This window comes from Alteromonas sp. 4NS20-0143 (genome assembly GCF_057542855.1).
Genome location: NZ_BAAJLR010000008.1, coordinates 115,343 through 173,013, shown reverse-complemented (window position 1 = coordinate 173,013; position 57,671 = coordinate 115,343). Strand labels below are relative to the sequence as shown.

Genomic DNA, 57,671 nt, shown 5'->3' with positions numbered 1-57,671 from the left:
TTTGTTTTCTGCTCTATGAATGGGTCGAAACTGCTTCGTGCAATTTCTACTTCAGCGGCCGCCTGGTAATTACCCTCGTTAATCGCCAGTACATAGGGATGGTACTGGGTCATGCTATCTATAAATTCATTAATACTGGGCGCAGGAACCTGGCTGGCTGTATTTTCTATTGCATGTACGCCCGATATACCACTTAACGTTAAGGCAACTACGGCTGAATTAAGAAAGTAACTAAGCTTCGCTTTATTGATCATAACCGACCGCTTCCTTTCGCAGTGGCGGTAGTTTGTGGCTGCACCGTAGGTTTAGGTGGGAAGTTATTTAACTGACGCCACATTTCATAACCTAAGCGAACTTCTTCAAGCAATATCCACGCTCTTACCTGACTTCCCAAGCGTGCTGAACTTTCTGCCGGCCAGGCCACATCATCTTTGTCGGGCTTTATCCATACCTGAAACTCACCCATGGTATTCGCCACCGGCTCTACATAAACCACTTCACCACCGAAAGTACCTATTGCAGCCCCAGGCCAACCGCTAAACTGAAACACCGGCCAACCGTCAAATTGAATACGCGCTTTTGCGCCTGGTGTTACTAAGGGCGCATCTAGCCCCCGAACTGTTATTCTCACACTGCGTTTTGCATCAGCAGGAATAAACTGGCCTAAAATGTCTCCTGATTTTACGAAAGTAGACACGCCGCCAGATAATAATCTAACCACTGTGCCATCAACCGGCGCCACTTTGGTTTGCGTAGACTGACGGGATAGCGTCATACTTACATCGTTAATTTCTGTTACCGACGCCGCCGCTTTCGCTCGCAACTCTTCCACTTTTATTTGCGCGTTCTCTACTTCTTTGCGCGACACTAGCCCCTGCTTTTCGAGGCCTATCTGACGCTGCAGGTTGTTCTCGGCATTTCGCACAGCGGTTTCATTAGCTTGGTTTTTCAAATTGGCCGCGGCTAACTGCGACTCTAACTTTTCTAAGCGCTGTGCATCTATATCAATAAGCGTGACAATTGGCGCGCCCGCTTTTATCTGCTGACCTTCCCTTACGTGCCACATCTTCACCTGCCCGTCCACCAGGGCGTTTATGGGCTGCATGCGATCTTCGGGGTCTAAAGAATCCACCATGCCTGTGCCGTAGGCTGTCTGGATCCAAGGCGTAAAGTACAGTGTAAAGCCTGAAACTATAATCAAAAACACAATAATGCCGCATACCACTCTGTGTAGTTTAGGCACCCGCAAGGCAGGCAGCGACTTCATGTTATCTAAAAAACGACGTTCAGCATTATTCATTTAACTGTCCTCCTTAACATGTCCATCTGAAGCGCTTTTATCGCTATTATTGTAATGCGTTACTTGTGCGTCGTCATGAAGATGCAATAAGCCGGTAGCGCATTCAGGAATGGGCATATTAGAAAAGTACAGCACAGTAAAGTCGTATTCCTTTAATCGCTCGAGCAATCGTATTCTTAACGCTGGCGGTATAGCGTCGAAATGCTGATTTAAAATCAAAATTTGAGGTTTAGCGATAATCGCTGCGGCTAATTTTAATAGCAAAAACTGTAGTGGCTGCAATGGCGCCCCCATCACGGAGACTTGGGTTCTTAAACCATCAGGTAACGCATCGATGGCCGTGGTTAGCTCCACCACTTCAAGAGCCGCGCGGATATCAGCATAACTTGCCTTTGGCTGAGCAAGCTTTAAATATTGCTCTATCGATACTTCGATAATTAATGAACGGTCGAGAATGGTCACCGCTTGACGAAGTTCGTGAATATCGTAGTCATTCAGGCTTAAGTTATCTAACGTAATTTCGCCCGAGCGCACAGGCTCGTAACGCTTTAAAAGACCCAGTAGCTCTCGTTGTACCCAGCTCTTTTCTGTGGTTATAAAATACTGCGTTCCCGACTCAAGTGTTACATCGATATTGCAGTGGTCGTCACCATGCTTAAGCACTAGTTTATTAAATGTAAGCTTGGAAGACTCTGGTATATGTTCAGCATTTGAATGAAGGGATTCTTGCGGAATAGAAAGTGCACTCCCTAACTTTTCTGCCGAGCCATAAAGCTCATAGTAGAGTTTGAGATATTGGGTAAAACGGGATAAACCGAGAAACACTGCTGACATTATTAGTTCTGCGGCAACAAGCTGACCGATAGACAGTTGCCCTTGCACTACTAAAACGCCGCCAATACCTAACAATGACGCACTCGCCACTGCATAGAGTAGTAAAAACATAACAACTTGCGAGAAGGTATAGTGGAAGTGATTTTTATGCTTTTGAATATAGTCGCCAATATAGCCTTCGGTAGTCTTTCCAGCATATTCGACATGATCGGCAGATTTGAAGAACTCATGAGCACTTGCAATATCGTGTAACCATTTAGCCGAGTTATATTTTGCAGTGGATAACTGAATTGCCGTACGCTTAGCGCCCCGCCCCCAAATTTTCCATACCGCATACATCACAAGAATAAGTACAACGTTAAACGCCAACAAGGTTGGGTGATAAAAGGATACTAGGGTAAAGCCCACCAGCATTTGCAATACCAATGCAAAGCCATCAATCATGAGCGAGGGAATGTTCTTTTGTAACGTCATTATGTCGAAATAACGTTGGGTCATACTGATGTTTTGACGACCTTCAAAATAGCTATGAGGTGCCATGATAGTGCGTAGGCCAATATCGGATGTAAGGCGCGCGTACACCTTACGCTCATAATACTCCATTATTCGCATGCGAAGGGCACTGAACACGCCAGAGGTGAATAATGTGAAAAACAGCACCATGGCCAGTATCACCACGGCTCGCGTTGAACCGATGTTAGCGATACTGTTTATCAAGGTTTGTACCGCAATAGGTACTGCCAATGTCATTAAACTTATTGCCACACCGTAGGCTATTGCTACTGAAAAGAAGCTGGCTTCAGGTTTTAACAACGAAAACAGCGTTTTCCTTGTTTTACGCAGATTAATTACTTTTTCCATAATAGTATCTTTTATGTACCCGCAAGCTTATTTTCTATAGTGTAATTTAATATCTAATAAGATTAAATCTGTTATATTCTTCTAAGTTCATCGACAAAAGCTTAGTTATGCATCATTTAAACTATCACCACCTTTACTACTTTTATCTTGTGGCGCGAGAAGGCAGCATTGCAAAGGCTGCAAAACTCCTTCACGTTACTCCTCAAACAGTAAGTGGGCAACTCAGTACCTTTGAAAATCAATTGGGCTATTCGCTTTTCGACAGAATAAACAAACGTTTATATTTGAACCCAAAAGGTAAAGTGAGCTATCAGTATGCCAGTGAAATATTTCACAAAGGCAACCAACTTGCTGAAATTCTTAATACAAATGACGAAATTAATACGAAAGAATTCGTGATTGGTATTACTAATGGTATTCCGAAGGTGCTTTTTTACGACTTTGTGCACAATACCATGCGCGAGTTCGCGAACGTGAAGTATGTAATAAAGGAAGACAGCTTTGAGGGGTTATTAAAAGAATTAGCCATTAACGCCGTCGATTTCATTATGGCCGATAGGGGTATTGCACCTGGTACCCAAGTGAATGCCAATAGCTACTTTCTGGGTGAAAGCTCGCTTAGCTTTTTCGCTAAACATCCGCTGAAGCATAATGAACGCTTTCCTGCATGTTTAAATCATATGCCGCTTTTGATGCAGGGACACACTTCAGGCATACGGCACGCTCTTGTTAGCTGGCTTGAAACTGAGCAGTTGTATCCTAAAATTGTTGCCGAATTTGATGACAGTGCACTACTTAAACTATTTGGTAGCGAAGACTTTGGAGTATTCTGCGCGCCCTCAGCTATATCGACTCATGTAGAAGCGCAATACGGCGTGCATTGTATTGGCAACGCCAAAACACTAAACGAACGTTACTATGCAATCACCGGGAAAAGTCGAGCGGATTACACTATTTGCGAGCACATTGTTGATAACGCAAAGGCACTGTTTACGCAGAGTTAGTCGCGCAGGGGTAACTACAATCTGTATTATTTCTCCCTATCCTACTGTCCATTACCCTTTGCAGTGCTCTACGCACAATGCCACCTGCGCTTCGCCAAACCGGTTATCTAATGCTTCGTGAGCGTCTTTTTGAACCTTCGTCCAATCAAATCGCCCTCTGCCTAAATAGGCACATTCAGCAAAAGCTTCCACTGCTTCAAAACATTCCCGCACTATCAAATCTTCAGTAATCATTGAAGGTATCCTGCTCTTCAAAACATAACTGAATAATATCTCATTAGCTAAATATCAGCCTGTGGATTTGCGTATTGCGCTAGTGAGCTTTGTATATCGCGGGATAACTTTGGTGCTGGGGGGTAGGTGATAAATGGGGTCAGATCCACATTTAACTATTAATGCGGTTCTGACCCCCTTTATTCTTTTCAAAAAGAGTTTAGTCGGCGTTGAAGAGGTCGCGGCTGTATACTTTTTCTAGCACGTCTTCGATGTCTGCGGTTACACGGTTGGCAACTATCACATCAGACTCTTTCTTGAAGGCTTCTAAGTCGTTAACTACACGAGAGCGGAAAAACTCATCATCGGTAAGTACCGGCTCATACACGATAACTTCGATACCCTTGGCTTTAATACGCTTCATGATGCCTTGAATAGCACTTGCGCGAAAGTTATCAGAGCCCGACTTCATAATAAGGCGGTAAATACCCACAATTTTCGGATTGCGGCTTACAATTGAATCGGCAATAAAGTCTTTGCGGGTGCGGTTTGCATCCACAATGGCTTGAATCATGTTGTTAGGCACTTCGCTGTAGTTAGCAAGCAACTGCTTCGTATCTTTCGGTAAACAGTAACCACCATAGCCAAAGCTTGGGTTGTTATAGTGCCCGCCAATACGAGGGTCTAAGCTAACGCCCTCTATAATTTGTTTTGTATCTAATCCGGCACGTTCTGCATAGCTGTCTAGCTCATTAAAGTATGCAACACGCATCGCTAAGTACGTGTTAGCAAAAAGCTTGATAGCCTCGGCTTCAGTACTGTCGGTAAATAGTACTTCAATGCCTGTCTTAATAGCGCCCTGCTCTAATAGCTTGGCGAAAATTTCAGCTCGCTCTGAACGCTCGCCTACAATAATACGGCTTGGGTGTAAGTTATCGTAAAGCGCTTTGCCTTCACGTAAAAATTCAGGTGAGAAGATAATGTTATCAGAGCCATGACGCGCTTTTGCTTCGCGTGTAAACCCAACAGGCACGGTAGATTTAATTACCATCACCGCTTTTGGGTTAACCGCCATTACGCTTTTGATAACTGCATCAACACTGCTGGTATTGAAGTAATTGGTTTGAGAATCGTAATCGGTGGGTGTGGCGATAATTACATAATCAGCATCTTTATACGCCACTTCTGCATCAAGGGTCGCTAGAAGGTCCAGCTCTTTGGTCGCGAGATATTCTGAGATTTCGATGTCTTCAATAGGAGACTGTCGGTTGTTTAGCATTTCAACTTTTTCAGGTACTAAGTCAATAGCTTTCACTTCATTGTGTTGCGCTAACAAAACGGCGTTAGATAGGCCTACGTAACCAGTTCCTGCTACGGCTATTTTGTACTTTTTCATTGTCTGTTCCATTTGTTTAACTTATTCCAAATTTTCGAGATTTTATAATGTTTGCCATTAATCAGATAAATTATATTCTAGCTTGCTAGCAAATCTAATCATAAAACCATTTCGTAAATCACAGCGCGCTTAATCTATGCTGAGTAAATTGCGTAATTCTCTCTAAACTCAAAACTCTTCTTTTGTTTTTACCGAAAAGTTTTCTCGCTTAAGCGTAAGGTTCGGGCTATAAGCGGGGTCGTGTTCAATATAGTTACTCCACTTACTCTTCAAGTATGCTAGCTCCTTATTAAACCTCGCCGCCTTCTCTGGCGCATGGTCTAAACCACGGCTTACCGATTCATGATGATAAAGTTCGGCTTCGGCGCAATATACATTTCTAACCCCAGTTTCTTTTACTCTCAGGCAAAAATCTACATCATTAAATGCTACTGTAAGGTCAGCTTCATTCAACCCACCCACTGCATCAAATAGTGACTTTTTCACTAACAAGCACGCTGCGGTAACCGCACTGTAATTTTGCGTCGCAATTAACCGCTTCATATAGCCGGGGTGATAACGAGGGAAGTATTTGTGTGCATGGCCTGCACCACCACCGTACCCTAACACCACACCGGCATGTTGAACTCTGCCATCGGAGTACAGTAACTTCGCTCCTACACAACCTACATCTTCCCGTAATGCGTGGCCTACCATACTGGTAAGCCACTCAGGTCTTATCACTTCAATATCGTTGTTAATAAGGCCGATAATTTCACTGTTTACACTTGCATGTTGCACGCCAAAATTATTAATTGCGGAATAATTAAAAACTCCCGGGTAGCGTAAAACACGAATTTTAGGGTGCTTATCCAGCTCTTCAAAATACTTCAAACTAGCAGGCTCATCTGAACCATTGTCTATCAATAATATTTCATAATTTTGATAAACGGTTTTCTCCAGTATTGAGGTAATACACGCTTTTACGAGATCTTTCCCGTTTTTCGTCGGGATGATTAGCGAGACTAAGGGTTCTGTCTGTACTGGCCACTGATTATGATTTACACCTTGTTGCTCGTTAAATGCTGGCACTGCTTGTGTTAGTGCTTTTACTGTTTGAGCTACGTCTTCTAGCCCGGTACGCCATACAGCTTTATTTGAGCTTCTATGAACAAGCGTATATGCAACATGATCGATGACTATGGAGGTATTTTTAAGCCACAGTTCAGTAATCAGACCTGCAATTGTATTGGCATCAATTGCCGAACGTTTAAGTATTTGGGCAGTTACCAGCACCCCGGTTGAAACATAAGCAGTTGACAGCTGTAACTCTGGGTTCCAGTCTGGCAGGAAATAAGGCGACACGCGCTGCTTCTTACCATTCACTTTGTCGGTATCGCAGTACACAATATCAGCGGTGTTCGATAGCCCTGCACATGCCTGTATAGCTTCACGAGTAAGCACGTCGCCACTATTAATAAAGAATGCACGCATATTAGCGGGTAACTGATCTATTGCATCATGAAGAGAGGAACAAGCTTTCGCGTCTTCTGCAAGCTTCTGCGTAGTAACAACTAAAACGTGTGATTGATTCACACCCGCTTGCAGTAAGCTTTTAAGGGTATTTGCAATATTGCTATGCCCTATCACCACAATATACACATCACTAATAAGCATTGGCGATAAAGCGAGAGAAGCTAAGTTCGCCTCTTGTTGCTTTAAATACGCACCGTAAAGCGCCATGCGCTTTTTCTCAGAAGGAAAACCGTAGAATAGCCCCGAACGTTGCAACGAACGGCTATATAACTCGGTGAGATGATGGTTTGCTTTAAGCTTATTTCGCACCGTCTTGGGAACTAACCCCACCGCACCTTTCACAGTTAACATGGCCAACTTTTTCATACTGCTATTAAGACCCTAAAAATAACAAAAAGCCGCATTCAGTTGCGGCTTTTTTAAGAATATCACACTTCATTATTTTTCGAACTAGCTACCTGCACCTAACCGCTCTCCTTGGTAACTACCGTCTAAAACCGCTTTCCACCACGCTTCATTTTCCAAGTACCACTCTACGGTTTTGCGAATGCCACTTTCGAAAGTTTCCTGTGGGGTCCAACCAAGCTCACGTTCAATTTTGCTAGCATCTATTGCATAACGCATGTCATGCCCAGGACGGTCTTGAACATATGTTATCTGGTCTGCATATTTCGCATTATCAGAACCCTCTTTTGGTTTAACATCATCTAAAATAGCGCAAATAGTGTTTACTACTTCAATGTTTTGCTTTTCGTTATGCCCGCCAATGTTATAGGTTTCACCAACTTTACCTTCAAGAGCCACCAGTACCAGCGCGCGAGCGTGGTCTTCCACATATAGCCAATCGCGAATTTGATTACCCTTGCCATACACGGGCAACGGCTTACCCGCCAAAGCATTTAAAATAACCAGCGGTATCAACTTTTCTGGGAAATGATAAGGCCCATAGTTATTCGAGCAATTTGTCACTAGCGTTGGTAACTTATAAGTACGTAACCAAGAACGAACTAGCTGATCTGAACTGGCTTTACTTGCTGAATATGGCGAACTTGGCGCGTATGGCGTTGTTTCAGTGAACAAAGGCAGCTCTGTGCCTGACTCAACTTCATCAGGATGCGGTAAATCGCCATACACTTCATCAGTAGAGATATGGTGAAATTTAAAGCTGTCCTTTTTATCGCCTTCCAATGTATTCCAATAAGCTCGAGTTTGTTCTAATAGTGTGTAAGTACCCACTACGTTTGTTTGGATGAATTCGCCTGGCCCATCAATAGAGCGATCAACATGAGATTCGGCCGCCAAATGCATAATAATATCGGGCTGATGGAAGCTAAGAACACGCTTAACTTGGTTAGCATCGCAAATATCCACCTTTTCAAAGCTGTAGCGGGAGTTATCTGAAACTGAAGTTAAGGATTCTAGGTTACCGGCATAAGTCAGTTTATCTAAGTTAATTACCTTATGGTCGGTATCGTTTATCAGATGACGTACCACGGCAGAGCCTATAAATCCTGCACCGCCGGTAACTAATATTGTTTTACTCATTTATCTTTTTCTCAAAATATTTTTTGGCTATGTATATTGTTTGACTAGATAGTAAGGACCACTGCATAGCTACCGACTAATATTTTTATCAGTCTTCGACTGAGCCTTAAACTGCAATTTCTGGTCAGCAAACAACTCATTCATTCACTAATTCATCCATCATCGCCGACAACTGCTTGCGCCAGTGCGTAGGGTTGCAAGAGGCAAACGCCTCGCGGGCAGAAGTTTTATCTAGCACACTGTAATGAGGGCGCTTGGCCGGTGTGGGGTATTCACTAGTTGGAATAGGCAATACAGGAATAGCATTGTCTAACAAGCCTTTTTCTATACCCAGCTCTTGAATGGCTAATGCAAAGTCATACCAGCTGGCAACTCCTTCATCTGTCCAATGGTGTACACCTGCCGTTTTATTTTTGGCAGCGCTTACGCATGCTTCAGCTAAGCCTTTGGCCCATGTAGGCGTACCTATTTGATCGTCGATAACCTTAAGCTGTGGTTTATCAGCCATCAAGCGAAGCATGGTTTTCACAAAATTATTGCCATGGGCAGAGTACACCCATGCGGTGCGAATTAAGCAACTTTGTTCTGGAACAAGGTCAAGCACCGCCTTTTCGCCATCGGCTTTGGTTTTACCATAAGCGCCTTGAGGCTCAATAGGGTCATTAGGCAAATAAGGCGAGCCTTTGTGGCCGTTAAATACATAGTCTGTAGACACATGAACCAAAAACGCACCTGCACTTTTGCAGTACTTTGCTAAATTTTCAACGGCAGTAGCATTAATTGCATGACACAGCGATAAATCGTCTTCGGCTTTATCTACTGCAGTATAGGCGGCAGCATTAATGATAACGTCCGGAGCTAGCTCAGAAAGGGTTTTTGTTAATACCTCTTCACTGGTAATGTCGGTATCTTCAGGCCCTAAACATACGGTGTCTTCACCTAGTATGCGTACAAGTTCATAAGACAGTTGCCCTGCGTTACCAATAACAACAATTTTCATAGCTTATCCTTACAATGAGTTATCGATTAAAACGCAGGGGCATCCACAAACGCAGTACCGTTTTCATCTTTGCCAGACAGCGAAGGCTTTTCGCCGTTCACTAACGGCCAAGTAATGCCTAAAATAGGATCGTTATAGTTTACCGACACTTCAGACTCAGGGTGATAATAGTCGGTGCATTTGTACACAAACTCAGCCGACTCACTAGTTACGTAAAAACCATGTGCAAACCCAGCAGGCACCCACAGCTGACGCTTGTTTTCAGCAGATAAAGTTACGCCAACCCATTTCCCATAAGTAGCAGAATCTTTACGCATATCTACCGCAACGTCATATACTTCACCGCTAACAACGCGTACTAATTTGCCTTGCGTTTGTTCTAACTGGTAGTGAAGGCCGCGAAGAATACCTTGGCTAGATTTTGAATGATTGTCTTGAACAAATTCAACATCGGCACATTCTTTTTTAAACCAATCTGTACGAAAGGTTTCTAAAAAGAAGCCGCGTTCGTCGCCAAATACTTTTGGCTCAATAATTTTTACGTCGGGTATTTCTGTATTAACTACTTGCATGTGTTTTCCAAATAAGACGCGGTGTTTACACTACGCTTTTACTCTGTCGCTAATCACTTTTAACAAGTAATCTCCATATCCACTCTTTTTAAGCGGTGCGGCAAGCTTGGCTAGCTGCTCGGCATCAATATAGCCCATTCTGTAGGCAACCTCTTCGGGGCAACACACTTTAAGGCCTTGGCGCTTTTCAATAGCGGCAACAAAATTGGCAGCATCTAATAGCGAGTCAAGGGTACCAGTGTCTAACCATGCTGAACCTCGGCCCATTAGCTCTACTTTTAAGCTGCCGTCCTGCAGATACAGATTATTTAGGTCGGTAATTTCAAGCTCGCCACGGTGTGAAGGTTTAACCTCTTTTGCAAAGTCGACCACGCGGTTATCATAATAATACAGGCCGGTTACCGCGTAATTCGATTTGGGTACATCAGGCTTTTCTTCAATAGAAAGCGCATTCCAATTATCATCAAAGTCGACCACGCCGTAGCGTTCTGGGTCGGTAACATGATATCCAAAAACAGTAGCACCATAGTCTTGACTGTATGCATTTTGAAGTGAGCGTTTGAGGTCGTGCCCGTAATATATATTGTCGCCCAATATCAAGGTGCAGCTATCATTGCCGATAAATTTTTCACCAATAAGAAAAGCTTGAGCAAGTCCATCTGGTGATGGCTGTACTGCATACTGAACGTTGATACCTAAATCGCTTCCATCACCTATAAGTTCAATAAAACGCTGCTGCTCGAAAGGCGTTGTAATGATCAGGATGTCTTTAATCCCTGACATCATTAGAGTAGCAAGAGGATAAAAAATCATGGGTTTATCGTAAACAGGCATTAATTGCTTACTTACCACTTTAGTTAGTGGGTGAAGGCGGGTGCCTGAACCGCCTGCTAGAATTATTCCTTTTCGCATTTCAACCACCTTGTTATTGGTCTTGAGTCGTTATCGAATATAAACTGCTTAGCTACAAAGTCTATTGCACTATTAGTGACATGTTGAAGGTAGTTTTCATCCTTCATTGCTTTCACGTGCCGCATTTTTTTTACTGTATCTTCAATCGAAGCATTTGCCCACCTAGAATTACATGCCAATGGGTACGCGCGCTCTTCCACCGGTGTTAATTCATAATCTACTAACCAAGGGTAATCTTTAGGAAAGAGGTCGGTGCTTCCCGAATAGTTTGTAGCAATAACGGGTAGTCGTCTTAATAAAGCCTCAGCTATAGTTCGCCCAAACCCTTCGCTTCTATGAAGTGATACATAGCAATCTGCTGTTAACCACAGTGCATTTAACTCAGCTGCCGTCATTAGGCGACTTATTATTTTAATGCGACAGTCTGAGTTAGCTTTCTTTTTTACCGTAGCCCATTGTTCACTGTCTGACTCATTTGCTACTTTTAAAACCAATTCTACATTTTCAGAAGAATGAAACGCTTGTTGGAATGCTTCAACAATCGCTAGCGGGTTCTTTCTTTCAATGAAAGAGCCAGCATCGAAAACAAATAAAAATCGAAAAGTCTCACCCGTTTTTCTTTGGGTCTTATCTATTTCACTTAAAGGCAAAACAACAGGAGCGGCATAGTGCACATTACTATGAACTTTTTGAAGTGCAGTGGTGGTAAACGCAGATATGCCCCACACTTCTTCAAAAGACTCTAGCGTAGATATCCACTCCTCAGGCACATTCTCTAGCTCCCAAGGCGGCACGGCAACAGCACAACCAAAGTGCTTTGAAAAATCATCGTAGATAGCCAGCAAGTTAGCTATTTCTATAGCATTTAGAAAGAATATCGACTTGTTATACCTCACCATCCCTTCATTGGGGTGAGTAAACGTAGCAGGGTCGTCTGAAGGGTGACCAATATGAACAATAGAATAAGGGCAGCCGATACGATCTAACAGGGCAGCGTAGCCACGAATATCCTCACCTAAACCCAGTCGTCCCCTATTATAACCAACAAGGTTTACCCCGCCTGATTCTCTAACAAGTTCTTTGTCGCTCACTGGCGTAGTCTTTGTTGCAGACAAGGTTTGCTCTAGCTCATCAACATTAAATATACTACGGCCAAATTCGTTATACCAAAAAACGAGCTCTGCGCGCTTTTTAAACGTTGATAAATCGGTGTTTTGAGCAAGCTTCTGACCAACTAAAACCATCAAATTGCTGATCGGTTGCGATTGGTCTTGGATTATCCCCTTGGCTGGAGAAAAGAGCTGTTCCCAAACGGTTGAGGGAACAGACTCTACTCTTTTCTTCGTCCATGGAAGATATTGATTGAATGTGTTCATAAATTTATTTGAAAGCCAATTTCACAGGTCCATAGCTCAATAAATATCAAAACTCAAATTGCCTAAACAATCTGTGCGTTTAAAAGAAACTTTCATAACCCTTTTTCTTCGATTGCTTTATTTTTTTGTTGACTAAACATGTCTCTGTAGATTTTTTTAAGCGATTCATAGAAAAAAACGTGTAGTGGCATACGTCTTTTGATTATTTTTAGCCTTTGACTGCCAAACAGAGAATTTTTATTTTTTCTGTTATTTAACAGAAACTTGATAAAAACTCCAATATCCTCTGGATGCCTTGCAATGTATCGATTTAACATATTTTTGAAGTCTTGATCTGAGAGAGTTTGCTTAACATATTTTTTCTGTCTGATATTTTTGGCGCCATCGATAAAGTTTTCAACGTTGTCGATGTCATATACAGCACTAACCTCACGAAGCCTTTTTATGAACAGCGCTTTATGATGTTCAAACATTTGTGGAGAGACAAGCGAATAGCTTGTTGTTCCATCATTTATGCTTTGTAAAAAAATATCCATCTTGTGAGAGAGGCCACCAAGTTCAAACTGATTAAACCACCTTTTAAACTCCAATGCTTCAAGCGTGTACGAAGGGTTTACCCTAGGTTGTTCTTTTTCGCCTGTGTACAGTGCTGGACTTAACCCAGTGCTATGCAAAAAGTCAGAGATCAAATTGCCTTCATAAAAACACTCTTTCAAGTATGGCCTCAACTTAAATCTCTGAGTGCCAGCAACCTTCATCTTATTAATTAGATCCTGAAACTGGAAATGCAAAGGGCTTTTACCAACACTAAACGCCTGGGTTTTATTGTGCCTCTTTATACCTTGATTGTAGGATGACTCAACTACTTCAAGAGGAAAACGAATGTAAGCCAAAAACGTTGCCTCTGGTAATTCTTTTGCCAACACTACTATATGTTGAAAAAAGAATTCAGACGATAAAATAAGCGTGTGGCATTTTTTGAGATTCGCGCTCTTTTCAAGCAAAGCAAACTTTTCATCACTAAATTGCAAATTGCCATTTGCCAATAATTCAAAAAGTGCAAAAAGGTTACCAGAACTAACTCCGTTTTTATCTACGCCGTGCTCAGGATAATAAACACCTTGAACAATTAAACGCTCTCTATTTTCAGTCAGCCACTTTTGGATAGCTGAAGTTCCGGATTTTGGCGGACCAATGTGTATAACAATTCTCAGCATAGAGTTTTATATTAAACCTAACTCGCTTAATTGCGTTGTTAACTTATCCATGTGGCCAGAAACCGCTGAACGAGGATTTTCATACTCATTATCAATGAAACGCTTCACATCAACCTCAATAGCCTCCTTGAGCTTTTCCTCTTCAAAAGTGCTGAAGCTTATCTTCTCAAACTCAAAAAATTCTACTAACTTGGGTATGCGAGGGATCGTGATACCTGCATCTGTCGCAGGCTCGCCGTCAGCTCGTATGCCTGCAACAATTTTTCCTACTTGATGGTAAGTTAACTCGCCACGCTCTGAAGTGCGGGGCGTAATCAAGCCTTTCGCCATTAGAAAGTTAGGTCTCCTTTGCAACACTCTTATATTGCAATCCAGATGTCCTAATAGTTGAAGTGCATGGAGTGCAGAGCCTTCTGAAAATATTAGTGTTTCGGCACTCATGTATATCTTGAGTTGCTCCCAAAGAGATAATGTTTCTGGTTTTATAATGATTACATCTTGAGAGGACAGAAATGACTCAAGATAAGACTCTCCCGCGATCATACCTTTTAGCATGCCAGCACGAGATATATAGTAAGTACCCTTTCTCTCAATCGCGTCTAATTTATTCGCTCTAACAAGGCCATCAAGTATACTTAGATAATTTTTTGATGGTCCCTTCTGCGGCAGTTGCTCTTGCTGTGGCACTACTGAAAGCTTTTGTACAACGGTTGGCTGCTCTACAAAAAAAATATTATCTTTTTCGATTTTAAACCATTGAAAAATTTCTTTTATGAAATTAGGCAGATCGTCAAATGCATAACCACTCCCTTTTCTTACTGAAAAAAGATACTTTGCATTACTTCCTCTGTAACAGGCAATCCGAGTAGAAAAGTCAGCAATTTGGTGCCCAAAATGATTAACAATAGGGCCACACCACACATATTCACCAAGTGCGTAGGTCAATTGTGTCTTTTCGCCAAGCCAAGGCTTATCGTCCTTTGGTCTGCCTTTTCGCTGAAAACGAACTTCACTAGCCTCATCCCAATCGGGCCACACGGGACCCAACTTATGTTCTGAGTTACCAAAAGGGCTGCCTAGAACTTGTTGAATAGGCATCACTACGATATTGTCGAACTCCATTCAATTATATCCAGCTATTGTTAAGAGTGGGCCTGTGAGCATCTATTAGCTCAATGTCTTGGGGACTCAACTGTTCAGAAAAATCTACAAGATTTTTTTGTGGTGCTTGATTAAGAAGCGGATCCCAAGCCTGTTCAGTCTTTTCACTCGCAGAGGCTGTAGCGCCAATATTATCCACACCAACAAAATCAAAAACTTTTCTAAGGTTTTGCTCTGGTTCACTTGTTAACTGACCATACGGCACTACGATAAGCTTGTTTCTATGTCTCGCAGCTAATGCAGAAATTTTATTATCAATGGCCGAGAAATATTTTAAATAATCGGCGGTTGAGTGATTTAGCCACGCAATAGATTGGTCGCCAGGCTCTTTCCCAAGTTCAACCTCTTTTTTAAAGCGTTTTTTATGGGATGCAATAATCTCTGCGGGATCCCGAGTGCAAATAAGCAGTTTTGCATTTGGAAAAGTACTTAGGATCTCTTCTGCACATCGTATATGCGCTGGGGTTTTCTCAACTAAACGCTTCTCTCCCAAATTTTGCCATGAATTGTAGAAGAACGCTCTCAGCAAATGTTTGTAACGCCGTTCAAACCAAATAGTCTCACGTTCAGCACTATTTAAGTATTGTAACTGCATCCCCTTCGCCGATAGCTCTCTGTTACGCTCGATAAGCTGATGAATTTTCTCTTGGAAAGTGTTTAAGTTCTTTTGACCTAAGTACACCCGCATTTCATAATTTTCTGGGCCTGCGGGCTCTAATAACAACCATGGCTTAACAAAACAAAATGTTTCGACCGTCGCGTGAGAAAAGTCACAAAACTCAGGATGATTTGAAACTTGTTGGAATAATAAGCTGGTGCCACTTCTTTCAGGGCCCATAATGAATACTGGCTGTTGAGAACTAGCCCAGTCTCCCAGCATTTTCTTGTATAACTGAAAATCCATTGATTCAACCGAATAAAGTTTTAAAATTACCGATGTGTTCACCATTGTACCGGTCGAAAACATCTTTGGAGTTTTTGAGTAGTAGCTCGTGACGCGCTTTATTTAGCGCGGTCAGATTGTCTACCATGTCAGTAATTGAACTTGCTTTATGGTATGCGTCGTTGCTAGGAATACCCACCATAGCATCTTCGGTCGCTAGTAACGCTTTACCGTAAGACAATGCTTCTAACGACTTAATCTTAAGCCCAGTACCGCCCACCATAGGGTTTATCGCAATATCAATTTGACGATAGAAGTCATCTAAATCATCAACGAGACCTATGATATCAAAAATTTCGTTCATCTCGTTAAATGCTTTACACACGGTACCACCTAACAAAAAGGTGAACTGCTGCATAAGCTCTGGTTTTGCCATTACCTCTTGCTGAAACACCCGTAAGCTTTCCACATTAAACGGGTTTCCAGAGCCGATGTAACCAATAACCACTTTACTGTGTTTTTGCACTACCAAAGGCTGAAACGGCACCACATAGCCCATAACTTCTACGCGCTTGTTGGTAATACCTTCAAAATAGGCTTTTTCTTCATCCTGTATTGCTAAAACAAGGTCTGCTCTATCTAAGGCATAGGCCTCTAACTCTTTTGTGGTGTAGAACCAGACAGGCTCTAACCCTGCTTCTTTCGCTACTATATGGCGGTCGCCAAACACATCGTGGGTATCTATCACTTTTTGTGTGGTATCGGGCAGCACATCTAACACTTTAGAAAACCATACATAATTGGCAACACAGACATCAAAGTTCCATTTCTGACACAGACCGTCTACGTAATCAGACACTCTGTCGTCGTACCAATCGTCTATGTCGAAATACTCACCGAATGAGGGTTCAGCGGCCGGGCCTTCTGGCTGAACAAAGTGAAAATAGTCCCACTGTTGCTCCATAGCTCTGCGCTGTTCATCACTTAGTCCTTCCATACCGAAATACAGAAAATGAACCTGGTAGCCACACAGCTGAAACATTCTGTTTAGCCTGAATATACGCGCGCTATTGCCTTGAAATTGAGGATGTGAGGGAATAGGAGAAACAATAAGTACATGCTTATTCATAGTGGCATTTCTTCCCAGTTAACGGTTAGATCGGAGATTGAAATGCTTAACGTTTTATCTGCCACTTGTATTTTTTGTTCAGTCACAATGAGCAATTCAGCTAAACTACCGTCAGTCTCGGCAAAATAAGGAATATTAACTGTTGCTCCAGCTGAAACAATTTGCGTTGCTTTCAAACGTCCATTAACGAAACAACGAAGGGTTGCTTTTTCTAGCCCCTCAGCAACTGAAAACACATTAAAGGAAAGCGTGTAGTGCCCACTTGCTCGAAGAGGAAGGAAAAGCCTCACGCCATCGTTTCCCAGCCAACGCCAAAAATTAACGCCATCGGTTTCAATTGGGTACAACCCCATATTTAATAGCTTATCTAAATAGTACCATCGCCTTCTGTGCAGTAAATAATCGAGGGTTTGGTGGGCAAGTTTATCGTTAGTTTCTGTTAATACTGGCCATGATTGCTGTGCCAGCATATCCATTGGCAGTTTTGTGCTTACTGGGCCTGCATATTTGCCGACCAATGCTTCAACTGAATGCAAAATGTCACGATTTGATACTAACCAGCAATATGTATCTTCATCCTCAGATTCAAGTGATGCTAACGAGTTTGTTACGCCGTAGTAATTATTGTGCTTACACCACGCCACCATGCTCTCTATGTTTTCTTTGGTAACCACACCACTTAAAAGTGGCCTGTGTCGCTCAACAGTAAACTCGGTAACCTCTAATATCGAGAGTGAAAGCCTGGGTAGCGCTAACCAACTCACATTTACCCTACTACTAAGAAATGTATCTGGAGTGGTAATCGTTAAATGCTGTGAATGTTGTCCTAGCCCTTCAAAACCAGCCTGTACTTTAGGGGAAATTTCTAAGATGGTTGATGTAGCGTCAAAGCATACCGGTTCAACACCCGCTTTTTTACTTGCTTCAAAATAAGACAGTCCGTACTGTTCAAACAAGGTTTTGTTCGCAAGGTACGTTACATTTGCTCCCGCTGCGCTCGCCAAAATAGAAATAATGCTTTGCGGCATTGTGGCTAATACCACCTCACCTAGCTGTGGCAAGCTTCTAAGAAACGCTGATGTTACTAATACATCAACATTAATTTTATGACGGGCTGCCGCTAGCTCTAGTGGTGTCATTGCAGTATTTACCGGGTTGAATACCGTATTATCACTCATATTATTATGAGTGATGCCATTTGTGCTAACCAACGTTTTAGGCATTATCCGCCTCCTCTGCGTCAGTGCTTTTTTCATTGGCATACAACCATTGCAATTCGCTGCTTCCGTTTTGATAGATCTCTGGGTTGCGGTTAATCATCCACGATCGTTTAGTAGCAACAAACACCCAGTATTCATTTAAAGGAGCGATGTCGTTCGTCATCGTAATATCAAGCGGACCCGCAACGGTGTTATCTACCGAAAAGCCTGCTGCCTCGATAAAACGTTTTACGCTGCTTCTATCTAGGGGGTATTCACTGGTAAGTTCATTTGTGGCCTCACTAACGCTGGCGCCTGGGTTAAGCAATGAAACAACGAGCGTACCACCTATATTCAACCGTTTATTTAAATGCGCAAACCACGCGACGGGCGATTGAGCAACATCAGCTAACGACGCATCACACACCACTACCGGATAGGTACGTCCGAGGCTATTGTGTGGCAACTGTGCCGGGCTTAGTTGGGTAATTTGACTGTCTTCATAGCCAAATAGTGATTTAAGCACAAAAGATTGGTGTTGCTGGCTTGCTGTAATACTTAACAGTGACGATTGCGCTATAGGAACTAGATTTGCTTGCCACCACAAACTACTGGTTTCAGGCACGTCCTTTTTAAAAGACTTCGAGGTTTCGCGCCGCCAATTTAATACCTGCTGCTCGGTAAGGTAAAGACGATGCGTATTGTTTAGCGCTTTGGTACTTAGCGTAGTGCAATCGCTTAATTTAGCGGCTTCGCTTAAGTACGCATTAGTGGTGACAGTAATATTATGAGTTCGCTCCACCCACTTCTGAGCATTTTTGCCGAACGTTACGCGGTATTGAGTATCTTCTATTAACCGTTGCAATTGGAGTTGTAAGTTTTCACCGAAGTTTTCATCCCAATTGAGCTTAACCGCACAATCTTCTGGTAACTCCCCAAACGGCCCAATGTTTACCACTACACAACACAAACCCATTCCCATAGCACGAGTTAATGTACCTGAAGACTCTCCACCGGTGGGATAGCGTAAATTAACAATAAAGTCAGACGCCAACATATATTTAAAAAATGCGTCTTCATCTAAGAAACCAGTAACTACAACGTTATCGGTTAACCCACTATCCGCAATGTCTTGATACACATCGTATTCGTGAGGCTTACACTTTCCTGCAAGTACGTATGTGAATTCTACACCTTGTTGTTTTAGCGCTGCCAATGCCGCTAACACCGATTTAATTTGCTTCGCTTTGGCTATAAACCCCATAGACGTAATCACGGGCTTATTGCCTGGCAAACCTAATTCACCACGATATTGCATTTTAAGCTTAGGCTGATATTGGCGCGCGGCAGGTGAAAAGTGGTGAGGCACAATACTCACATTGCTTTGCCCAAGAGCCGCTATCTTGTCGGCGGAATACCTTGAATGCACAAGAATACGCTCTGCGGCTGTAATGATACTCGCATTCATCATCAGTTCGTGAGGCATGAACTTTCCTTTCCACCCGAACTGATGTAATTGCTGACCAATTAGCTTACCTGCCTCACCATAATTATTGGTGAGCGCCAATTCGTAACCCTTTTTATCGCCTTTCGATAAATTAGTTAGGTCGATGAGGTAGTGCAAATTCAAATCATGCACTACAACCAAACCAGGCTTAGAAAGTAATACTGGCAGCATATACTGAGTATCAGGGTTATTGCCAACATGGTAAATATGAGGAACATTCGCAAAATTAGCTTGCTGCCACATGTACTCTTCTAAACGCAGTACTGATACATTTGCCGCAATTCCCGTAGGTTCAGGGTGCTCATTTTCTATGACAACCGTTACCTTAGTGAATCTTAAAAAATAGGGGATCTGCTCAGCAAAATAATCAGCAATACCATTAGGTTTAGGCGGTAGCGGGCAAAACACCACTACCTGAGTTGGCGCATTTGTCATTACTTACCTGATTCTAGCTGCTGCTTTATGTAATCGAACTCACGCTGCATGCGCTCATTTTGAATTGCAAGTAATGCATCCATTCTTCGCTCTACTTCAACAGAAAACTCGCCGAGCATATCGGTAAAGCTACTTCTGAGTGAGATAGGCTCGCCGGTAACGCGCTTACCGTTAATGTAGAGGTGTGCTTCACGTGCCTCAGCAGAAAATGGCAGCATGTCAAGTTGCAATGTAAAACCATGACATCCATTACCCACGCCAGCGGCAACTAAGTCTTCGCGAAGCGTCGCCGCTTTAGTTTTCGCTAAAACCGTATCACCGGTTTTTAACTGTATGTCACATGGTGAAGAGGGGTTTGCTGAATTGACTGCCCAGCCAGAAACCACATCACTTGTTACTGTATCAATGTGATAATTTAGTTCACCTTTGCCCAAGATACGTTTGGCTAAGTTTTTAAGTTTGCGTTTCATCTGTTTTTACATCCAATCCTTTTATTCCAGTAATCATATCGTAGAAACGGCACGTAATCATTATGTAGAATTATCTGCGCAGTATCAGTCACAACACATTTGACTTACGTTTTATCAAGCAAAATACAAACATAGACTTGGCATTGAATGCGATAGTGAGGTCAAGCTGTCCACAGCAGCATTTCGGTTTATGTTTGGCTAATTGATTTTTTGAAATTGTTTTTACTTCCCTGGGGAGCTATCTGCCTTTTGCAATAAAAGTACAATGCGTTACTGCCTTTTATCTGACACTCAAAATACAAAGTTAACACCGAAAGTGAAGACAAATTCAATTTTGAAAATCAATATTTTCTGCTACGTAGTTGGCCATTATATTTTTTCCATACTCTGTAGGATGAAAGTCGTCTAACTCATTTGGAAAAAAACCATTCGCAAGCGCACTACAGATAGCATCATTAAATGTATAAAACCCCACACCCAACTCGGAGCATCTACTCTCTAGCTTGTCTTGTAACGCTTTTTCTAAATCATAAACATTTTTAACCACGTCTAAATCTGACGAAACCTGAATGTCGCCATATTTAATTAACCTCTCATAAACAACCGTTTCACGAGAAGGTATCGATAAAAAGACGGGCGTAAATTTGTGATATTTAGCCATTTCTAAAAACAGGTCAAGTGCCTTAAACACCAAATCAAAACCTAGCTTTGTTGATGCTTTCTGAATATTTATCCTCTCAAAAGCTTCATGAGGGGTGATGTAAAACTTTTGAGAGGATACTTCTACTTTGACACAATCAACTATCCCTTTCTCCGAACCTAGTTCTAATGCTGTTTGCCTCGACACATCCCCTAATCCTTCAATAAATTGAGATTTAGACTCTTTTACACCATTAAATTTTTCTTTAACTACGTTTTGTATATCGCCACAATCCAAGAAATTTTTGTAACCTGAAATTTCCAATTGTCTGTATGTATCCACAGCATTAAAAACGTTATTTGCAAAGTAAAAATTAAACAACACGACTTTGGGCTTTAAAAATAAAACTTCAGAGAGTGACTGTAGATATTGCAAAACACTTTGCCCGCCCATCGATGCATTATAAACCGTTAAGCCATTACCCGATTGAGAAAATAAATAAGGCCAAGTCTTATAGAAAGGAGAATAAAGATCATGAACCATAGAGTTACCAAGAACTACGATATCTGCTGCATCAGGTATGAATTCGTTTTTATACCCTAAAGCGTCATGCAGTTCGTTGTAGGGATTTCCGCGAAAACCACAAAATTTATCAATAACTAATAAGCTAGACCCTTTGAAATTTTTTACCGATTGGCCAAGTCGTTTGTGTAGTAAGCCAATATAATTAACAATTCCATGCTGCTCTATAAAACCAACGTGCGGAAAAATGTTTTCGAGCTTAAAACATTCCAAGTCACTTAACAGAAGAGACGCTTCACTTAGCCTTCCCTTTGTCACTAAATCATGATATCGGCACAAGTTAGTATCTACGATTGCTAGCTCTTCTAAACATTTAATTTTTGAGAGTTTGTCGCTTTCACTTAAAGGGGGTATTCCTATAGCTTTACTAAAGAGAGATATGGCTTCGGCTAGTCGATCAGTATTCTTTAACACAACACCATAACGATAGTTTGCAACAATATTATCAGGTTCACTTCGCAGCAAATCTAACCATACATCTTCAGCATCCTTCCATCTTTCAATCTCCATCAATAAAGATGCTTTCTGAATTAATGCTGATACTTTGTTAATCCCTTTTTCTATGGCAGTGTCAAATAGAAAAATCGCTTCCTCATATCTCTTTAAATGTCTTAGAGCAATCCCTCCGTGAATGTAGCCGACAGCAGCTAGAGGTTCCTCCGCCCTTATCTCTTCCCATAAAGTGTTTGCTTCGAAAAATTTTTTATTTGACTGGAGTTTAAGTGCACTTTCAATCTTATTCATCTGATTTCCCTTCTAAAAACAGCGCGTTAATTAAATGGAAAAACAAACCTTGCGGTTGGCATTACCTACAATAGTTACAGCGCTTGGATTGTAAAATTGGAACACTACAATTTTCTACACATTTCTTTGATATGTAAATTAATCAAGTAAACGGAAAAAAATGTGGAGATAACACGACCTTTAACTCTATCTATCGGATATCAAATACCGCAACCTCAATTTCTAGCTTTAGTAGGTAAATTGTATCCAAACTGCAATTTATTATGCGTACCTTTAAGTAAGAGAGAATTGGCTATTGGAAGAGAAACAAGGGCATTAAGCCCTAAGATTACTCTGATTCATCAGAAACCATTGATAAGTTTCATGCAGACCATCATTAAGACTGTACGAATGTGTCCAACCCAATTTTTTAAGTTTCGAAATATCTAATAGTTTACGTGGCGTTCCATCTGGCTTTGTAGGGTCCCATGAAACATCGCCACCAAAATCGGTTATTTTAGCAATCGTTTCAACCAACTCACGAATGGTGCAGTCTTCACCAGCACCAATATTAATATGACTCTGCATTGGCGATGTGAGAGAGACAAGTTGTGACATCTCCAAGCCCATTATATAAACACATGCAGACGCAAGGTCATCTACAAATAAAAACTCTCGCCTGGGCCTGCCACTTCCCCATGCATTAACTACCGCCTCATTATTGAGAACGGCGTTGTGAAACCTACGTAATAGTGCAGGAATAACGTGCGCATTCTCCATATGAAAGTTATCATTCGGACCATAAAGATTAGTTGGCATCACAGAACGATAATCTCGGCCATATTGGCGGTTATAACTCTCGCAGAGTTTAATACCTGCAATCTTAGCTATTGCATAAGGTTCATTTGTTTCTTCTAGTGAGCCGTTCAAAAGCTCTGACTCTTTAATTGGCTGCGCTGCAAGTTTTGGATAAATACAACTTGAACCCAGAAATAAGAGTTTCTGTACGTCATTTAAATGTGCAGCATGAATAACATTTGCTTCAATCATTAGGTTTTCATAAACAAACTCTGCCGGATACGCATTATTGGCGTAAATACCGCCCACTTTTCCTGCCGCTAAATATACCTCATCAACTTTATTGTTTTTAAAGAATGTAAAGACCTCTTGTTGATTACGGAGATCCAAATTTTCTTTTGGGCAAGTTATAATCTCAGCATCGCACCTTGATAGCTCTCTACATATAGCGCTTCCAGCTAAACCTTTGTGCCCTGCAACAAATATTCTTTTCACGACTCATCTCTGCCCTGAATATACATCTGTTTTACTACATCGAAAATATCAGGACAAATAATTTCCCCCACAATCGACTTTAATTTCGAGTTATCACCCGTTATTTTCTGAATATCATTTTTACGCACAAATTTGGGGTTAATCTTTATTTCCATTTCGTAACCAGCTGAGTTATTCAAAAAGTCAACAAGCTCCCTAATAGCAACGGATCTTCCGCTACAAACATTTACAACGCCAGATGTGTACGATGATGAAGCCAACCTAATGTATGACTCAATAATTAGTTGAACGCTTGAAAAATCTCGCTCAACATCTACGTTCCCCATTTCTATTGAACCAGCCCCTTTCACATAGTGACTTACTAATTTCGGTATAATGAATTCACTGCGTTGACCTACGCCAGTGTAGTTAAATGGGCGAGTTATAATGATATCTAATTTGTTATAATATTGCGCAGTTAAGCTCTCCATTGCAACTTTGCTAATTGCGTAATGATTTAGCGGCTTACATAAATTTGATTCACTAATAACGTCTACGTTTTGCTGCCCGTAAACATTAGCGCTGCTAGACACAAGAACTTTTAAAGACTGATTATTAATGCGTACTAAGGATTCTAAAAGGTTCTCTGTGCCGATGACATTAACGTTGTAGAAGTCCAGCGAATTAGTATGGCCTACAAAAGATATGGCTGCTAAATGGAATACAATGTCCGGCTGAAAGTCGGATACAACTTTGAATAACTTTGCTTTATCAAGTAAATCAACAGAAACCTGGTCATCTCCGTTAGCATTACTTGATTTGAGTTCTAAAACCTTGCTGCCATTTTGTCGTAAAACATTTACAAGGTGGCAGCCGGTGAAACCACCGGCTCCAGTTACAAGAACTCTCTTATTAGAAAGAGAATCCAGCATTGTTTCTCCTCAAGTCTTCTGTAACCATCATTTTGCACAATTCTTCGAGCGACGTTTTAGGCTTCCATCCCAATTCTTCCTCAGCTTTAGCTGGGTCACCGATTAGCAAGTCCACTTCTGATGGGCGATAATATTTAGGATTAATTCTGACAAGCTCCTCACCAGTTTCAACGCAAATTCCTTTTTCGTTTTCGTCTTTCCCTTCCCACCTAATTGAAATACCTACGGCCTTGAAGGACATTGTAACGAAATCTCTTACAGTCTCCGTTCTATTTGTTGCTAAAACATAAGTATCGGGCTTGTCCGCTTGTAACATCAAATACATACCCTCGACGTATTCTTTTGCAAAGCCCCAATCTCGCTTAGCGTCGATATTACCAAGCTCTAATACATCTAACTTCCCGAGTTTAATCTTTGCTACACTGTCCGTTATTTTTCTTGTTACGAATTCTTGTCCACGTAAGGGGGATTCATGATTAAATAAAATACCACTTGTAGCGAAGATTCCGTATGATTCTCTATAATTGATTGTCATCCAATGGGCATAAAGCTTAGCTACGCCATAAGGACTACGAGGGTAAAAGGGCGTCGACTCTCTCTGCGGAATCTCTTGTACTTTTCCGAACATTTCAGAGGTCGAAGCCTGATAGAAACGAATTTTGGGATCGACAATACGAATTGCTTCTAGCAAGTTTACCGGCCCAACCCCCGTTATCTCAGCGGTGGTGATTGGTTGATCAAAAGAAACACCCACGAAACTTTGTGCAGCTAAATTATAAACTTCAGTTGCACCAGTAGTTTGCAGTAGGCGTATAGACGCAGATAAATCGGTAAGGTCGTACTCAATTAGGTTTAAGTTAGGATGCTTGTCAATGCCAAGCTCCTCTATTCGCCAAAAGTTTACTGAACTGGTTCGACGGAATGTAGCATAGACTACATACCCTTTTTCTAGGAGTAACTCAGCCAAGTAAGCTCCATCCTGCCCGGAAATACCTGTTATTATTGCTGTTTTTCCTGTCACCGTAAAATCTCCGTTAATTATTTGATATGTTTAGCATTCGGTCGTAAAAAGCTATCGTTTTCATAACAGTTTTTCCCCAATCATATGAATTTGAAAACCGAATTGCATGCAAACTCAATTGTTCTTGATATGAACTATCAGAAGACAACTTAGAGAGTAATTCACCAATCTCCCTGTTATCTGCATTATTTTGTAGCATCAAGGGCCAATCTTTATATACTTCTGTAAGAGACGTATTTGACAGTAATATACAAGGACAACCACACGCCATCGCTTCAAGCGGCGGCAAACCGAATCCTTCAGACTCAGAAAGATACATCGTTGCGAAGGAGCGGCGATATAAGGCAGCTAGCTCGCTATCAGTACAGTCAGAAACATATTTCACATTGAGTGGAGTGTAACTTGTTGACTGTGCTTTCAAAATATCTTTAAACTTGTCTTTATTCCTCGAAGAGCCGAAGACTATAAGTTTTCGGTGCGAGTCAAATGAAAGCCATTCAATTGCGATACTCAACATTCTTTGGAAACCTTTCCGAGGATCACCTTGGAAAGGTATTGTAAGGACAGCATCATCTTGATGCGTTATGTCAACACCAGAGTAAGACAGCGAAGACTCAGTCGTTTTAAATATTTCATCAACTCCTAAATGAACCACACTACTATTTTTGACTTTCCTACCAGTATAATTTTCGAAATCATTTTGGGAAAAACTAGAGTCAAATATAACACCCGTAGACTCATGATTGACCGAGTTAATTATACGAGGGGTAATCGTATGTGAGGAATCATAAATTTCTTTTTGAGTGACATGAAGGATGTCGTGAATGGTTATCACACTATGACAGTTTGGATATTTATTCTGCACAAAATCAGGATTAACGGGACTATGATAAATATACTTTTGCCCGATTGCTTCTAACTGGCCGAACGCCTTATTAATTTCAAAAACTTCCACATCAAGTTCATTAGCTATTTTTTGAACTATATAGGCGCTTAAACCATGTTCGTTTTTTGAAAACGCTGCTGCACATACGACATTGTATAATCGTGTTCTTCTAATTCCTTGAATCAACGAACGTGCATAGCGGCTTATACCTGAATTCCAAAGGCCACCGTTGGTGAGCCTAGTAACATCAAAAATCACTGTAGGTTTGGCAGGCTCTATCGGGTAGACGTCAACTGCTACTTTTTCCCCCAAAGGCTTTATATTTTCGATTGCATTAATCGCTCCTCGAGCTGGTTTACTTCCTCTAATCGAAGCACTCCCTGCATAGATGTAATCAAAAGCATAACTGCCTGATTTAAAGAAAGTGCTATCCAACCTAGGCAAAAAATTTAGAAACTTAACAACTTTTTCCTTAAATTCAATCCGTCTAAACGCATCATAGAGGCATTTTTCAAGCTTACCATATATCCCTACTTGATAAGTAACGCCTAGACCACACAGTAATCCACCTCCAAACGATACAACAGGCTTCTCTTGGGCAAGCGCTACATACGATACTTTTGTCAAAAAAGTTATTACAACATCTGCTCGTTCTATAAGGAGTTGAAGATCAGCATCGCAAAATATTACATCTGGATGGGTGTCAACCAACCGTTGCCACTCTTTACAGCTAGGGTGTGGCTTAACAACTAGTAGGCCACCGAGATTATTTACATAGGTTTGTAATTCACCAATAGCAACGCTTGGTTCGTCATATAGTGGATAATCTAACTGCCCTTGCTTTGCTTTATTCATCCCCCAACCAGTCCAGATGATATTATCTAGAGGAAGAAAAAACACAGGCTTATCATTGTCAATAACGCCAGGCAACTTCGATCTACTAGCTTCATCGGCTCTGAATCCATAAGGATTTAACTTTAATGTTTCTGCTAATCTCATACCTCTAGGGTCGATTTGTTTTCTTGAGGTAGGTGTTGTTGCTTCGATTAGTCTTCGATTCCTATCAGACTCAGAAAACATTCCTTTACTCTCAAGAATATGAGAGTCTAGCGGCGAACGCTCCATGAAGAAATATTCAATTCCGTAATACTGCGAGGCTTCAAAGGCCATATTATTTGGCCAATCAATCTTATTGGTAGTTATAATACAGCATGGATTAAGCGTTGAAATCAGGTCATCTATATACTTCCCAGTAGAAGAAATACCCTTTGAAATCAGAGGATTATACTTTCCAATCTGCCAGCGACGATGCTCCCAATCAATGTAATGTTCTAATAAATTAGCACTCAACCATTTCGGGCGCTTATATTCGTAAAACTTGGAGTACTTTCTAGCGAGGTCAGCAGCCCTCGCTGGATTAACTATCGTTGGATTGTTTTTAAATGACTCGACTGCCCGGAAGGCTAAATCAACGACAATGAAACCCTCGTGTCCAGCTCTTTCAATAAACTCTTTCCAAAAAGTTAGCTCATGCTTGTGAGCATGCGAAGCATTAACCAATAAAATCAATCTATTTCTTGATAAAATTTGTGTCCCATCACAAATTTTATCAAGTAAATCAATCTCTGAGTGGGCCACGGCATCCAATTGTAATCGATTAGAGCATAGCTCCAACATAAATTTTATTGAATTATTAAATGCTACCCTTTCTTTTGGTGACGTTGAAAGAATTTCTTCATAACAATCACGAGCATCTTCAAATTCTTGCATGCTAAAATGAGAGTACGCTTTATAAATGAGTGACGTCTTTTCCATTATTTATTTTATCCGTATATCTTTTAGTCTGGATCACTCAGACAGCCGTGAATACCGCCCGTTGCATTTATACATGCACCATGAATAAAAGAAGCTCGGTCAGAACATAAAAATACCGCTAATTGCGCAACTTCTTCTGGTGTAGCTATTCTCGCAATCGGATGAAACGCCTCTAGCATTTTGTATTGTTCTTCCTTACCCTCGAAGCCCGCTTTCAACATATCGGTGCTTACCGCCGCAGGCTCGATAGCATTAACACGAACTGCATTACCAAGGTCAACTGCAAGATTCCTTGTCAAGGAACTAAGTGCGCCTTTTGATGTTGCATAGGAAACGAAGTTACGTTTGGTCTGTAATGCATGTATGCTGCTGATATTTACAACAGCGCCTCGGTTCAATTTTAGTGAGTCTAGAAATAACTGAGTCATAAAAAAAGGCGCTGATAAATTGACATTCAAGCTTGTTTGCCACGCCTGCCTCGTTATTTCCTTCGTATTACCAAGTATTTGTATAGCAGCGTTATTTACCAAATAATGCAAACCGCAATTGGAAGTAATTTCTGCTACTTTCGCTGCTAATATTTCTGCATATTCAACATCTATTACTATTCTTTCTAGATCTATCTGCAAGTTTACAACTTCATTCGCGGTAATTTCAGATTCGGTGATGTCAGTAGCAATTACTGAATACCCTTCCTCGCTAAAAGCTTTTACGATAGCTTTCCCGATACCGCCATTAGCACCCGTTACAAGTGCCCACCTTTTTTTATTACTTTCCACTAAGAAAGCCCGCCATCTTTTCGAGCGCTTTCAATGTAGCTCGCTCTACACCTTCAACGGTATTTGAACCATTGTGCGAGCCAAATATGCATTGCGACATCGCTCTAAGCGGTGATGCCATAGGTAACGGCTCCTCTTCAAAAACATCTAGCGCCGCTGCCGCTATATGGCCTGAGGTTAAAGCGTTAATGAGCGCGGCCTCATCTATTAGCGGCCCTCTTGCCACATTCACAACACGGCTTCCAAGCTTCATTAAACTGAGAGTTTCTTCATTCAACATATGATGATTGTGCTGATTAAGTGCACAAGTAAAAATCAAGAAGTCACATTCATTGAGGCCATCTGGAAATGATGCCCTTTTAACAAATTCAAACCCCTGATTGCCTTCTATACCCGGGTCGTAAGCAGTTACCGTAACGTCAAATCCACTAAGGCGTTTAATTAAATTTCGCCCTATATCACCAAACCCGACGACACCAATGTGCTTACCAGAAATGCTCATGCCGGCAGGCTTTGGCCAACCGCCCTCGCGTACGCCTCTATCTATAAAATACGTTTGCCGTGCTAGACCTAACATCAGCGCCATGCCGACATCTGCAACTTCACCACCAAACATATTAGGGGTGTTTGTTATTGGAATTCCGAGATCTTTACAGGCCACAAAATCGACATTATCAACACCAATACCCCATTTAACTGCAGCTTTTAACTTTCCATCTACACCAGCCTGAAAGACCCTTTTTGTAGCGGGATCATCGCCGATAATCCAACCATCAAAGCTTGGCAACAGTTCTATAAGCTCTTCCTCTGACAAAACCTGGGTTGTTTGAGCAGGAACCAGTTCAAGCCCTAATAGCTTGGCAGGTTCAACAAATTTATGAAATTGGCCCAGCATTGGAGGGCAAGTTACTAAAACTTTATGCATCTTTTTTCCTATATTCAGCCAACGCCGCAACCATTTCCCAATCATGAGGCTCGTCTATATCTAACGATTCCAATGGTGGTGTAACCATCATCAAAGGAGTTTCACCAATTCTTGCATTTGTTTTTAAGAACGAGTCTTTCGTAAAATAGAACAAACAAGAATTTTCTTCGAACCATGGCTCAAGATCTTGGGTGCGTATTAAATTGTCCGGGTCATGATTCACCGCACTACAGTCTTCTTTGTAAAATCGTGTTTGTACTTTATTTACCGTAAACAGCGAGTCGTTCGATGGCGCATCATGAAACGTTTCTAACCCTTGGTTTATCGTTTTTGCTGAAATCAAGGGGTTTGTAGTGTGTGTCATTATATAGGTATCAGCTGGCACAGCCTCTATATCATCGGCAAGAATCAGATTCATGGATACTAAATCTCCACAAAGCTCTTCTTTTCGGTCTCTTATAATCACTCGATCGGTTTCGACCAAACCGTTTTCTTCTAAAATGTGTCGCGCATCTGTGTTAATGACCACTTTATCAATCGCAGGTACAGCTAACAACTCGTCTAAAATCCATTTAAATAGAGGTTTGCCTGCCAATTCACGAAAATTTTTGCCTTTTACTCGCTCACTGTTTGCCTTCATCGGCAGTAAGGCGATAACTTTTTTAGTCATATTTTGAATCCCTTTCTGTATCTAGCGGATAGAAATACTGCTTTTTCATTTTTGTCGATAGCTTTCTGTGTTCATGATTACCGCGATAAGTACCCCAATAATGATAAAATCTAAACATCAAAATCTCACCAAGTTTTTTTAGTAACATTTTATCGCGAATTGCCGATGCACTGTCTGCCATAACGCCAGAAATAAAATACCTGATGAAATCAGAGAAAGAGAACTGTACTTCAGGCATTATACGCTGCAGCGCATACGCCTCTCGTTCATATCGTATCTTAACTTGGTTCCAAGTCTCGTCATGGATATGAAATACAGGTGCGGTAGCAACATAACCGACTTTTTTACCTGCATCGACAAGAAGCTTAGCAAGGTACATGTCTTCTAAACCCGTCAACTCTTCGTTAAATTTGAATAACTCCCACGCTTTTCGAGTTACTGCCGCGTTTGCGTTATTACAAAAAAAACCCTCTTGGGGAATTTTGGAATATTCGGGAAACCACTTTTCAAAGTGACGATCTTCAGAATACTTCGTTGTGTCACGTCCCATTTGCCGACCGTAAGAATAATCGACTATGCCATCTATCATGGGCTTGCAAAGCTCATCTAACCAAGAGTCACTCGCGGGAATACAGTGGCCACTAACGAAAACTAAAAAGTCACCATTTGCAAACTCGCACCCCATATTGAGTGAACGACCAAAGGTAAATTCAGACTTTTTGATGTGCGTAATTCTGCACTTATGCGATTTGGCGATTTCTAGCGTTGCATCAGTAGAACCAGAGTCTATGATAACGACTTCGCAATCTACAACACTATTTTTTTGTGCGGAAATGGCTTTTAGAAGCTCATTTAGGTAACGTTCTTCGTTATACGTTCTTATTACTACACTTGCTAACATTTTATTTCTTCAAACTTAAAAACGGGTAGCTTCTTACCCTTAACGTCCATATTTAACGAGATAATTGTGCCTGATTCAGGATATGATTTCAATTGGTTCGAGGACATACCTTCAGTGGCTGTGGTAATGAGAAGCTCATCCATATTCTCACCGCCAAATGCACAAGAAGTAGGCTGTAACGCTTTCAGTTTAATCGACTTCAGCAACGCTCCTTCGCTCGAATATTGATTTACAACAGCCGCCCCCCAAATCGCAAGCCACACGTTGCCATCTTCATCTAGCGCCCCTCCATCTGGGGTACCTTCAGTAGCGCTTAAATCTAACCATACTTTCCTGTTTTTCCAATCCAAAGTACCATTTTCAAGTAACTCTATCTTAAACGTTTTTTGTAAGTATGAATCTGTAATAAGCAAGTTAGTGCTGTCTAGCCAAATAAACGAATTGGGTATGCCAATATCTTCACCTTGAACTAATAAAGTACCTTCAGCGTCTACTGAATATACCTTTCCGTTTAAGCCGCTTGGGTGCTTTTCCATGGTTCCGAACCAGTATTTGTCATCAGGACCAACAGAACCGTCGTTGGTTCGCATTGTAGTAGGCTGCCCTATGGTGCAAATTATTTCGTCATGCTTAAAATTTTTACAGGTATGGAACACTTTATTCTCTTGGCTCACTAAAAATCCCGTTTGAGCGCAAACTAAATTAGACACATAATTGCTATTACGCTGTGAAATTATATTGTTATTCGCGGCTCGCTTGTGAATTTTGTCGCCAATAATATCCACAAAGTACCAAGCTAATTCATTTTGTTGCCATACAGGGCTTTCCCCTAAAATAAAGCGCTCTTTTTGCATTATTTTGTCTCTAGTTGAATGCGCTAAACGCACCTTTATGTGAACTTTATCAACTTCTGAATAATTGTTCGTAATTCATTTTTTTAAAAACAGTACACGCCCCATCGACGGTTGCGTCTATTATTTCTCTACCGTGTTGTTCGAATACCGATTTCGCAATTTTGTAGTAGCGCTCAGAATTGACTAAATCGGGGTTATCCCATTTATGACCTTTGAAATAGCCTGTTGTAAAGTGATTGAGATCATCGCCAATGTGAAGCTTCTCTTCATTGGGCTTTCCCTCATAGTTGAAACGGTGGTCCATACCAATAATAACAACTTGACTAAAACCGAGGTAAAAAGCTATTTGTAGTGCTGCGTAAGTTACGGTGTATCCCTCTTGAACCCCTTCACTTAGATCGAATGAAAAGTCATTAGTATATCTGCTTGTCTTTAGAATATTAGTCAAAGCATTTTGCGAAAAAAGACCAGGGCACCTATCACTGAGAAATTTAACACTTGTTAATTCTTTAATCTCCGATGAAGACTGGGTGAGTACTTTTTGATTTACCGCAACATAATACTTTGAATAAAATCTAAACTTTTTAAAACCTAGATAGATTTTATTCAGGCCAATTGAAGTTTCTTTTTTAACGAAGTCCAAATTCATGGAGTTCAACGATGGCCCATTGCAGATAAGAACACAACGTTCGCCGACATGTCTGTTTCTCAAATGTTTCATTATAAATCGTAACCATTATCCGTTAACCACTTATAACTATTTCTTTCTATCTCGATAATATCTCGTGTCGTTAACGTTTCAGTGAAACTAAGCTTCCTTTCAGGGTCTGTTATATGTTCGGGGCTTAGCAATGTCTCTTTGTAATTATCAGTGGGTAAATTCTGTATTTGGTTAAACACCGCAGGGATGTCAACACCATCGATTTTTAAGAAATTCAGCAATTTACTTATAGATTCTTCCGGCCGACGAAGAAAAGTTTCATAAGAAAATTCATAGTCACTCTTTTGTGACCAGTACTCATGCAATAACTTGTTATATTTAGCGTATTCTACAGCACTACCTAACTGCTCTAATATATTAAAGTTTCGCCGTGTTGCTGATGCTACAGTTTCCCGAAGGTCTCTTTTCGTGGTGATTACTACATCTGCAATACTAAGAATATCATCTCTGGGCTCATGAGTTTTAATAAGTAGTTGTTCAGATTCGCTTTCTTCAATCGACAGTAAATCTAACCTTTCTGAATAACCAGAAGCTAAAACTACGCCTATTTGCTCTAGAGACAAACGAAGTATATTGAACAATGCAGTAGAGCCGGAATGCCTCATTCCGGCAACAAGTAATACTTTTTTAGAATTAATCACATCGCACCACAAAAGAATAGGGGCAGAAACCAAAAACCATAAACCGATTAGATTCAATTATCATTTTCGATCCGCTTGGTTTGCTTGATTTAATAATCGATAATATTTTCGTTGCATTTTCAGTTCTCTTTGCAAAAGTAATGAAGTTTCTTTCTTCATTTGCTCTATAGACTGTTGTTTCAATGAGCATCTCTTCAATAGTTCCTGGTTTTCGTTTTGCAATCTTTCTATATCGCTAGTTATAGTCTTATAGTCATTAGAAAGCTCTTGGATTTTCTTTTTATGTTCGGCATTCTCTTCAATCAATGCCACTTTCTCACTGTCCTTACAAAACAATAATATTGTATCATTACCACTGTTCAATTTTCTTTCTAGTGTAAATCCTGATAACTTCGGCATTTCATCAACACATTCGTAATAACCATTTTGTGGCAAAATAACGGCAAGTGTTTGGAACAGAGAATGTAGCTCACACGACGCATTCGCTAAAACCTTTTTCTCACTTCCCCGCAAATTCATAATAAGTACATTGTGACCAAAGGAAGTTAGCGGAAGTGCATTCAATAAGGTACTGAAACGCTTACCGTCACACTTTTTGCGCTCAACCAATTTTAAATTTACATTTTTTGATAATAGATTTTTTGGTGGGCAAGTTGAATTAAAGCGTGGATTATTAAACATGTAAGCAAATTCATCTTCACCAGTATCAGAAATAACCCAATCATTGAAAGCCTTAACATTATCTAGCTTTTTTATTTTATTCTTTAGAGATTTATAAAAACCAAACTCTGGCTCAAATATAAAAATATCATTTTCTGTTTTCTCTATGAGCTCTGCTAAGTGCCCACTTGCCCCGACACCCAAATAAACTAGATTGTCAAATCGTGCTGTAGAAGTACCAAGAAAATCAAGTTTTGTTATATTCGAACACATAGTAGCTCACTTATTTTTGTAACCATGAATATAAATTTTCAAACATCGCGTTTTTGTAATTATTATCGGCGGAGTGATTAGTATCTTTATGCGCTAACGCGAGTAATGAGTGGTCGATTACATATTGATGATTTAAGCGGGCAGCTTCTCTGTCAAGCCAACAGCTATCGGATATTATTATAGGAATATCGAAAAAGCACGCTAGCCATAACAAGCCGGAACTTTTATTTGCATATACCTTGGTATCATAAGTGCATGTAATTTGAGTGATGGATGATAACTTGTTAACTAGCTCGCTCGTAGACCAAAAAGTTTCGCATACCTCGATATTACTGTACTTAGTTGCGAGGCTTAAAATTTCATCTTTGGCGCGATAGAGTTCTAATGAATCCCAAGCGATAGTAAACTGTATAGTTATTTTTAGGCTAGGCCCATGTTGTTTTATTAAGTTGCTTGCGACTTCAGGTACATCAAGGAATCCCTTACTTTTTTTGGCGTCGCCCATATAAAGAAGAATATGTGTACTTGGGATCTCGTGAAATTTAAAACCCCTAAGATCAGACCAAGGTAACAAGTAGCATGGGTGCAATGCTTTGGTCGACACTTCCAACCACTCAAAATAGTCCGCTGTTTCTTGCTCAGTCGCAAACAGTTCAACCGTTTTTAAGGACGACAATGAATTAAATGCCATCCTATAAAACGGGTTCATTGTCGACTGCTGACCGCCATCCGGCGTGAACATGCAGCACACTTTATGTTTTATTTTGATAACCGAAGAGTCGAAAATCTTTATTGCCAGCCATAGCGCCAATGCATGCTCCCAATTTAAACAGGGATAGAAGCAAACAATTTCACTATTTTTCGCACTATATCTTATAGACTGTAAAACAGAGAGGTATTCACTCGCAAGCCTTCTAATATAGTTTTGGCAACCTGCTATTCTTAGTTTTTCCCCGCTGTCATAATATTCATAAAAATAACTTTCAAAGTGCTTGAATATAGACACTCCACTTTCTTGCGCTTTATTTTCAAAAGACTTATCTAAGTCTTTATGTGCGAAAAAAAAGTATTTTTCAGGTTTCTGAACAGAACTGATGATAGTTTCCAGCAAGGCAGCATGATGGCCGCCAGCTTCCATCATGCCAGGGTCGATAACAAATATTTGTTTCATTAACCGTTACTTTTCGTTTTTACGGTTCAGGATATTTTTCCACAGCAGCTTTACCAGTTCGTCTACGTTGGCGGATTCGCTAATCTCATCTGGTAAGGTTTTATATACCGATACTGCCCATAATAACTCTTCATTTTCTTGTTCATTTTTTAACGCTTCTAAAGTTTCCGCCGGTATTTTTACGCAGGGGCCGTAATCGTCTTCACCAAAAAATTCTGAACTGCTATAAATTACGTTGCTAGTGCCATCTCGTAGCTCAAGATATACCTCTGCATCGAAGGTATCGGGATTTACGTTTTCAGCACGTAGCTTTATTTTTGTTTCGTTACCTTCTTGTAAGAACACAATGTGTTGATAGCTTCCAGCGCTTACTACTTCGTCGCATGTAAGAGCTTCTGATATACTAGTAGTAGGGCTTTCGGATTCACTATGCAATTCTACTTTTTCTTTTGCAGTGAAAAGTAAGGTAGCTACTGCCGATATCCATTCGTTTTTGTTCCGCTGCATATCTTTATCAGTGCTGTGCAGCTTTTCTAGAATACTTGGTAAGTTGCTTACTAGGTGGGTAATTAACTGAATATCATGCACAGTAAAATCGGCTAATGCGCTCAGGTTGTCAATTCGCACATTCAATTTAGGGCCGTATTCATCAGCATCTTCTGGCGGCCATGCCATAAGGGGCGCACTGCCATCGTCTAGCTCTCTAAACTCCATACTAAGCGCGTTACTAAACTCGCCATTATCCGCCGCGCCTACTGCATTGGCGGAAAGTTTAAGTTCTAGGCTATTGCGCCATACATTCCCTAATAACACGCCGGTAAATACCAGCCATAAATGCTCGTAACCGTCGGCAACATATTCTTCACGCAAGTGCACGCTATCGAAGCTTAACCAATTAGGTAGGCTGTCTACATGCTGCGAAAAGGCCAATGATGCTTTACGCCACTCACGCCAGCTTTCTGGGGTTACATTTACAGCAGTTTCGATATTGTTGTTTTGCAACTGCAACGCTATGGCGTTAACGCATCCCATTATAAGCAAACGCTCTGACGCATTAATACGTTCTACTGTTTTTTGCTGTTGGGCTTGAGCACTCTCTGGCGCGCTTAAAAAGTAACGCAAGTAAGGGCCATATTCGTCGGTTGCATCTTCATGCTCTCTGAACAGGCCTTCGTTGTCTTGGGCTCTAAACTCAATACCCACATTATTAGAAAGCATTATCAGCTTTGCATGTATATTTTCTACTACATTACCCGTTGGGAATACCACGTTGTGAAGGCATAAATGAATGTCTTTATAATCGCCTTCGGCGTATTGCCCAGTAACTGATACGCCTTGCGCTGTTACTTTATCAAAAACTTTAGTTTGAATTTTATTACTGCTCATAGTGCTATGTGTTAGTCCTTTATTTAACGAACGCTCGCTTTCTTGTAGTGCAAGGTAGTAGTGTTCTAACTCTTCTTGAAGCTGTGATATTTGCAGCGAGGCAAGCTCTAGCTCCAACTCCGACTGCTGTAATTTATTTTCGCTTTCCACGTCACTCGTTACCTTACTGGCTTGCGCTTGTTGTAATTGTTGTAACTCATTTGCTAAGGCTGTTTTGTCGGTCACTGCCTTTTCTAACTCATTCTGAATAAGTGCCATTTGTTTATTCAGCAATGCGTTCTCGTCTTTTAAGCTGGCCGACGCTATTAGCTGGGCAGCTTGGGCTTCAAAAGTAGCGTTATCCTCGCGCTGTTTGGCCTTTAACACTTCAAGCTCACTAAAGGTAGTTTCTAGCTCTTCTTGCAACTGGGTAATTTGTAGCGCGGAAAGCTCAATTTCTTCGTTTGCTGCTGCTAGTTTTTTCTCTGCGGCTACTTGCTTGTCTTTCGATGAGTTTAGTGCAGTTTCTGTTTCTGCTAATTTACTCGCTTTTTGCGAGGTAACTTCTAGCTCTTCTTGCAGTTTTGTAATTTGCAGTGCAGATAGCGCAGCTTCTTCGTTCGCTGCTGCTAGTTTTTTCTCTGCGGCTGCTTGCTTTTCTTTCGATGCATTTAGTGCGGTTTCTTTTTCTGCTAATTTGCTCGCTTTTTGCGAGGTAGCTTCTAGCTCTTCTTGCAGCTGGGCAATTTGCAGCGCAGAAAGCTTAAGTTCTTCGTTTGCTGCTGCTAGTTTTTTCTCTGCGGTTGCTTGCTTTTCTTTCGATGCGTTTAGTGCGGTTTCTGTTTCTGCTAATTTGCTCGCTTTTTTAGAGGCAGCTTCTCGCTCTTCTTGCAGCTGGGTAATTTGTACTGCGGAAAGCTCAAGCTCTTCGTTCGCTGCTGCTAGTTTTTTCTCTGCTGTTGCTTGCTTTTCTTTCGATGCGTTTAGTGCGGTTTCTGTTTCCGCTAATTTGCTCGCTTTTTTAGAGGCAGCTTCTAGCTCTTCTTGCAGCTGGGTAATTTGTAATTGCGCTAGTTCGGAATCTTGTTTCACAGTTGTAAGTTCACTGTGAATAGCCTTATTTTTTTGTTCAAGATCGGCCGCAGCTTGAATTTGCTTTTCTAACTCGGCATTTAATGTATTTACTTTTTCTTCCGATGCAGCATTTTTCTCAGCTAGCGCACTACATTCTTCGTTTTTCTTTGTTAAATTTGCGTTTGCTGTATTTAGTTCATTTGCTGTTTCGACAGCTTTTTCATTTAGCTGTGCCAGTTCGCTTTCTTTTGCCGACACCTGTTGTTTTGCAGTGTTTAGTGCTTGAGCTTGCTCATCTAACTCGGCGTTTAATGCATTTACTTTCTCTTCCGACTCGGCGTTTTTCTCAGCTAGCGCACTATATTCTTCGTTTTTCTTTGTTAAATTTGCGTTTGCTGCATCTAGCTTATTTGCTGTTTCGGCAGTTTTTTCATTTAGCTGTACCAGCTCGCTTTCTTTTGCTGACACCTGCTGTTTTGCAGCGTTTAGTGCATGCTTCCGTTCTTCTAATTCACTTTGTACTTGTTGTGTTTGCTGCTGGGCATTCTGTAGTGATGCCTTTAATTTATTGACTTGCTCAGTATGGGCAGCAGATGCTTTTTGCTCTTCTTCTAGCTGTTTAGAAAGCCGAGCACTTGCTTCATTTTGCTGAGTTAGTACCTCTTCTTTTGTGGCTAAGGCGTTTTTTACATTGGCGATGTCATTGCGCAATGCTGTGAGTTGCTCTTGGTTTTGTTTGAGGTTTCTTCCAGCTTGCGCCAGTACATTACTTTTATGCTTGAAGGTTTCAGAGTCTGGGCTTAGGTGCACTGCAAAATCGCCAAATAGCTGACCTACAGACAATGCATTGTCGTACAGTTCGTAAAGCTCGTCTTTGTCTACTAGTGCGGCTGCGGCTGATAATGAAAAAGTTTGTTGAACGATGTCTGGGGCGGGCGTAGCGATTTCTTCCGATTCTTTATCAAAAATAGTTTGCAAAAATACAGCTGGGTGCGCCATTACGTCGTCGAGTGAACACAGGGCTATTGCGTTGCTTTCATTGCTATTTGCACTGCTATTTTCAAACACGTTGATTGCCTGCTGCAGCCCGCTTTCCCATTGTTTAAGTGCATGCTCAACATTAGGTGAATCGGTATTCGCTCGTAGGTACTGAGTTAAATACACATCGGGCGAGCTGTACACCAGTAGTGTTTTTGCATCGTTAAAGGCTTTTACTTGCTGGTAAACGTGGTTAGCAGTTTGAACAAACACGCATTCCGCTTGCTTATCTTGCTCTGGAAGTTGATTGGTTAACGCGTTGAGGTTTTGCAGGTACGCTGCATCGTTTATGGTTAGGGTAGCGTTGGTAACACCGCTATGATTAACCAAAGCCTTTATAGGCTGCAGTGAAAGCTCTCCAACAGATATAATAACTGCGCGCGGCATGATGTCTCCTGATACTACCCTGAACTGATGCGTCCATTACATTTACGATAGTGTAACCAGTTTACAGCCCAATTTAAACTGTAATAAAACACCAAATATTATAGGTTGCGTATGCGGCAAGCTTAGTTTTTAAGCTTTGCTATTCTTCGGGTATGCGCGGTTATACTTTTTCGTTAAGGGCATGTATTATCACCACCCTGTAAGTGCCATACCATCATGTATGTGTACGTTTTTGTTTATCGCGGTTTGTAACCTATGCACGTAGTTAAAAATGTATCAGCTATCACTTTCACAAAAAATTGAGCAACGAGTGTTACCGTTTAAGGTAACTACGCAAAAGCCGAATGAAAAAATTGAGTGGTGTGTGTATCACGTGCCCAAAACAGCAGGAAGCTCACTTCGTCAAAGCTTTACCCAAGCATTAGGAGAGCAAGCGGTTTTTGGTATTTACCGCAATACCGGTGCCAGCGAACTTGGTGCTGGCAAGCCTGTGTGGGTACCCTTGCGAAGTAGCGTGCTGTTTGGGCACTTTCCTACCCACAGCGCACACCGTGCTATGTTTCCGAATGCAAAAATGGTGACTTGGGTGCGCGAGCCATTAGAGCGGGCTTGGTCGTTACTGGGGCATTACTTAGCAGTGAAAGAGCAAAGCCCTCAGTACCGTGTAATTAAAGAAAACTATATTGATAAAGGCGTGAATAAAAAGGCCGCTATATTCGAACGCATGCTGAAAGAAAATACATTTAAAACAAGTTTGAACGTGTATGCCCATTACTTTAACCAAATACCCCTTGATGAGTTTGATTTTGTGGGCAGTGTTTCAAAAAATACTGAAGACTTAAAGCGGCTTCAACGTTTTATCGGTAGGCCATTGCAAGAAGCACAGGAAAACGTGCGTAATAGTGCGAGTACCTTCCCTTCTTCACTGCGCTATTTGGAAAAAGAGTTGGCCAGCGAGTACGAGTTGGTAGATAGGTTTCTTTGAGCGAAAAAAAGCCGGTAACCTTACCGGCTTATTAAACACATTTACTAATTGAAATTGGCGATTTAGCTACTTTGCCACACGCCCATATCTATCAGAAAAACGAACAATGTCGTCTTCACCTAAGTAAGCACCCGATTGAACTTCAATCAGCTCTAGTGGAATTTTACCTGGGTTTTCTAGGGCGTGAACCGCACCAATGGGAATGTACACTGATTCGTTTTCAGTGACCAACTGGGTTTCTTCATCAATAGTTACGTTGGCACTGCCAGAGACTACAATCCAGTGCTCTGCGCGGTGATGGTGCATTTGCACTGATAGCTTTTCGCCCGGCTTAACTGTAATGCGTTTTACCTGGAAGCGTGCACCGCTGTCGATAGAGTCATAGCTTCCCCATGGGCGAAATACTTCACGATGGAATTCAAACTCGGGGCGCTTTTCGGCTTTTAATTTGTTTACAACAGTTTTTATGCTTTGCGCGTCGTTTTTATGGGCAACCATTACGGCATCTTTGGTTTCTACTACTATTACATCTTCTAGCCCGATAACAGACACTAAACGCTGCTCTGCGTTTACATAGCTGTTTTTGGTGTTTTCTAGAATAGTATCACCCACGGTGGCATTGCCGTTTTCATCTTTCTCAGCCGTTTCCCATATTGAAGTCCAACTGCCTACATCGCTCCAACCTGCATCTAGGGGCACCATAGCTGCACTGTCGGTTTGTTCCATTACGGTGTAGTCGATAGAGTCGTCTGGGCAGGTAGCAAAAATATCGTGATCTACGCGGATAAAGTCTAAATCTGGTGTTTCAGTATCGATAGCACGTTTACATACGTCTAGCATTTCCGGGTTATATTTAGCTAGCTCTTCCAAGTAGCGGCTGGCCTTAAACATAAACATGCCGCTATTCCAAAAGTAACTACCTGAATCTACGTATTCTTTTGCAGTTGCTAGTTCTGGCTTTTCAACGAATTCTGCTACTTCAAACCCATCGCCAAGCTCGCTACCCGCTTTAATGTAGCCGTAACCGGTGTGCGGTTGGTCGGGTACTATGCCAAAGGTAACCAGCTTGCCATCTTCTGCCAGCTTTTCTGCTTTTTCGATAGCGCCATGGAAGGCTTGTTCGTTTTTAATAAGGTGATCTGCTGCTAGTACTAGTAACACTGGATCTTCACCGTTCATGGTGGCGTGCAGCGCGGCGAGTGCAATAGCGGGTGCGGTATTTCTGCCAACAGGTTCAAGCAATATGCCACCATGATGGATATCTTTTTGGCGAAGTTGTTCTGCAACCAAAAAGCGGTGCGCATCATTACAAATGAAAATAGGGCTTTGAGCTTTAGTGCCTTTTAAGCGAGTTATTGTGTCTTGCAGCATAGTGCTGTCTGAAGTAAGCGATAGAAACTGCTTTGGAAGCGCTGCTCGCGACTTTGGCCATAAACGGCTACCTGAGCCGCCAGCTAATACTACTGGTTTCATTGTAAGATCCTTTATGTGTGAGTACGATGCCCACGTCCTAAAATTAAATCATTGCTGGTAGTATACAAAGGTTTGTATTGCTATCAAATGATAAATGTTAGGGACAAGCAAAAATGGAATAAAAATGGGGTCAGAACGAAAGTTCTGACCCCATTTTTATATAAGTTGAGATCTTGGGTGTGCAATTACTCAGCACGAATGAGCGCAAGCACCTCTTTGGTTTTTTCTTCCATCAGAGGAATATCACCCTTACTTTCTACATTTAAGCGAATTACCGGCTCGGTGTTCGACTTGCGTAAATTAAAGCGCCAAGTACCGAACTCAAGCCCTAGGCCATCGGTAGTATCAATCACACTCGCTAGCGGTTGATATTTGTTGGTAACTCGCTCTAGCGCTGCATCAGCATCTTTTAGCTTACTGTTAATTTCACCCGACGATGGAAATGCTTTTATACGCTCTTTTACCATGCTCGCTAGAGTTTGTTTTTTCACGCACACAAGCTCAGCAATAAGCAACCAAGGGATCATGCCTGAATCGCAATAGGCAAAGTCTCGAAAGTAATGGTGGGCGCTCATTTCACCGCCGTACACTGCATCCTCTTTGCGCATACGCTCTTTGATAAACGCATGGCCAGTTTTAGATTTTATGGGCGTACCGCCAGCGTTAGCAACGATGTCTTCGGTGTTCCAATAAACGCGCGGGTCGTAGATAATTTTGCTGTCGGTGTTTTTTTCGATAAAGGCTTCTGCGAGTAGCCCTACAATGTAATAGCCTTCAATAAATTCACCGTCTGCATCGAATAAGAAGCAACGGTCGAAGTCGCCATCCCATGCAATACCAAAATCGGCACCTGACGCTTTTACTGCATCAGCAGTATCAGCGCGGTTTTCTGGTAGCAGTGGATTAGGAATGCCATTTGGGAAGGTGCCGTCAGCGTTGTGATGCACCTTAATGAATTCGATAGGTACGTTGTTAGTAAGCATCGCTTTTTCGATAGCATCCAAAGCAGGGCCTGCCGAGCCGTTACCGGCATTCACTACCACCTTTAAAGGCGTGAAGTTATCTAGGTTTACGTAAGAAAGCATGTGCTCCACGTAATCGCTCATACAAGAGCTTTCATCGTATTGGCCAGTGCTTGATAGCAAACTTTTTTGAATATGCGCTTTACCATTAAAAAACGCATCAGCATCTATAGCCTGACCATTAACGTAATGATTAAGTCTACCATTGACAAATTTATCGCTAAGCTCCTCTGCACGCTCTTTAATCGCATTGAGGCCGGTATCACCGCTAATAGGAATAGAGCCTGCCTTCACAAGCTTCATGCCGTTATAGTTGATGGGGTTGTGACTTGCTGTAACTTCAATACCGCCATCTACACCAAGATGCTTAGTGGCAAAGTAAATTTCTTCTGTACCAGCCATACCAATATCAGTAACCTTGGCGCCAGCATCTATAAGCCCGGCGGTTAATGCCAGCTTAAGTGGAGTAGAAGTTTGACGAACATCACTACCTACTACAACAGTTTTGGCATCTAGCTCTTCCGCGAAGGCATAACCTATGCGGTAAGCCACTTCCTCGGTTAATTGTAAGTTCAGTTCGCCACGAATGTCGTAGGCTTTAAAACAGGTAATTGGGTTAGCCATTGCTGAGTCTCTATTCCTTTACTGGGATGATAAAAATTGTTCTATAAATGCTAAGTCGCAAGGTCATATATTAAATCATCTAGCGAGTAATATTACTATGCGTATTCTATTATCTGTTTTTGTTAAAGATAGAAAAAGGGCGCAGACTGAGTGGTTAGTGGAACAACAATGTTGTTCTGACCCCATTTATGCTGTTTGTTCTGCAATGCCGTTTAGTAGGCCTAATACTTGGTTTTCGCTCGACTGGGCCTGTGCTCGCACGCTAATACTCGCTTGTTCGACAATTTGACTTTGTGTGAGTGAGGCTGTCTCTGCTGCAAAATCGGTATCGGTAATTCGTGAACGTGCAGCGTTGATATTTTCATTAGCAATGGCGTTTACGTTTAATGCTGATGTCATTTGATTGAGTTTTGCGCCATAAAAGGCACGACTTTCACTCACGATGTTCAGTGCGGTATCAATTTGACTAAGGGCTGCTTCAGCATTCTGTTCACTGCTGATAGACGTGCTCTCTAAACTTAAGTCTTCCAGCGTGGCGGGGGTTTTTGTTACTTCTATATATTCAGTACCCTTACCGAGCTTGTTCGTGGCAGTAATATCCGCTGGCCCTAAATTGAATGCTCTTTCATCCTCATTGCCTAGTGAATCCCATGTAGCGGTAACATTAAAAACACCACTACCGATTACTGAAATGATGAGTGATTGTGAGTTGCTTGAAATAGTTAAAAACTCGTTTAGGTTAGGCGGTGTTGCGCCATTTTGATCACCGCTAAATGAAATTGCATTTCCATCAATCGTAGCACTACCGCTAGTAAGTAATTCACTATCATCATAGCTCGCATCTGAATTGTAACCGTTTGATGTCAAAAAGAAGCGAGATTCAACATCGGCTACGTTAGAAATATTGTTAGAACCAGCACTCCACGTTGCATTAGTAATAGGCGTACCGGCAAGGTGTTTACCGCTGGTTGTAAATACTTGTATATCATCGTTTGCGCCGTTGTCGTTTATATTCACTTGAACATTACTCGAACCGGCTGGTATGTACGCTATGGATTGCAGGCCGCTAGGAAGAGACTGCGTTACACCCTGAGCGAATCTGTCGCCTAATGAAGGTACATTATCACTTAACAGATTGGCATCACCTACTAGGGGCAGTCGATTGAAGACCTCCGTACCATACGCAATAGCATTGAGCTCTAATTTAAGTGTTTGGAATTCTTTATCCAGGGCTGCTCTGTCGCTTTTACTGTTAATGCCGTTTTGAGATTGGATAGATAGTTGCCGCATTCGCTGCAGTATAGCGGCAGATTCCTGCAGCCCACCTTCTGCTACTTGCGCATAGCTTATACCGTCATTCAGGTTTCGATTCAGCTGCGTATAGGCGTTTCGCTCGGATGATAGACGATTTGAAATTTGTAGACCTGCGCTATCATCGGCAGCGCTGTTTATACGCAGCCCGGAACTTAAGCGCTCTAGAGATGTGGCCACCGCGTTGCTTCTAAAGGTCGATAACCCTAAAGATTGATACTTGCCTGATACTGATAACATGTGCTTCCTTGTTAAATGTTGACAGTGCGCTAATGTAGCGAGTAAATTTTTATGCTGACTTCATTGAAATTTCACGGATGCAAAGTACAAGCCAGTTATGATGGAAATGTTGGGCTGATTCCATTGATTTCTGATTATCAAGCCCGTGTTATGTTGCTATCGTCAGATTGTGAATTCATACAAATTTAATCTAGAACTAAACGGTGAACAGTCGCGACTATGAACCTTAAGACATATGGCTTGGCATGGTGGTATAAGGAGTTTCCTTATACCCAATTCAGTGAAGACTATTGGCGCGTAAGACTTATACAGCACACGCTGTTACTAGCGTGTTTACTTTTTCCACTTCTATCGTTAATTAATATTTTTGCGTTTAATGCCATTCAACTTGCACTCATAGACGGTATAGGATTTGTACTTTCACTCACAGGGTATTTGGCGTTTAGAAAAACAGGCAATATTAAGCTAACCGCATGGCTCATTTCGCTATCGATAACCACTGTCATGCTGATGTATTTAATAAGTGTTGAAGGTCGTGCTTATTCGCTAGTGTGGGCAACCATTATTTTACCTTTTACATTTTTCTTACTTGGCCGCACCGGCGGCACTCTCCTTTCCTCTATTACATTATGTGTGTGTATTTACCTCGTTTATACCCAATTAGAAAGTGGCGTTCCCATTACGCTATCGAAAGGCGCGCTTCTTAACGTAATAGAAGCGGCTATTGTTCAAATACTCTTGTTTCGGTTTTATGAAGGTACTCGCCAAACGACTTTTAAACAATTAAGGGCTGAACATCAGGAGTCGAAACGATTATCTGAAACCGACTATTTAACCGGTGCATACAACCGATCAAAATTCATCTTTTTAGCTAACACCCTACTGGCAGCAAACGATGCTGACAAGCATTGCATAGTTATTTTGGATTTGGACGACTTTAAACACATCAATGATATTTATGGTCATAACATGGGTGATACAGTATTAAAAACATTTACCCAAGCACTAAGAGAAAATACGAGCGAAGAAGATATTATTGCTCGTTGGGGTGGCGAAGAATTTGTTTTATTTCTTAAGAACGTGTCAGTGTCTGAGGCAAACAGATGTGTAAACAACCTTCTAAGTGCTGTTCAAGCTTTAACAACCATCGATATCACGATTTCGTTTAGCGCAGGTATTACACGGTGTAGTAGAACGAAAACTATTGACGACTTAATAAAGACTGCAGATGAAGCCCTTTATCAAGCAAAACATTATGGGAAAAGTCGCGTTTGTATTGCTAGCTAACTGCAGGGACAGCTGCTATCGCCCTTTAAGTTTATGGCTTGCGCAAGTGGCTTCTATTGAGGATGGTGTATCTTCCAATAGCCTTGGCTCTTTTTGTTGCGGACGAGCTTTGTCAAGTTTCAGTTGAATCATGCTGCAAACAACCAAACACAACGCCGTCAGGCGTTGCTGTATCTCGAATAATTGTTTTAGTCACTTATTGCAATATTCAAAGCTCAACAGCTGCGTATAAAAACTAATGTTTTTCATGCCTTTCTCACAATACTGCTCATAACCTTTTGCGAACCTTCTAGCAGGTAATGCTATTGTGCCAGTCACATAGTCTATTGTGCCTGTCACAATAAGAGTATTAGAGAGGAAGAGTGTTATGCCTGTCACAATAAGAGTATTCGAAGTTGTTACAGAATGCTTGTTGTGACTGTCGGGTTTTGTTAGGTCTTATTTGGAAATAAAGGTGAAATTTTATGCCTGTCTATTTAGTAGGTCTCTTGTCTATTTAGTAGGTCTCTTAGTGGTTAGTCGGACAAGAATGTGGTTCTGACCCCATTTATTTTGGGTAAAAAAAAATGGGGTCAGAACTTTCGTTCTGGCCCCATTTTCTATTCGAGTAATATTTACTCTTCAGTTGCTTCTACTACTTCTTCTTCAGCTTCAACAACTGGACGGTCAACTAGCTCAACATATGCCATTGGGGCATTGTCGCCAGCACGGAAACCACATTTTAAAATGCGAGTGTAACCGCCTGGGCGTGCTTCGTAACGAGGACCAAGCTCGTTAAACAGTTTACCTACGACCTCTTTATCACCTGTACGGGCAAAAGCTAGACGGCGATTTGCAACGCTGTCTTCTTTAGCCATAGTGATTAGTGGCTCGATTACGCGACGTAATTCTTTCGCTTTTGGTAACGTAGTTTTGATCACTTCGTGCTTGACCAAAGAACCGGCCATGTTTTTGAACATAGCTTGACGATGGCTGCTGTTGCGATTCAACTGACGACCACTCTTACGATGGCGCATAGTTTTATCCTTCTCTACAAATCAGTTTGATAAAAACCTGATTAATCTTTTTCAGCGATGCTCTCTGGCGGCCAGTTTTCTAGGCGCATGCCTAGAGACAAACCACGAGATGCTAGAACATCTTTGATTTCAGTTAGCGATTTCTTACCAAGGTTAGGCGTTTTAAGTAGCTCAACCTCAGTGCGCTGTACCAGGTCACCAATGTACTGGATAGCTTCTGCTTTTAAGCAGTTAGCAGAACGTACTGTTAACTCTAGGTCATCAACTGGGCGAAGTAGAATCGGATCGAATTCCGGCTTCTCTTCTTTCGCTTCCGGCTCAGATACATCACGTAAGTCTACGAATGCATCAAGCTGTTCAGCAAGAATGGTAGCAGAACGGCGGATCGCTTCTTCAGGATCTAAAGTGCCGTTAGTTTCCATGTCGATGATTAGTTTGTCTAAGTCTGTGCGTTGTTCAACACGGGCAGACTCAACAGTGTACGCAATACGTTCTACTGGGCTGTATGAAGCATCAACTAACAAACGACCAATTGGACGATCATCTTCTTCAGAGGAGCGACGGGTAGAAGCTGGTACATAACCACGACCCATTTCTACTTTAACGCGCATGCTGATTTCAGCTTCGCCTGTCAAAGTACAAATTAAGTGGTCAGGGTTAACAATTTCTACGTCGCCATCATGCTGAATATCACCAGCAACAACAGGGCCAGCGCCAGATTTCACTAGAGTTAGGGTTGCCTCAGTTTTACCTTCAAGGCGAACCGCTAAACCTTTAAGATTTAGCAAGATTTCGATAACGTCTTCTTGTACACCTTCTTTGGTGCTGTACTCGTGAAGAACGCCATCTATTTCTACCTCGGTAACTGCACATCCTGGCATAGATGACAGTAATATACGACGTAGGGCGTTACCTAGAGTGTGGCCAAAGCCGCGCTCTAGTGGTTCCAAAGTTACTTTGGCACGAGTAGGAGAAACGTTTTCGATCTCTACTAATCTCGGTTTTAGGAATTCAGTCACAGAACCCACAATGCTTCCTCTTTAGTTGGCTTTACTTAGAGTAAAGTTCGACGATCAACTGTTCGTTAATTTCAGCAGACAAATCAGTTCTTTCTGGAACGCGCTTGAAAGTGCCTTCCATTTTCGTGCTGTCTACTTCAATCCAGGTTGGCTTCTCACGTTGGTCAGCCAGTTCTAAAGCAGCAACGATACGCGCTTGCTTTTTCGCTTTCTCACGAACAGAAACCACGTCTTCGGCAGAAACGTTAAACGATGGAATGTTCACAACTTGACCATTTACCATGATCGCCTTGTGGCTTACTAGCTGACGTGCTTCAGCACGTGTACTAGCAAATCCCATACGATAAACCACGTTGTCTAGACGCTGCTCTAAAAGCTGTAGCAAGTTTTCACCTGTGTTGCCTTTTAGACGCGCAGCTTCTTTATAGTAGTTGCGGAATTGCTTTTCCAGTACGCCGAACATACGACGAACTTTTTGTTTCTCACGCAGCTGAACACCGTAGTCAGACAAACGGCCACGACGGGCACCATGCTGACCAGGCGCTGTATCGATCTTACATTTAGAATCGATTGCGCGAACGCCGCTTTTAAGGAACAAGTCAGTTCCTTCGCGACGGCTAAGTTTGAGTTTTGGACCCAAATATCTTGCCATGATCTTTCTCCAACTGTCCGTCGATTAAACGCGACGTTTTTTCGGTGGACGACAACCGTTGTGAGGAATAGGTGTCACATCGGTAATATTTGTGATCTTATAACCAGTAGCGTTAAGAGCACGGATCGCAGACTCACGGCCTGGACCTGGACCTTTTACGAACACTTCTAGGTTCTTAAGACCGTATTCTTGTGCAGCTACACCTGCACGCTCAGCAGCTACCTGCGCAGCAAATGGGGTAGATTTACGTGAACCACGGAAACCTGAACCACCAGATGTCGCCCATGCTAGTGCATTGCCTTGACGGTCTGTAATAGTCACAATTGTGTTGTTGAAAGACGCATGGATATGAGCCATACCGTCTGCAACCTGACGTTTAGCGCGCTTACGCGTACTACGAGCTGGTGCTTTTGCCATAACTTACTCCCCGCTTACTTCTTAATTGGCTTACGAGGACCTTTACGGGTACGCGCATTAGTTTTAGTGCGCTGACCACGTAGAGGCAAGCTACGACGGTGGCGAATACCACGGAAGCAACCCAGGTCCATCAAACGTTTGATGCTCATAGAGACTTCACGACGTAAATCACCTTCAACAGTAAATTTCGCCACTTCGTCACGAAGCTTATCGATCGTAGCTTCGTCTAGCTCTTTGATTTTTGTATCTTCTGCAACACCAGCACCTGCACAAATGCTTTTCGCACGTGTGAGGCCTACACCATAAATCGCTTGGATAGCGACTACAGCATGCTTGTGCTCAGGAATGTTAATGCCAGCGATACGGGCCATTAACAGCACTCCTCTTGTTTATTTGTCGACGACCTAAAAAGCCCGATAGGATACTCATCCGTCGACCAAATTGCAAATAAAGGTTCAAAACACCTATAAACAAAACTAGCAGAACCCGATAAGTATGCTCCGGATTCTGCTTAGTAGCTTTGCAAGTATTCTGTACCGCTTAGATTAACCTTGCCTTTGCTTATGCTTTGGCTCTGTACAAATTACACGCACAACGCCGTTGCGCTTGATAACTTTACAGTTACGGCAAATCTTTTTAACTGATGCACGAACTTTCATTACATCACTCCCCTATCTTTAATATTAAGGGGCTAACTTAACGGCCGTAGCCTTTAAGATTAGCTTTCTTCAGAACAGACTCATATTGACTACTCATCAAATGCGTCTGCACCTGTGCCATAAAGTCCATGATAACCACTACTATGATTAGAAGCGACGTACCACCGAAGTAGAACGGAACATTCCAGGCAATTAGCATGAATTCAGGCACCAAACAAATAAAGGTTATGTATAGTGCGCCAGCCAGTGTGAGGCGAGTCATTACCTTATCAATATAACGCGATGTTTGTTCACCCGGGCGGATGCCAGGGATAAACGCACCAGACTTTTTCAAGTTATCTGCTGTATCACGCGGGTTGAAAACCAACGCCGTGTAGAAGAAGCAGAAAAAGATAATAGCTGCTGCATATAACATTACGTACAGCGGTTGTCCTGGAGATAGCATTAACGCTACATCCTGCAACCATGCTGTTGATTCATTTTGTCCAAACCATCCTGCGATAGTTCCCGGGAACAAAATAATGCTGGAAGCAAAGATTGGTGGAATTACACCAGCAATGTTGACCTTCAGCGGTAAATGCGTGCTCTGCGCTGCAAAAACCTGACGGCCTTGCTGACGTTTCGCGTAGTTTACCACAATTCTGCGTTGTCCGCGCTCAACAAATACCACAAGGTATGTAAGTGCAATAACAATCACAGCAATCAACAGGAGGAATAACAAATTAATGTCGCCCTGCCTTGCTTGCTCTGCCGTTTGACCGATTGCTGTAGGTAAACCCGCAACAATACCAGCAAAAATCAAGATAGAAATACCGTTACCGATACCTCGTTCAGTAATTTGCTCACCCAACCACATAAGGAACATAGTTCCTGTGACCAAGCTCACTACCGCTGTAAAGTAGAATCCGAAGCCAGGGTTCAATACCAATCCATTAATTAGGTTTGGCAGGCCAGTCGATATTCCTATCGACTGGAAAATAGCAAGTACAAGCGTTAGATAACGCGTGTACTGACTGATTTTACGACGGCCTGCTTCGCCTTCTTTTTTAAGCTCTACCATCGGTGGGTGAACCACCGAGAGCAACTGCATAATAATGGATGCAGTAATGTATGGCATAATGCCCAAAGCCAGAACGGATGCACGCTCAAGCGCACCACCAGAGAACATGTTAAACATTTCTACAATGGTGCCTTTCTGTTGCTCGAACAAGTCAGCAAGTACAGCTGGATCGATGCCCGGAATAGGAACATAAGAACCCAATCTGAAAACAACAATCGCACCAAGTACGAACAACAATCTTGCTTTAAGCTCACTCAAGCCGCTTTTAGCGCCTGAATCCAATCCTGGTTTAGCCATCTAGCTTATTCCTCTACTTTACCGCCAGCAGCTTCAATCGCTTCTTTAGCGCCTTTAGTAACCTTTAAACCGCTTACTGTAACAGCACGTGATAACTCACCGCTCTTAACTACTTTTACAAACAACATTTCTTTCTTAACAAGACCTGCTGCTTTCAAAGTTTCAAGAGAAACTGTATCACCGTCTACTTTTGCGATTTCTGCAAGTGTTACTTGATCAGTAACAAAGCTCTTGCGTGAAGTGAAACCGAATTTCGGAAGACGACGCTGTAAAGGCATCTGACCACCTTCGAACCCTGGCTTAACGCGGCCACCTGAACGGCTTTTTTGACCTTTGTGGCCTACACCACTCGTTTTACCAAGACCTGAGCCGATGCCTCGACCAGTACGCTTACCAGATTTATGAGCCCCTGGTGCAGGAGCAATAGTATTTAAACGCATGTTCTTACTCCTCCACTATCTCGACCATGTAATGTACACGGTGGACCATGCCACGTACGGCTGGGGTATCTTCCAGTTCACGAACATGGTTGATCTTACGAAGACCTAAGCCTTTAAGCGTAGCTTTGTGCTTAGGCAGTCTGCCGATAGCACTTTTAGTTTGCTTTACTTTAATCGTTGCCATGTCTGATTACCCCAAAATTTCATCTACAGACAATCCACGTTTCGCAGCAACTTTCGCTGGAGAATTCATCTCTGTCAGCGCGTTGATTGTTGCACGAACAACGTTGATTGGGTTTGTAGAGCCGTAACATTTTGAAAGTACGTTTTGTACGCCAGCTACTTCAAGTACTGCACGCATTGCACCGCCGGCGATGATACCGGTACCTTCTGATGCAGGCTGCATGTAAACTTTAGAGCCAGAGTGACGACCTTTAATAGGGTGCTGTAACGTATTGCCATTTAGGTCAACGTCAACCATGTTGCGACGTGCCTTTTCCATAGCTTTCTGGATTGCAGCAGGAACTTCACGTGCCTTACCATAACCGAAACCTACGCGACCGTTACCGTCACCCACTACTGTCAATGCAGTGAAACTAAAGATTCGACCACCTTTAACCACTTTAGATACGCGGTTAACGGCAATCAATTTCTCTAACAGTTCACCGTTCTGAACGTCTTGTTTAGCCATTATAAACTCCTAGAACTGAAGACCAGCTTCGCGAGCTGCATCAGCTAATGCTTTAACGCGACCGTGGTATTGGAAGCCACTACGATCGAAAGCCACTGCTTTAATGCCTTTCTCAATAGCGCGCTCTGCGATTGCTTTTCCGACTACCGTCGCTGCTTCAGCGTTACCTGTAGATTTAAGATCTTTCGCAAGATCTTTTTCAACAGTTGAAGCCGCCGCTAATACTTCAGAACCGCACGGGGCGATAAGCTGAGCGTATATGTGGCGAGGTGTGCGGTTAATAACCAAGCGATGCGCGGCCAGTTCACGAATTTTTGCTCGTGCGCGAGTTGCGCGACGAATGCGAGCTGTTTTCTTATCCATCGTATCACCCACCTACTTTTTCTTAGCTTCTTTACGACGTACATGTTCGTCAGCGTAACGTACACCTTTGCCTTTGTAAGGCTCTGGTGGACGGTAACCACGAATGTTCGCCGCAACCTGTCCTACCATCTGCTTATCGGCGCCTTTGACGACGATTTCAGTTTGGCTAGGAGTTTCAACGGTAATGCCTTCAGGCATTTCGTATACTACAGGATGAGAGAAACCTAGCGTTAGGTTAAGTTTGCTACCTTGTGCTTGCGCACGGTAACCAACACCATTTAGCTGAAGCTTTTTCTCAAAACCTTGCGTAACACCTTGAACCATTGCGTTAAGAAGCGAGCGAACAGTACCAGCCTGTGCCCAATTGTTAGCGAAACCTTCACGAGGAAGTGCTTTCAATTGGTTCTCTTCTTGTACAACTTCAACAGCGTCGTTAAAAACGCGGCTCAATGTGCCTTTACTACCTTTTACAGTAACTTCTTGACCAGAGATAGATATTTCTACGCCTGAAACCAAGTCTACTGGGGCTTTTGCTATACGTGACATTTCAACTCCTCCGTTATGCTACATAACCGATGATCTCACCGCCCATGCCAGCGTTACGCGCTGCACGGTCAGTCATCACACCTTTTGAAGTCGACACGATAGCGATACCCAAGCCACCCATAACCTTTGGAAGCTCATCTTTTTTCTTATAGATGCGCAGACCGGGGCGACTTACGCGCTCGATAGTGTCAATTACTTGCTTGCCTTCGAAGTACTTAAGCGTAACTTCTAAAACAGGCTTAACGTCACCTGATGCAGCAAAGTCTGTGATATAACCTTCTGACTTCAACACTTCGCATATAGAAACGCGAACTTTTGAAGAAGGCATAGTTACAGAAACTTTCTGAGCCATCTGGCCGTTACGGATGCGTGTGAACATATCCGCGATAGGATCTTGCATACTCATTATCAGCTACTCCTTACCAACTGGCTTTCTTAAGGCCAGGGACTTCACCGCGCATCGCTGCTTCGCGAAGCTTAATACGGCTAAGGCCGAATTTGCGTAGGTAACCATGTGGACGGCCAGTTACGCGACAACGGTTACGTTGACGTGAAGAACTAGAGTCACGTGGTAATTGTTGCAGCTTCAGAACAGCGTCCCAACGCTCTTCTTCAGAAGCGTTAACATCGCTGATAATCGCTTTAAGTGCAGCGCGTTTCTCAGCATACTTAGCTACTAGCTTAGTACGCTTCGCTTCGCGTGCTTTCATTGATTCTTTTGCCATAACCCTACACCCCTACTTTTTGAATGGGAAGTTAAACGCGTCCAGCAGAGCACGTGCTTCGTCATTAGAATTCGCACTGGTAGTGATAGTAATATCCATACCGCGAACCTTATCCACTTTATCGAAATCGATTTCAGGGAAAATGATTTGCTCACGCACGCCCATGCTGTAGTTACCACGCCCGTCGAATGATTTTGGGTTCAAACCACGGAAATCGCGAATACGCGGAATAGCGATTGAAATCAAACGCTCTAGGAATTCCCACATACGCTCGCCACGTAGGGTTACTTTACAGCCAATCGGATAACCTTCACGGATTTTAAAGCCCGCTACTGATTTTCTAGCAACTGTAACAATCGGCTTCTGACCGGCGATAGCCGTCATGTCAGCTTGAGCATTCTCAAGCACCTTCTTGTCAGCAACTGCTTCACCTAAACCCATGTTTAGAGTGATTTTTTCAATCCGAGGGACTTGCATGACGCTTTTGTACCCGAACTGCTTAGCAAGTTCAGCTACTACTGTTTCTTTATAGAAATCATGCAGTTTCGCCATCGTACTCTCCAATATAATTAAACAAGTTCGCCGTTAGATTTGAAGAAACGTACTTTCTTCTCATCTTCGAAACGGAAACCAACGCGATCTGCTTTACCCGTTGCTGGGTTAACAATCGCAACATTAGAAACGTGAATAGAAGCTTCTTTCTCAACAATACCACCAGCAACACCCAATTGAGGGTTAGGCTTAGTGTGTTTCTTGACGAGATTAACGCCTTCTATAATTAAACGGTCATCAGCCATAAGCACTTTAAGGACTTTGCCTTGTTTGCCTTTGTCTTTACCCGCTAATACGACTACTTCATCATCACGACGAATTTTATTAGCCATTATCGTGACTCCTTATAGTACCTCTGGGGCCAATGAGATGATTTTCATGAAGTTTGAACTTCTCAACTCACGGGTTACCGGGCCAAAGATACGCGTACCAATTGGTTGCTTGTTTGCATTAAGCAAAACAGCCGCGTTACCGTCAAAACGAATGGATGAACCATCAGGACGACGAACGCCTTTTCTAGTACGCACCACCACTGCATTCAGTACGTCACCTTTTTTAACTTTACCGCGAGGAATTGCTTCCTTCACAGTAACTTTGATGATGTCACCGATACCTGCATAACGGCGATGCGAGCCACCAAGAACCTTAATACACTGAACCCTGCGAGCGCCGCTGTTATCTGCAACGTCCAGGTTAGTTTGCATTTGGATCATGTTAGTGCTCCGCTCTAAATTAAGACTCTCCCGAGTCGTTATTGTGCTGCTAAAAACAACTGGATATCGTTGCTTTTATGTACATACCCCCATAAAAAGGGCGCGAAACTATAACAGAATTATTAACTAAGCGATAGCGGTAAATTGAATTAATTTTAGACTGGGTGGATAAAAAAACCCCAGCTGGAAAACTGGGGTGATGATAACCACAGAGGAGGTCATCAAGCAGGAACTCAATGAGCTGCGCTACGTGAACATAGCTATCAAAACACTGCGCTTCCTATTAAAGATAATAGATATTCGAGAATATGACAGTTTTTAGCCTAATCATTTTGTACCAAAATACACTTTGGTACAAAAATAGAGACGCGTTAACTGCTCCTTTTACAATATTTCCCTTTTTACAAAGCGCAACAGCGCTAGCAAGCTTCTGCTAGCGCTGATGTGTAGATAAGCGTTTTGCGATTAAAACAGTATGTTTATTTCGTAACCCGTTGCTTTATCAGCTGGTTCAACGGTCACAATGTAGTTTTCTTCTTCTGTGAAGCCAAAAAGCGCCGTACGGTCTAACAATACTTGTTCGTCGTTGTCGTCTTCATACACTGCGATAACTTCATAAAAATCAGAAGGCAGGACTTCGGTGCTGGTTTCACCAAACTCTAAGTTATTCACTCTATACTCTGCGGTATCGATAGTTTCGTCGTGACGTACAAGGAAAATTTCAACGTCGTCATAGTCGCTAACAAGGTTAATAAAGTTAACGGTTTTATCGTAGGCCTGTGGTAAACCACTTTCTTCGAATGTCGATGCTCCTAGTTTGCCATCTTTTTCATAGATAAGTATCGCCTTACTCTCACCCTGATTTAGGGTAATCAGTTTATTGTTAAGATTAGTAATAGCACCAGAAGTGTCTTCTACCGACACACGGTAGTCACCGTAGCGAATTGCAGTAAAGTCAGAAAGCTCATCAGCAGCTAATGTAAATTCAATGTCTTCTTCGTCTGTGTTGCCACCGAAGGTAACGGTTACCGGTGTGTCTAAGTTTGTTGAATTGTAGATTCGGTATTGCGCATCGGCTTCTACATCGGTTAAACCAGATACACTTGAAGAGTTTAAAATAGTGTCTACGACAAGACCTTCTTGTATTGCGCCACTTACATCGCGAAGTGCCATTACGTATTCAGTTTCATAGATGAAATCTAAGGTTTGAGATTCAAAGATGACGTCAGTGCTGCCTGGCGCGGTAAGGTATACAGTGTATTCGCCTTCATCAAAGTCATCGCTATCGTCATCACCATCCCAATAAATTAGCTCTCCTAAGTCGTTAGGCGTAATGGTGCCAAGAAAGTTTGCTGCTTCAAAGGGGTCGCCCGCATCGCTCATGTAGAAGTCAAAAGATTCACCATCCATAGTGACTGAAATGGCGAGCAGTCTGAAGTGGTCCTCTAAGGTCTCCCGTTCATAGCTGTATTCGTTGAATGAGGGGCTATTGAAGTCGCCACTCATAACAATCATGGTTTTCTCACCTTCTTTCAAATTCACCGTTATTTCGTCTATGTATACTTCTTGATCATCTGAGTCTGTGCGAATGAACTCTAAAACAAGTTCACCGCTTTCCATTGAATACATAGAAGACGCATCACCGAATTGCGCCGAGCCAAAGCTATCTCCATCCACTTCACGCATTTCTACATTTGCACCATTAGGCGATGCGTTATAA

General features: G+C 42.0%; 57 protein-coding genes (2 of these 57 running past the window's edge). 3 read left to right on the top strand and 54 right to left on the bottom strand.

The window, feature by feature from the left end; genetic code table 11:
- The 3 genes in view from AC27HD_RS15815 to AC27HD_RS15805 are tightly spaced (each overlapping or abutting the next) and all read right to left on the bottom strand, a layout consistent with a single transcriptional unit that may run on beyond the window.
- A protein-coding gene (locus tag AC27HD_RS15815; RefSeq protein ID WP_487107033.1) for a TolC family protein crosses the window boundary here: on the bottom strand, positions 1-254 show its beginning. 1,186 nt of this gene lie to the left of the window's left edge; 254 of the gene's 1,440 nt are visible here — the first part of the coding sequence; its start codon is at positions 252-254; the stop codon falls past the left edge of the window.
- Entirely contained in the window at positions 251-1,300 is a 1,050-nt protein-coding gene (locus tag AC27HD_RS15810) for an HlyD family secretion protein (protein WP_487107031.1), read from the bottom strand. The genes AC27HD_RS15815 and AC27HD_RS15810 overlap by 4 nt, the downstream gene beginning before the upstream one ends.
- A complete protein-coding gene (locus tag AC27HD_RS15805) occupies positions 1,301-2,995 on the bottom strand; it encodes an ABC transporter transmembrane domain-containing protein (protein WP_487107029.1) in 1,695 nt (564 codons plus the stop codon).
- A 107-nt stretch (positions 2,996-3,102) separates the two neighbouring features.
- Between AC27HD_RS15805 and AC27HD_RS15800 the strand changes: the two genes are divergently transcribed.
- Positions 3,103-3,999, top strand: coding sequence for a LysR family transcriptional regulator (locus AC27HD_RS15800; RefSeq protein ID WP_032094849.1), 897 nt, complete (start codon positions 3,103-3,105; stop codon positions 3,997-3,999).
- Between the two features lie 51 nt (positions 4,000-4,050).
- On the opposite strand, the gene AC27HD_RS15795 is transcribed toward AC27HD_RS15800, so the two are convergent.
- The 30 genes from AC27HD_RS15795 to AC27HD_RS15650 form a co-directional block, all read right to left on the bottom strand.
- Entirely contained in the window at positions 4,051-4,233 is a 183-nt protein-coding gene (locus AC27HD_RS15795) for a hypothetical protein (protein WP_032094850.1), read from the bottom strand.
- A gap of 199 nt (positions 4,234-4,432) precedes the next feature.
- Positions 4,433-5,620, bottom strand: a complete 1,188-nt coding sequence (locus tag AC27HD_RS15790) for a nucleotide sugar dehydrogenase (RefSeq protein WP_487107026.1) — start codon at positions 5,618-5,620, stop codon at positions 4,433-4,435.
- 156 nt (positions 5,621-5,776) lie between these two features.
- Positions 5,777-7,489, bottom strand: coding sequence for a glycosyltransferase family 2 protein (locus AC27HD_RS15785; RefSeq protein WP_487107024.1), 1,713 nt, complete (start codon positions 7,487-7,489; stop codon positions 5,777-5,779).
- A gap of 84 nt (positions 7,490-7,573) precedes the next feature.
- Entirely contained in the window at positions 7,574-8,668 is a 1,095-nt protein-coding gene (gene rfbB, locus AC27HD_RS15780; RefSeq protein ID WP_487107022.1) for a dTDP-glucose 4,6-dehydratase, read from the bottom strand.
- 136 nt (positions 8,669-8,804) lie between these two features.
- Positions 8,805-9,668 (bottom strand): dTDP-4-dehydrorhamnose reductase, encoded by an 864-nt coding sequence (gene rfbD, locus AC27HD_RS15775; protein WP_487107020.1) that lies wholly within the window; start codon positions 9,666-9,668, stop codon positions 8,805-8,807.
- 26 nt (positions 9,669-9,694) lie between these two features.
- On the bottom strand, positions 9,695-10,240 hold the full coding sequence (rfbC, locus tag AC27HD_RS15770) for a dTDP-4-dehydrorhamnose 3,5-epimerase (RefSeq protein ID WP_487107018.1): 546 nt from the start codon (positions 10,238-10,240) through the stop codon (positions 9,695-9,697).
- Positions 10,241-10,270: 30 nt separating this feature from the next.
- Positions 10,271-11,152 carry a glucose-1-phosphate thymidylyltransferase RfbA gene (rfbA, locus tag AC27HD_RS15765; RefSeq protein WP_487107016.1) on the bottom strand — a complete coding sequence of 294 codons (882 nt, stop codon included), beginning with the start codon at positions 11,150-11,152 and terminating at the stop codon, positions 10,271-10,273.
- Positions 11,137-12,528 carry a glycosyltransferase gene (locus tag AC27HD_RS15760; RefSeq protein WP_487107014.1) on the bottom strand — a complete coding sequence of 464 codons (1,392 nt, stop codon included), beginning with the start codon at positions 12,526-12,528 and terminating at the stop codon, positions 11,137-11,139. Before AC27HD_RS15760 ends, rfbA begins: the two co-directional genes overlap by 16 nt.
- Before the next feature lie 92 nt (positions 12,529-12,620).
- Entirely contained in the window at positions 12,621-13,745 is a 1,125-nt protein-coding gene (locus AC27HD_RS15755; RefSeq protein ID WP_487107012.1) for a hypothetical protein, read from the bottom strand.
- Between the two features lie 6 nt (positions 13,746-13,751).
- On the bottom strand, positions 13,752-14,843 hold the full coding sequence (locus AC27HD_RS15750) for a glycosyltransferase 61 family protein (protein WP_487107010.1): 1,092 nt from the start codon (positions 14,841-14,843) through the stop codon (positions 13,752-13,754).
- A gap of 28 nt (positions 14,844-14,871) precedes the next feature.
- The gene (locus AC27HD_RS15745; RefSeq protein WP_487107008.1) at positions 14,872-15,810 is read right to left on the bottom strand and encodes a sulfotransferase family protein; all 939 of its coding nucleotides are present in this window, start codon (positions 15,808-15,810) and stop codon (positions 14,872-14,874) included.
- A gap of 4 nt (positions 15,811-15,814) precedes the next feature.
- Complete coding sequence (locus AC27HD_RS15740) at positions 15,815-16,918, bottom strand: glycosyltransferase (protein ID WP_487107006.1); 1,104 nt, start codon at positions 16,916-16,918, stop codon at positions 15,815-15,817.
- Positions 16,915-18,141: a hypothetical protein gene (locus AC27HD_RS15735; protein WP_487107004.1), complete on the bottom strand. Its 1,227-nt coding sequence runs from the start codon at positions 18,139-18,141 to the stop codon at positions 16,915-16,917. Before AC27HD_RS15735 ends, AC27HD_RS15740 begins: the two co-directional genes overlap by 4 nt.
- Positions 18,134-20,059, bottom strand: a complete 1,926-nt coding sequence (locus tag AC27HD_RS15730; RefSeq protein ID WP_487107002.1) for a glycosyltransferase family 4 protein — start codon at positions 20,057-20,059, stop codon at positions 18,134-18,136. The genes AC27HD_RS15735 and AC27HD_RS15730 overlap by 8 nt, the downstream gene beginning before the upstream one ends.
- A complete protein-coding gene (locus AC27HD_RS15725) occupies positions 20,059-20,529 on the bottom strand; it encodes a hypothetical protein (protein ID WP_487107000.1) in 471 nt (156 codons plus the stop codon). The genes AC27HD_RS15730 and AC27HD_RS15725 overlap by 1 nt, the downstream gene beginning before the upstream one ends.
- A gap of 328 nt (positions 20,530-20,857) precedes the next feature.
- Positions 20,858-22,495 carry a tetratricopeptide repeat protein gene (locus AC27HD_RS15720; RefSeq protein WP_487106998.1) on the bottom strand — a complete coding sequence of 546 codons (1,638 nt, stop codon included), beginning with the start codon at positions 22,493-22,495 and terminating at the stop codon, positions 20,858-20,860.
- Between the two features lie 315 nt (positions 22,496-22,810).
- Positions 22,811-23,767 (bottom strand): GDP-L-fucose synthase, encoded by a 957-nt coding sequence (gene fcl, locus AC27HD_RS15715; protein ID WP_487106996.1) that lies wholly within the window; start codon positions 23,765-23,767, stop codon positions 22,811-22,813.
- Positions 23,764-24,678, bottom strand: coding sequence for a GDP-mannose 4,6-dehydratase (locus AC27HD_RS15710; protein WP_487106994.1), 915 nt, complete (start codon positions 24,676-24,678; stop codon positions 23,764-23,766). Before AC27HD_RS15710 ends, fcl begins: the two co-directional genes overlap by 4 nt.
- Positions 24,659-25,699 carry a GDP-mannose 4,6-dehydratase gene (gene gmd / locus AC27HD_RS15705; RefSeq protein ID WP_487106992.1) on the bottom strand — a complete coding sequence of 347 codons (1,041 nt, stop codon included), beginning with the start codon at positions 25,697-25,699 and terminating at the stop codon, positions 24,659-24,661. The genes AC27HD_RS15710 and gmd overlap by 20 nt, the downstream gene beginning before the upstream one ends.
- A gap of 13 nt (positions 25,700-25,712) precedes the next feature.
- Positions 25,713-28,400 carry a glycosyltransferase gene (locus AC27HD_RS15700; protein WP_487106991.1) on the bottom strand — a complete coding sequence of 896 codons (2,688 nt, stop codon included), beginning with the start codon at positions 28,398-28,400 and terminating at the stop codon, positions 25,713-25,715.
- Positions 28,401-28,423: 23 nt separating this feature from the next.
- On the bottom strand, positions 28,424-29,179 hold the full coding sequence (locus tag AC27HD_RS15695; protein ID WP_487106989.1) for an SDR family NAD(P)-dependent oxidoreductase: 756 nt from the start codon (positions 29,177-29,179) through the stop codon (positions 28,424-28,426).
- A complete protein-coding gene (locus AC27HD_RS15690) occupies positions 29,169-30,104 on the bottom strand; it encodes a phosphoglycerate dehydrogenase (RefSeq protein ID WP_487106987.1) in 936 nt (311 codons plus the stop codon). Before AC27HD_RS15690 ends, AC27HD_RS15695 begins: the two co-directional genes overlap by 11 nt.
- A complete protein-coding gene (locus AC27HD_RS15685; protein ID WP_487106985.1) occupies positions 30,097-30,774 on the bottom strand; it encodes an acylneuraminate cytidylyltransferase family protein in 678 nt (225 codons plus the stop codon). Before AC27HD_RS15685 ends, AC27HD_RS15690 begins: the two co-directional genes overlap by 8 nt.
- Entirely contained in the window at positions 30,767-31,675 is a 909-nt protein-coding gene (locus tag AC27HD_RS15680) for a glycosyltransferase family 2 protein (protein ID WP_487106983.1), read from the bottom strand. The genes AC27HD_RS15685 and AC27HD_RS15680 overlap by 8 nt, the downstream gene beginning before the upstream one ends.
- Positions 31,669-32,529: an SMP-30/gluconolactonase/LRE family protein gene (locus AC27HD_RS15675; RefSeq protein ID WP_487106981.1), complete on the bottom strand. Its 861-nt coding sequence runs from the start codon at positions 32,527-32,529 to the stop codon at positions 31,669-31,671. Before AC27HD_RS15675 ends, AC27HD_RS15680 begins: the two co-directional genes overlap by 7 nt.
- A 49-nt stretch (positions 32,530-32,578) precedes the next feature.
- Complete coding sequence (locus AC27HD_RS15670; protein ID WP_487106979.1) at positions 32,579-33,250, bottom strand: 6-hydroxymethylpterin diphosphokinase MptE-like protein; 672 nt, start codon at positions 33,248-33,250, stop codon at positions 32,579-32,581.
- Positions 33,250-33,891 (bottom strand): hypothetical protein, encoded by a 642-nt coding sequence (locus AC27HD_RS15665; RefSeq protein WP_487106977.1) that lies wholly within the window; start codon positions 33,889-33,891, stop codon positions 33,250-33,252. Before AC27HD_RS15665 ends, AC27HD_RS15670 begins: the two co-directional genes overlap by 1 nt.
- A 60-nt stretch (positions 33,892-33,951) precedes the next feature.
- The gene (locus tag AC27HD_RS15660; protein WP_487106975.1) at positions 33,952-34,824 is read right to left on the bottom strand and encodes a hypothetical protein; all 873 of its coding nucleotides are present in this window, start codon (positions 34,822-34,824) and stop codon (positions 33,952-33,954) included.
- Positions 34,825-34,834: 10 nt separating this feature from the next.
- Positions 34,835-35,995: a hypothetical protein gene (locus tag AC27HD_RS15655; protein ID WP_487106973.1), complete on the bottom strand. Its 1,161-nt coding sequence runs from the start codon at positions 35,993-35,995 to the stop codon at positions 34,835-34,837.
- 6 nt (positions 35,996-36,001) lie between these two features.
- Positions 36,002-39,859, bottom strand: a complete 3,858-nt coding sequence (locus AC27HD_RS15650; protein ID WP_487106971.1) for a coiled-coil domain-containing protein — start codon at positions 39,857-39,859, stop codon at positions 36,002-36,004.
- 271 nt (positions 39,860-40,130) lie between these two features.
- Between AC27HD_RS15650 and AC27HD_RS15645 the strand changes: the two genes are divergently transcribed.
- Positions 40,131-40,844, top strand: coding sequence for a hypothetical protein (locus AC27HD_RS15645; RefSeq protein WP_487106969.1), 714 nt, complete (start codon positions 40,131-40,133; stop codon positions 40,842-40,844).
- 66 nt (positions 40,845-40,910) lie between these two features.
- Here AC27HD_RS15645 and AC27HD_RS15640 read toward each other — a convergent pair whose 3' ends face one another.
- The 3 genes from AC27HD_RS15640 to AC27HD_RS15630 form a co-directional block, all read right to left on the bottom strand.
- A complete protein-coding gene (locus AC27HD_RS15640) occupies positions 40,911-42,317 on the bottom strand; it encodes a mannose-1-phosphate guanylyltransferase/mannose-6-phosphate isomerase (protein ID WP_487106967.1) in 1,407 nt (468 codons plus the stop codon).
- Between the two features lie 185 nt (positions 42,318-42,502).
- Positions 42,503-43,963, bottom strand: a complete 1,461-nt coding sequence (locus AC27HD_RS15635; RefSeq protein WP_487106965.1) for a phosphohexomutase domain-containing protein — start codon at positions 43,961-43,963, stop codon at positions 42,503-42,505.
- Positions 43,964-44,149: 186 nt separating this feature from the next.
- Positions 44,150-45,514 (bottom strand): flagellin N-terminal helical domain-containing protein, encoded by a 1,365-nt coding sequence (locus AC27HD_RS15630; RefSeq protein ID WP_487106963.1) that lies wholly within the window; start codon positions 45,512-45,514, stop codon positions 44,150-44,152.
- 219 nt (positions 45,515-45,733) lie between these two features.
- On the opposite strand from AC27HD_RS15630, the gene AC27HD_RS15625 reads away from it, so the two are divergent.
- A complete protein-coding gene (locus tag AC27HD_RS15625; protein ID WP_487106961.1) occupies positions 45,734-46,801 on the top strand; it encodes a GGDEF domain-containing protein in 1,068 nt (355 codons plus the stop codon).
- Between the two features lie 614 nt (positions 46,802-47,415).
- Here the strand turns inward: AC27HD_RS15625 and rplQ are convergent.
- The 18 genes from rplQ to AC27HD_RS15535 form a co-directional block, all read right to left on the bottom strand.
- The gene (gene rplQ, locus AC27HD_RS15620) at positions 47,416-47,817 is read right to left on the bottom strand and encodes a 50S ribosomal protein L17 (RefSeq protein WP_032094882.1); all 402 of its coding nucleotides are present in this window, start codon (positions 47,815-47,817) and stop codon (positions 47,416-47,418) included.
- A 41-nt stretch (positions 47,818-47,858) separates the two neighbouring features.
- Positions 47,859-48,848, bottom strand: coding sequence for a DNA-directed RNA polymerase subunit alpha (locus AC27HD_RS15615; RefSeq protein WP_032094883.1), 990 nt, complete (start codon positions 48,846-48,848; stop codon positions 47,859-47,861).
- Between the two features lie 19 nt (positions 48,849-48,867).
- Positions 48,868-49,488: a 30S ribosomal protein S4 gene (gene rpsD / locus AC27HD_RS15610; protein ID WP_032094884.1), complete on the bottom strand. Its 621-nt coding sequence runs from the start codon at positions 49,486-49,488 to the stop codon at positions 48,868-48,870.
- A 24-nt stretch (positions 49,489-49,512) separates the two neighbouring features.
- Positions 49,513-49,905, bottom strand: coding sequence for a 30S ribosomal protein S11 (gene rpsK / locus AC27HD_RS15605; protein ID WP_013786215.1), 393 nt, complete (start codon positions 49,903-49,905; stop codon positions 49,513-49,515).
- A 14-nt stretch (positions 49,906-49,919) separates the two neighbouring features.
- Entirely contained in the window at positions 49,920-50,276 is a 357-nt protein-coding gene (gene rpsM, locus AC27HD_RS15600; RefSeq protein ID WP_032094885.1) for a 30S ribosomal protein S13, read from the bottom strand.
- A gap of 174 nt (positions 50,277-50,450) precedes the next feature.
- Entirely contained in the window at positions 50,451-50,564 is a 114-nt protein-coding gene (gene rpmJ, locus AC27HD_RS15595) for a 50S ribosomal protein L36 (protein ID WP_013786217.1), read from the bottom strand.
- Positions 50,565-50,601: 37 nt separating this feature from the next.
- Positions 50,602-51,921 carry a preprotein translocase subunit SecY gene (gene secY / locus AC27HD_RS15590; protein ID WP_032094886.1) on the bottom strand — a complete coding sequence of 440 codons (1,320 nt, stop codon included), beginning with the start codon at positions 51,919-51,921 and terminating at the stop codon, positions 50,602-50,604.
- Positions 51,922-51,926: 5 nt separating this feature from the next.
- Complete coding sequence (rplO, locus tag AC27HD_RS15585; protein WP_032094887.1) at positions 51,927-52,361, bottom strand: 50S ribosomal protein L15; 435 nt, start codon at positions 52,359-52,361, stop codon at positions 51,927-51,929.
- Between the two features lie 4 nt (positions 52,362-52,365).
- Complete coding sequence (rpmD, locus tag AC27HD_RS15580; protein WP_032094888.1) at positions 52,366-52,545, bottom strand: 50S ribosomal protein L30; 180 nt, start codon at positions 52,543-52,545, stop codon at positions 52,366-52,368.
- Positions 52,546-52,551: 6 nt separating this feature from the next.
- Complete coding sequence (gene rpsE, locus AC27HD_RS15575; protein WP_032094889.1) at positions 52,552-53,052, bottom strand: 30S ribosomal protein S5; 501 nt, start codon at positions 53,050-53,052, stop codon at positions 52,552-52,554.
- 9 nt (positions 53,053-53,061) lie between these two features.
- Complete coding sequence (rplR, locus tag AC27HD_RS15570) at positions 53,062-53,415, bottom strand: 50S ribosomal protein L18 (protein WP_032094986.1); 354 nt, start codon at positions 53,413-53,415, stop codon at positions 53,062-53,064.
- 12 nt (positions 53,416-53,427) lie between these two features.
- Positions 53,428-53,961: a 50S ribosomal protein L6 gene (rplF, locus tag AC27HD_RS15565; protein WP_032094890.1), complete on the bottom strand. Its 534-nt coding sequence runs from the start codon at positions 53,959-53,961 to the stop codon at positions 53,428-53,430.
- A gap of 13 nt (positions 53,962-53,974) precedes the next feature.
- Complete coding sequence (rpsH, locus tag AC27HD_RS15560; RefSeq protein WP_032094891.1) at positions 53,975-54,367, bottom strand: 30S ribosomal protein S8; 393 nt, start codon at positions 54,365-54,367, stop codon at positions 53,975-53,977.
- 13 nt (positions 54,368-54,380) lie between these two features.
- Positions 54,381-54,686, bottom strand: coding sequence for a 30S ribosomal protein S14 (gene rpsN, locus AC27HD_RS15555; RefSeq protein WP_032094892.1), 306 nt, complete (start codon positions 54,684-54,686; stop codon positions 54,381-54,383).
- 12 nt (positions 54,687-54,698) lie between these two features.
- A complete protein-coding gene (gene rplE / locus AC27HD_RS15550) occupies positions 54,699-55,238 on the bottom strand; it encodes a 50S ribosomal protein L5 (RefSeq protein ID WP_032094893.1) in 540 nt (179 codons plus the stop codon).
- Between the two features lie 17 nt (positions 55,239-55,255).
- Positions 55,256-55,570, bottom strand: coding sequence for a 50S ribosomal protein L24 (gene rplX / locus AC27HD_RS15545; protein WP_032094894.1), 315 nt, complete (start codon positions 55,568-55,570; stop codon positions 55,256-55,258).
- Between the two features lie 12 nt (positions 55,571-55,582).
- Positions 55,583-55,951 (bottom strand): 50S ribosomal protein L14, encoded by a 369-nt coding sequence (gene rplN / locus AC27HD_RS15540; protein ID WP_032094895.1) that lies wholly within the window; start codon positions 55,949-55,951, stop codon positions 55,583-55,585.
- A gap of 465 nt (positions 55,952-56,416) precedes the next feature.
- Positions 56,417-57,671 carry the 3' portion of a DUF4397 domain-containing protein gene (locus AC27HD_RS15535; protein WP_487106954.1) on the bottom strand. It continues 188 nt past the right edge of the window, so 1,255 of the gene's 1,443 nt are visible here — the last part of the coding sequence; its start codon lies beyond the right edge, outside the window; its stop codon occupies positions 56,417-56,419.

Bases quoted from the DNA above. Each gene is read 5' to 3' on its own strand.
- AC27HD_RS15810 (WP_487107031.1), bottom strand. From the start codon at position 1,300: ATGAATAATGCTGAACGTCGTTTTTTAGATAACATGAAGTCGCTGCCT.
- AC27HD_RS15805 (WP_487107029.1), bottom strand. From the start codon at position 2,995: ATGGAAAAAGTAATTAATCTGCGTAAAACAAGGAAAACGCTGTTTTCG.
- AC27HD_RS15800 (WP_032094849.1), top strand. From the start codon at position 3,103: ATGCATCATTTAAACTATCACCACCTTTACTACTTTTATCTTGTGGCG.
- AC27HD_RS15795 (WP_032094850.1), bottom strand. From the start codon at position 4,233: ATGATTACTGAAGATTTGATAGTGCGGGAATGTTTTGAAGCAGTGGAA.
- AC27HD_RS15790 (WP_487107026.1), bottom strand. From the start codon at position 5,620: ATGGAACAGACAATGAAAAAGTACAAAATAGCCGTAGCAGGAACTGGT.
- AC27HD_RS15785 (WP_487107024.1), bottom strand. From the start codon at position 7,489: ATGAAAAAGTTGGCCATGTTAACTGTGAAAGGTGCGGTGGGGTTAGTT.
- rfbB (WP_487107022.1), bottom strand. From the start codon at position 8,668: ATGAGTAAAACAATATTAGTTACCGGCGGTGCAGGATTTATAGGCTCT.
- rfbD (WP_487107020.1), bottom strand. From the start codon at position 9,668: ATGAAAATTGTTGTTATTGGTAACGCAGGGCAACTGTCTTATGAACTT.
- rfbC (WP_487107018.1), bottom strand. From the start codon at position 10,240: ATGCAAGTAGTTAATACAGAAATACCCGACGTAAAAATTATTGAGCCA.
- rfbA (WP_487107016.1), bottom strand. From the start codon at position 11,152: ATGCGAAAAGGAATAATTCTAGCAGGCGGTTCAGGCACCCGCCTTCAC.
- AC27HD_RS15760 (WP_487107014.1), bottom strand. From the start codon at position 12,528: ATGAACACATTCAATCAATATCTTCCATGGACGAAGAAAAGAGTAGAG.
- AC27HD_RS15755 (WP_487107012.1), bottom strand. From the start codon at position 13,745: ATGCTGAGAATTGTTATACACATTGGTCCGCCAAAATCCGGAACTTCA.
- AC27HD_RS15750 (WP_487107010.1), bottom strand. From the start codon at position 14,843: ATGCCTATTCAACAAGTTCTAGGCAGCCCTTTTGGTAACTCAGAACAT.
- AC27HD_RS15745 (WP_487107008.1), bottom strand. From the start codon at position 15,810: ATGGATTTTCAGTTATACAAGAAAATGCTGGGAGACTGGGCTAGTTCT.
- AC27HD_RS15740 (WP_487107006.1), bottom strand. From the start codon at position 16,918: ATGAATAAGCATGTACTTATTGTTTCTCCTATTCCCTCACATCCTCAA.
- AC27HD_RS15735 (WP_487107004.1), bottom strand. From the start codon at position 18,141: ATGCCTAAAACGTTGGTTAGCACAAATGGCATCACTCATAATAATATG.
- AC27HD_RS15730 (WP_487107002.1), bottom strand. From the start codon at position 20,059: ATGACAAATGCGCCAACTCAGGTAGTGGTGTTTTGCCCGCTACCGCCT.
- AC27HD_RS15725 (WP_487107000.1), bottom strand. From the start codon at position 20,529: ATGAAACGCAAACTTAAAAACTTAGCCAAACGTATCTTGGGCAAAGGT.
- AC27HD_RS15720 (WP_487106998.1), bottom strand. From the start codon at position 22,495: ATGAATAAGATTGAAAGTGCACTTAAACTCCAGTCAAATAAAAAATTT.
- AC27HD_RS15710 (WP_487106994.1), bottom strand. From the start codon at position 24,678: ATGCTGGATTCTCTTTCTAATAAGAGAGTTCTTGTAACTGGAGCCGGT.
- AC27HD_RS15700 (WP_487106991.1), bottom strand. From the start codon at position 28,400: ATGGAAAAGACGTCACTCATTTATAAAGCGTACTCTCATTTTAGCATG.
- AC27HD_RS15690 (WP_487106987.1), bottom strand. From the start codon at position 30,104: ATGCATAAAGTTTTAGTAACTTGCCCTCCAATGCTGGGCCAATTTCAT.
- AC27HD_RS15685 (WP_487106985.1), bottom strand. From the start codon at position 30,774: ATGACTAAAAAAGTTATCGCCTTACTGCCGATGAAGGCAAACAGTGAG.
- AC27HD_RS15680 (WP_487106983.1), bottom strand. From the start codon at position 31,675: ATGTTAGCAAGTGTAGTAATAAGAACGTATAACGAAGAACGTTACCTA.
- AC27HD_RS15675 (WP_487106981.1), bottom strand. From the start codon at position 32,529: ATGCAAAAAGAGCGCTTTATTTTAGGGGAAAGCCCTGTATGGCAACAA.
- AC27HD_RS15670 (WP_487106979.1), bottom strand. From the start codon at position 33,250: ATGAAACATTTGAGAAACAGACATGTCGGCGAACGTTGTGTTCTTATC.
- AC27HD_RS15660 (WP_487106975.1), bottom strand. From the start codon at position 34,824: ATGTGTTCGAATATAACAAAACTTGATTTTCTTGGTACTTCTACAGCA.
- AC27HD_RS15655 (WP_487106973.1), bottom strand. From the start codon at position 35,995: ATGAAACAAATATTTGTTATCGACCCTGGCATGATGGAAGCTGGCGGC.
- AC27HD_RS15650 (WP_487106971.1), bottom strand. From the start codon at position 39,859: ATGCCGCGCGCAGTTATTATATCTGTTGGAGAGCTTTCACTGCAGCCT.
- AC27HD_RS15645 (WP_487106969.1), top strand. From the start codon at position 40,131: ATGTATCAGCTATCACTTTCACAAAAAATTGAGCAACGAGTGTTACCG.
- AC27HD_RS15640 (WP_487106967.1), bottom strand. From the start codon at position 42,317: ATGAAACCAGTAGTATTAGCTGGCGGCTCAGGTAGCCGTTTATGGCCA.
- AC27HD_RS15635 (WP_487106965.1), bottom strand. From the start codon at position 43,963: ATGGCTAACCCAATTACCTGTTTTAAAGCCTACGACATTCGTGGCGAA.
- AC27HD_RS15630 (WP_487106963.1), bottom strand. From the start codon at position 45,514: ATGTTATCAGTATCAGGCAAGTATCAATCTTTAGGGTTATCGACCTTT.
- AC27HD_RS15625 (WP_487106961.1), top strand. From the start codon at position 45,734: ATGAACCTTAAGACATATGGCTTGGCATGGTGGTATAAGGAGTTTCCT.
- rplQ (WP_032094882.1), bottom strand. From the start codon at position 47,817: ATGCGCCATCGTAAGAGTGGTCGTCAGTTGAATCGCAACAGCAGCCAT.
- rpsD (WP_032094884.1), bottom strand. From the start codon at position 49,488: ATGGCAAGATATTTGGGTCCAAAACTCAAACTTAGCCGTCGCGAAGGA.
- rpsK (WP_013786215.1), bottom strand. From the start codon at position 49,905: ATGGCAAAAGCACCAGCTCGTAGTACGCGTAAGCGCGCTAAACGTCAG.
- rpsM (WP_032094885.1), bottom strand. From the start codon at position 50,276: ATGGCCCGTATCGCTGGCATTAACATTCCTGAGCACAAGCATGCTGTA.
- rpmJ (WP_013786217.1), bottom strand. From the start codon at position 50,564: ATGAAAGTTCGTGCATCAGTTAAAAAGATTTGCCGTAACTGTAAAGTT.
- secY (WP_032094886.1), bottom strand. From the start codon at position 51,921: ATGGCTAAACCAGGATTGGATTCAGGCGCTAAAAGCGGCTTGAGTGAG.
- rplO (WP_032094887.1), bottom strand. From the start codon at position 52,361: ATGCGTTTAAATACTATTGCTCCTGCACCAGGGGCTCATAAATCTGGT.
- rpmD (WP_032094888.1), bottom strand. From the start codon at position 52,545: ATGGCAACGATTAAAGTAAAGCAAACTAAAAGTGCTATCGGCAGACTG.
- rpsE (WP_032094889.1), bottom strand. From the start codon at position 53,052: ATGGCTAAACAAGACGTTCAGAACGGTGAACTGTTAGAGAAATTGATT.
- rplR (WP_032094986.1), bottom strand. From the start codon at position 53,415: ATGGATAAGAAAACAGCTCGCATTCGTCGCGCAACTCGCGCACGAGCA.
- rplF (WP_032094890.1), bottom strand. From the start codon at position 53,961: ATGTCACGTATAGCAAAAGCCCCAGTAGACTTGGTTTCAGGCGTAGAA.
- rpsH (WP_032094891.1), bottom strand. From the start codon at position 54,367: ATGAGTATGCAAGATCCTATCGCGGATATGTTCACACGCATCCGTAAC.
- rpsN (WP_032094892.1), bottom strand. From the start codon at position 54,686: ATGGCAAAAGAATCAATGAAAGCACGCGAAGCGAAGCGTACTAAGCTA.
- rplE (WP_032094893.1), bottom strand. From the start codon at position 55,238: ATGGCGAAACTGCATGATTTCTATAAAGAAACAGTAGTAGCTGAACTT.
- rplX (WP_032094894.1), bottom strand. From the start codon at position 55,570: ATGGCTAATAAAATTCGTCGTGATGATGAAGTAGTCGTATTAGCGGGT.
- rplN (WP_032094895.1), bottom strand. From the start codon at position 55,951: ATGATCCAAATGCAAACTAACCTGGACGTTGCAGATAACAGCGGCGCT.